The organism is Mesorhizobium sp. M6A.T.Cr.TU.016.01.1.1, assembly GCF_003952585.1.
GTDB lineage: Bacteria > Pseudomonadota > Alphaproteobacteria > Rhizobiales > Rhizobiaceae > Mesorhizobium > Mesorhizobium mediterraneum.
The window spans coordinates 855,747-912,948 of record NZ_CP034452.1 but is presented as its reverse complement, the minus strand read 5'-3'; the positions used below and the strand labels follow the sequence as shown (position 1 = coordinate 912,948).

Sequence of the window (57,202 nt, the reverse complement as noted above, 5' to 3'; positions counted from 1 at the left end):
TGTTGGCGGGATGTGTCGACGCCACGCCGACGGTCGGCGCGAAACCAGTCATGACGGTATCCGTTGGAAGCACGGATCATCCGTCCGGGCGCGCCGCGGGCCAGCAAATTGCATGATCGGTCCTCCCGCAATCTTCTTTTGTGAATAGTATTTTCACATATGGGGTTGTGTTGCAAGCGTGAACAGGCGAAATTTTGCCCCAATCCGCGGCGGGCAACGCCGGCGGAACAAGGGAGGATTTGATGCAGAATGCCTGTCTGGTCTTCGTTGGCAGCCTCAACCGCGAGGCGCCGTATTTTCAGGGCGCGCGCGGCGTCGGGCTCAGCGTTTACAGTTTCGACGAGGAGACGCTGGAGACGCGGAAATTGGCCGAGACGGGTGACGTCGACAATCCGACCTTTCTGTCGGTGACGCCGGACGGCTCCTACATCTATGCCAACTCCGAAGTGTTCGCCTGGCGCGAAGGCGTGGTCTCGGCCTACTGCTTCGACAGGCAGACCGCCGCGCTTTCCTACATCAACAAGCAGCCGACCCTTGGCAGCATCACGGCGCACAACACCATAATGCGCGACGGGACGAAGCTCTTAGTCGCCAACTACGGCATGGGCGAAGGCGGTCCCGATCGCTCGATCGCGGTCTATGGGCTGCGCGAGGATGGCGGCCTGACCGCGCCGTTGTCGAGCGTCGCCCATGCCGGAACTGGTCCCGATACAGTTCGTCAGGAACGCCCCCATGCTCACAGCGTCACCGAGACAATTGCCGGCGGCGTGGCGATCGTCGCCGATCTTGGCATCGATCGGCTTGTCTCGTACCGCGTCGGGCCTGATGGCGGCCTGACCAGACTGGCGGAGTCGGTGCTTGCCTCAGGCGCCGGCCCACGTCACGTGGCGCTGCATCCGGGCGGGCGCTTCGTGTTCGTGATGAACGAACTCGATTCAACGGTCGTGTCGCTTGCGCTCGACGATGTGTCAGGAAGGCTCACCGTCATCGACACGAAGCCGGCCGTGCCGGCCGAAGCGCGTGACGGCAATCATTGCGCCGACATCCAGATCTCGCCCGACGGCCGCTTCCTCTACGGATCCAACCGCGGCCATGACAGCGTTGCGGTGTTTTCCGTCGACCAGCAAACAGCCGCGCTTGCGCTGGTCGATTACACGCCCTGTGGGGGCGCTACGCCGCGCAATCTGGCACTGACACCCTCGGGCCACCACCTCTTCTCCGCCAACCAGAACGCCGACCGCATCTCGATTTTCGCGCGCGACATGGCCACCGGCCGGCTGGCCGACACCGGACGGTCCATCGATGTCGGCACGCCGATGTGCGTGAAGATCGTGAGTTGAAGCCACAGGTCTCCTTCCAGCAGCGAAGGCCTGCACGATCCTGTGATTTCGGCTGAACCATCGGCGTGGTAGTTTCCAGTCGTTTCCGTTCCGGAGTCGTCATGCGTACCAAGCTGCTAGAAATCACCCTCGCTATGCTGCTGCTGGTTGGCGGCGTTCCAGCCGGCCATGCGCAAGTGGCCGAGCGGCCGTCGCCTTCGGGTGGAGTTCTGTCGCTGCTTCCGCCTCCCCAGGTCTCCGATCATTCGATCGTGATCGCGGGACGTACGCTGAACTACCAGGCGAAGGCAGGCACGCAGTCGTTGCTGTCCGGCAAGGGCGACGTCACCGCGGAAGTTTTTCATGTCGCCTACACGCTACGCCCCGAGCCAAGCCGCGAACCTGATCCCCAGCGCCCTATCACTTTCGTATTCAACGGTGGTCCCGGAGCGGCTTCCGCCTATCTGCATCTCGGCGCGCTCGGTCCACGCGTCATGGCGACGGCGGCTAATGGAAGTTTTCTTCCATCGCCGCAGAGGCTTTTGGACAACCCGAACACATGGCTCGACATGACCGACCTGGTCTTTGTCGACCCGGTCGGAACGGGTTACAGCCGCGAAGCACCCGGAACCGAGGCACGCAGCTTCTGGGGCGTCAACCAGGACGCTGCCGCGATGGGCGCCTTCATCCGACTCTATCTGGCACAGGCGGGCCGCACGGCGTCGCCGGTGTTTCTTGCCGGCGAAAGCTATGGCGGGTTTCGGGCGGCACTGCTTGCCAAGACGCTTCAGGATGACATCGGCATCAGTCCTCGCGGCATCGTGCTCATCTCGCCGGCGCTCGAATTCACACTCGTGCGGCCCGACGAGTTCCAGCCGCTTCACTGGGCGCTTGAGCTCCCGTCGCTGGCGGCGGTGCGCCTGCGCAGCGAAGGCGTCACCGGTTCCGAGTTGCAGGAGCGGTTGGCCGATGTCGAACGCTATGCGCTTGGCGACTATCTCGTCGCGCTTGCCAGCGGGCTCGAAGAGGGTGGGCGCCTGGCGAGCCCGCGCGTTGCCGAAATCACCGGCCTGCCACTTGAACTCGTCAAGCGAAACTTTGCACGCATTCCCACCGCACTCTTCGCCAGGGAGTTTGCACGGGCAAGGGGCAATGTTCTCAGCGCCTATGACGGCATGATCGAAACGGCGGACATCGCCCCGGAAAGCCCGAGATATAGCGGTCCTGATCCGGTCCTTGACCGAAGCGTGCCGGTGCTCACTTCCGCCTTTGTCAGCTATATGCGTGACGAATTGAAATTCCGCACCGATCTCAGCTATCGGCTTCTCAACCGTGAAGTCAGCGGCAATTGGGATTATGGGACGAGCCCGACGCGTCAGGGCTATGTCGGCGTGATGGATGACCTTCAGCAGGCGCGCGCGTTGAACCCCGGCCTCGGCGTTTTGATCGTCAACGGCTACACCGACCTGGTGACACCCTATTTGGTGTCACGCTATCTTGTCGGCCAGATTCCTTCGCTTCCTGGCGCGAAGCCCATCCGCGTCGACCTGCTGGAAGGCGGCCACATGATGTATTTCAGGCCAGACAGCCGGCGCGCGCTGAGAGAGGCCGCGACCGAGCTTTACCAAGCGCCGAAGTGAAACGGCTTGTGAAGCAATTTTTGCTTTCCAAATGTGAAAGACGCTTTGGCTGCCTTCGAACGATGCGTGCGGCCATGAATGTGGCGATTGCGACCGGGTAGTCGATCAACACCTGATGGTCTTCGTCTAGCCGGATGGATCCAGCCGGCACTACGGCGCCGGCCTGAATGCCGGACGCCAACTCTTTTCGATGAGCGCATTGACAAAAAATCATCGCCGCAATAATCCAATATATTGGATGCAATACGCGGACCACTTGCGACAAAAGCACACCAGGTGCGTGATGATCGTCGACAAACCTGGACCTGAGGATACAAGCCAATGAACCTGGATCGCGTCATTACCGTCGTCGGAGCCCATGCCGAGGGCGAGGTGGGCCGGGTGATCACCGGCGGCGTCCTGCCGCCGCCGGGTGCTACGATGTTCGAGCGCATGGAGAATCTGGAACGCGAAAGCGCGTGGCTTCGCAACATGCTGCTGTTCGATCCGCGCGGCAGCGTCAATGCAGCCGTCAACCTGATCACGCCGCCGATACGCGCCGACGCCGATATCGGCATGATCGTCATGGAGTCCGACTACTTCGTGCCGATGTCGGGCTCGAACCTGATCTGCACGGTCACGGTCGCCCTCGAGGCGGGCATGATCCCGATGCGCGGCGCTGAGACTATCGTCAGGGTGGACACGCCGGCCGGCCTGGTCGAGGTGACGGCGGATTGCAGTGGCGGCAAGTGCCGTCGCATCACGTTCCGCAACGTCCCGTCGTTCGTCATGCATCGCGACCGGATGGTCGACGTGCCCGGGATCGGATCGCTACGGGTCGATGTCGCCTATGGCGGCATGATCTACTGCATTGTCGATGCCGAGGACGTCGGCGTCACCCTGGCGCGCGACGAGGCGCGCGACCTGATCGAGCTCGGCGAACGCATCAAGGCGGCAGCGGCCGAACAGCTTCCCTCGATCCATCCGGAGAACCCGTCGATCAACACCGTCAACCAAACCGAGTTCGCCGGTCCGCTGCGGGTCGTCGACGGCGTGAAGACCTCGAAGAATGCCGTGGTCGTCTCTCCCGGTCGGCTCGACCGTTGCCCCTGCGGCACGGGAACCTCAGCGCGGATGGCCTTGCTGCATGCGCGCGGCGATCTCGCTGTGGGCGAGCGCTTCCGGCATACTTCGATTCTCGACACCGTCTTCGATTGCCGCATCGTTGAAACGGCGATGGCGGGCAATGTGCCCGCGGTGGTGACTGAGATCTCCGGGCGCGCCTGGCTGACCGGAGTGAGCCACTACGGGGTTGATCCGGAGGATCCATTTCCCGAGGGCTACCGCCTGTCGGACACCTGGTTCAGGTAGCCGCCGACAAAACTTTGCCGGCTAATCAGACTGCGCAAAACCCATCACGCAACGCGAACCGAACAGGCAAAAGCCGATGACGAAATCTAAGAATACCGACCTGACCTGGCTCAACCCGCCACCACATCACGCGTTTTCCGGCAACACTTTGAATGTGCGCACCGGCAAGGAGACCGATTTCTGGCGCGAGACATTCTACGATTTCTGGCGCGACAGCGGTCATTTCCTCTATCGCCAGGTCGAGGGCGACTTCAGCGCCGAGGTCACGGTCAAGGGCGACTACAAGGTGCTCTACGACCAGGCCGGATTGATGGTCCGGCTGAGCGAGACGCATTGGGTCAAGGCCGGCATCGAATTCACCGACGGGCTGATGTATTTCTCCGTCGTCGTCACCAACGATGCGTCCGACTGGTCGCTGGTCGCCATTCCGGCAAGTCCGGACGGCGTCAGGATCCGACTGACCCGCCACGCCGAAGCGATCCGCATCCAGTATTTGGATGCGTCCGACGGCCACTGGAAGCCGGTGCGGCTTGCCTATTTCCCACCCTCGAAAACGATCGACGTCGGCATGATGTGCTGCTCGCCGCAACGTGAAGGTTTCGAAGTCACATTCCGTGATTTTTCGGTCGGCCCGGCGATATCGAGGGAACTCCATGACTGACACGCCCCAAGCGGTGCCGGCCGCGAGCCGCGCGCGTCGAGATGCGGACAAGGTCCGCTGGGCGATCGTGGGGGCAAGCCAGATCGCCCGCTCCTGGGTCGCCAAGGCAATCCAGTCGGTGCCGGATGCGGAGTTGGTGGCCGTTGTCAGCAGGAGTGCGGAGCGCGGCCGTTCGTTCGCCAACGATCTCGGGATACCGGTATCCGCGACAAGCCTCAAATCGCTTCTTGCCGAAACCGCGATCGATGCAGTCTACGTCTCGACCAACAATGCTAGGCATCGCGACGACACGCTCGAAGCTGCGGCAGCGAGCCTGCACGTGCTCTGCGAAAAGCCGCTCGGGCTGACGCTGTATGATGCCGTCGAGATGGCCAGGGCCTGCGACCGCGCCGGCGTCGTCCTGGCGACGAACCATCATATGCGTGGCGCGGCGACGCACAGGGCGATCCGCGACCTGGTGCTGACAGGCCAAATCGGCCGGCCGCTCGCCGCGCGCGCGATGTATTGCGAATACTTGCCCAAGGAGTTGCAGACCTGGCGCACGAAGGACAAGGAACAGGGCGGGGTCATCTACGACCTGACCGTGCACAATGTCGACGTTCTGCGCTTCGTCCTCGCGGACGAACCGGTCGAGGTCATGTCGATGAAGGCGAGCAGCCTGATCGGCGAGAATGGTGTCGAGGACCAAGTGCAATCCATCGTCAACTTCGCTTCCGGGTTGATTGCCTACATGCATGAGGGCCAGGTGTTCGCCCATCACGAGACCGCGCTTGAGATCCATGGCACCGAAGGGTCGATCTATGGCCGGGGCATCCTGGATGAGGCGCCGTCCGGTCGGGTCTATCTTCGCCGCGGCACCGAGATGACGGAAATCCCGGTCGAGCCCGCCAACCTCTACGCCGCCACGATCGCCCAGTTCGACGCGGCAGTGCTTCATGGCGAACGTCCGGCGGCGACGGGTTGGGACGGCGTCGCCTCGCTGGCAACGGCACTGGCGGTTAGACGCTCGGCGCAAGAGGGGGTGCGTGTGTCCGTGCCGCGCTTCGAGGGAAATCCGCCCGTTCCGGTGGTGTGACATGGCCGTATCGGCGCTGCCGCAAGGTCGATTTCATAGTGGACTTTCAAATAGAATATTGTAGATTGGATACATTATTGCGAAAGCGAGTCCAAGGAGAGACCAGACGATGACGCATTGGCAGGGGGTGTTCCCGGCGGTTACCACCAAGCTCGACCAGGACGGTTCGATCAATCTCGAAGCGACGCAGGCGAGCATCAACCGCCTCATCGACAATGGCGTTTCAGGCATTATCGTGCTGCCGATGCTGGGCGAGAACGCCTCGCTGCTGCCGCAGGAGAAGGAAGCCGTCATCCGGGCAGCAAAGGAAGCCGTTGCCGGCCGCGTTCCGCTTCTCTCCGGCCTTGCCGAGATTTCGACCGCGGGCGCGGCCGCGAGCGCCCGCAAGTTCCAGGATTACGGCGCCGAAGGCCTGATGGTGTTCCCGAGCCTCGGCTACAAGACCGACCCGCGCGAGACGGCCGAATGGTACAAGGCGATCGCCGGCGCCAGCGACCTGCCGATCATGATCTACAACAACCCGATCGCCTATGGCGTCGACGTCACGCCCGACATCCTCAAGGTGCTGGCGGATTGCCCGACCATCATGGCGGTCAAGGAAGAGACCGGTGACGTGCGCCGGGTCACGGACATGTTCATAGAGCTGGGCAGCCGCTTCGATATCTTCTGCGGCGTCGACGACCAGATCGTCGAGAGCATGTCGCTCGGCGCTACGGGCTGGGTCTCGGGCATGACCAATGCCTGGCCGAAGGAATGCGTCGAGATTTTCACCCTGTGCGCATCCGGGAATTTTGCCGGGGCACGCGATCTCTATCGCATCATGACGCCGTCCTTCCATCTCGATACGCATGTGAAGCTCGTTCAATACATCAAAATGGCCGAACACCTCGTCTACGGCGCGCCGGAATGGACCCGGGCGCCGCGACTGCCGCTGGCCGGCGAGGAGCGCGAGCGCGTCGTTGCCACGATCAAGGCGACAATCGAGCAGCTCAAGCAGATGCAGTCACGCCGGGCCGCCTGATCCCACGCGGACGTCTGGGTCGGCACGCAAAGCTCCGCGTCGTCGGTTGCGCTTCGAAAGCCGCAGCCGATGGATGTGTCAGGGATGGATTGCATGGATAAAGTTCCAATGTTCGGCGTGTCCGACCTGAGGCAGACGCGCGATACGGCGCGGCGACTGGACACGTCCTGGATTGGCGACGGGTTTTCCCGCGACGGCGGCTCCGACGTCAGAAACATCATATCTCCCTTCGATGGGGAGACGATCAGCGAGGTCGCCTTTGCCAGCGAGAGGCAGGTAGATCTCGCCGTGCAGGCCGCCCGCGCGGCGCTGAAGGCAGATTGGGGCACGATGGGGCACGAAGGACGCGCGGCGTTGATCCGTGCGCTGGCGGATGCCGTCGAAAAGAATCGGCTCGAATTGGCGCTTCTCGAAAGCCTCGACGTCGGCAAACCGATCCTGCATTCCTACAATGACGATGTGCCGACGACGATCGGTGTGCTGCGCTGGTATGCCAGCCTGACCGAAACCGCCTACGATCTCAGCCCTGCCCGTCGCAAGGGCGTGCTCAGCCAGATCGTGCGCGAGCCGCAAGGCGTGGTCGGCATCGTCCTGCCCTGGAATTACCCGCTAACCACGCTGGCGCTGAAGATCGGCCCGGCGCTGGCCGCCGGCAACACGGTCGTCTGCAAGCCGGCCGACGATACGCCGCTCACCACGCTGCGGCTGGCGGAATTGGCGATCGAAGCGGGTTTCCCGGCTGGCGTCATCAATGTCGTGCCCGGCACTGGCGCGGTTGCCGGAAAGGCGCTGGGCCTGCATGGCGACGTTTCGGCGATCAATTTCACCGGTTCGACCGCCACAGGGCGGCGCTTCCTGCACTATTCGGCCGATTCGAATTTGAAGGAAATTTCGTTGGAATGCGGCGGCAAGAATCCTGCGATCATCCTGCCTGATGTCAAATCGCTCGACCGTTTCGCCGGCGACATTTCGACCGGCTTCCTGATGAATTCCGGCCAGCTCTGTTCGTCCATATCGAGGGTTCTCGCGCCGCGCACGCTGGAAGCCGATCTTCGCGACATGCTCGCCGCGAAGATGAAGGAATGGCCGATCGGCGATCCGTTCGATCCGGCCACACGCATCGGGCCGCTGGTCAGCGACACCCATGCGGCCAAGGTCAATCGCGCCATCGAAAACGAGAAGCGGCACAACAGTGATTTCAGCGTGTCGGCAGCCGAAACCAAAGGCGCATCGCCACGCCTGGTCGAGCCGGTCGTGCTTTTCAATGTCGCCGAAAGCGCCGAGGCCTGGAGGGAAGAAATTTTCGGCCCGGTTCTGTCCGTCAGGTTCTACGACGATCTCGACAGCGCGATCCGCAGCGCCAATGACACGCAATACGGCCTGAGTGCTTATGTCTTCGGCGAGAATCCAGACGCAATTCGCGAGGCATCGGCCACGCTCGACGCGGGATTCGTGGCGATCAACGCCTTCTGCGAGGGCGACTTCACGACGCCGTTCGGCGGCTTCAAGACGTCCGGCTTCGGCGGCAAGGACAAAGGCATTCATTCGCTCGACCAGTATTCCCGGATCAAAAGCATCTGGTGGGCGACATAGGAACTCAGCCTGGCCGAAACATCCGGTCAGGTGCAAGTGAAGGTAAGTTCGACATGGCTTCCAAGGCGTATGACTATATCGTCGTCGGGGCAGGTGCCGCCGGTTCGATCGTCGCCGCCAGGCTAGGCGAGGACAAGAGCGTTCGAGTGCTGGTGCTGGAGGCCGGCCCGAGCGACAATTCCATCTACGTGCGCATGCCGGCGGCCATGTCCTACCCGCTGACCGACCAGCGCCGGACCTGGAGTTTCGAGACGGGACCGGAGGCCGCGCTCGGCGAGCGCATGATCACGCATGTCAGGGGCAAGATGCTGGGCGGGTCCGGGTCGCTCAACGGCATGGTCTACGTCCGCGGCAATCCGCGCGACTTCGACGGGTGGGCGCAGGACGGTCTGCCGGATTGGTCGTATGCCCATTGCCTGCCCTATTTCAAAAGGCTGGAGACCTATGACAACGGCGCCAATGCCTATCGAGGCGGCGATGGCCCCATCGCGATCACGACGCTCAAAGGCAATCTGCCGGTCTTCAAGGCGTTTCTCGAGGCTGGTCAACAGGCCGGTCATCCACTCAATCCCGACTACAATGCCTATCGCCAGGAAGGCGTCCATATCTACCAGGCGAATATCGACAGGGGTGTGCGGGCGAGCGGCGGCAGGGCCTATCTCAGGCCGGCAATCCGCAAGGGCAATGTCGAGCTGAAGCTGAATGCGCTGGTGCACCGGGTCAATTTCGACGGCAAGCGCGCGGTCGGCGTTACCTACGAGGCTGATGGTGCGACCCACACAGTTGAGGCAGGGCGCGAGGTGGTGCTGTGCGGCGGCGCCTTCAATTCGCCGCAGCTTTTGCTGCTGTCGGGCGTCGGTCGCCCAGACGAACTGGGCAGTCTGGGTATCAAGTCGGTCGCGGACGTGCCCGGTGTCGGCAAGGGGTTGGTCGACCATGTTGCCGTTTCGGTGCGTTACAGGGCATCGCGTCGCGGCGTCTCGCCCGCCATGGACCTGAACATGTTCAAGATGGGCCTGATCGGCGCGCAATGGCTGTTCATGCGCTCCGGGCTCGGCGTGACAAATCTTTGGGAGGTCGGCACGTTCTTCAGGAGCAGTGCGGCTGCCGACTATGCCAACATCCAGCATGAGTTTCTGCCGATGCTGGGCGAACTCATGCACGGCAAGGTCAACATCGAGGAGGGGTTCCAATACCAGACCTGTCTGATGCGGCCGGAGAGCCGAGGCGCTGTTACACTGAAATCGGCTGACCCGCGGATGCATCCGTCGATCATTTCCAACTACCTCGCGCATCCGCAGGACCAGCGGGATCTGATCGACGGCGTGCGTCACACCGACGAGATCATCCAGCAACGCGCCTGGGACGGCATGCGCGGGCAAGCCCTGACGCCAGGGCTCAGGACGATGCCCGATGCCGAAGTGCTTGCCTGGCTAAAGGAAAACCTCGGCACGCAGTACCACCCGTGCTCGACCTGCCGTATGGGCGTCGACGACATGTCGGTCGTCGACGCCGACGGCAAGGTGCACGAGACCGAGGGGTTGCGTGTCATCGATGCGTCGGTCATGCCGCGCATCACCAGCGGCAATTTGCACTGCCCGACCATGATGATTGCGGAAAAGCTTGTCGACCGCGTGCGTGGGCGCGCGCCGCTGCCGCCAGAGACGGTTGATTATGCGGATCAGCGTTGATGCAACGCCGACATTGGACCTCAATGAAATATTGGATACGATCCTGCGACAAGTAGAACGATTCTGAAAGCGCCTGCCATGCCGACACCGCCCAAGCCTCTGTTGCAGCGCCAGACCGTAACCGCGATGGTGGCCGAATATATAGCCGCCAAAATTATCGGTGGCGACTATCCTGGCGGCCACCAGATTCGCCAAGAGGCGATAGCGGCCGAGTTGGGCGTCAGCCGGATTCCGGTGCGCGAGGCGCTTCTGCAACTGGAAGCCGAAGGTCTTGTCGTCATCAGGACGCATCGCGGCGCAGTCGTCTCCGATCTATCGGCTGACGATGCGATCGACCTGTTCGATGCGCGGCTTCTGCTGGAACCCTTCCTCGTCAAAAAGGCCATAGCGCGCCTGTCCAATCAGGACATCGCCAATGTCGAGCGAGCGCTTCGTGACTATGAGGCTGCTATCGCCAGGGGCGATCCGAAGGAGCTCAGCCGTCTCAACTGGGCCTTTCATACGGCGCTGCTCGAGCCGTCGATGCGACCGCGTTCGATGGCGGTGCTACAAACGCTCTACAGTTCGGCGGATCGCTATCTGCGCCTGCAGATCGAGCCGTTGAAGGCGCAGACCAAAGCGCTGCAGGAGCATCGTGACATTTTTGAAGCCTATCGCCTGCGTGACGCCGTCGAGACATCGAGACTGCTCAAGAAGCATGTCGCCGACGCGGCCGAAGAAATCGTCAGCCAACTGAAGCGAGGCGAAGCCGCCGGCTGATCCTGCTTCAGCCGTATCGGCCTTTTCGTTTCGTCGAATCCGGGCGCACATCTGCCTGTCGTTCAAAATCGGCTGACGCGAGCGCAGCCGATCTGGATAGCCGTGACGCCTCCGCAAAATCTTCGCAAGACAATCAAAGCCGAGCGGTGGTAGGGCGAATTCGTTTGACTCTCAAGATTATTGTATCCAATATCCTGTAAAGCAAGATTGCCGTAAATTGCCACCAAAAAGGGGAATTCGCAATGACACGCAAAGCAGGAGACGAGGTCAACTCGGGCTTGTTCACGTCAGCGATCAGCAGGAGAGCCGTACTCACCGGAATGGCCGGTTTGGGAGGCGGGGCATTCCTGTTGAGGCTGTCCACGCTGCCTGCGCAGGCCGCTGCGGGCGGCGAACTCCAGGTCATGGCCTGGGAAGGCTATGACCTGACCAACGAGCTTTCGGACTGGCGCAAGGCAAACGGCGTGACGGTCGAGGCCACGTCGATCGCCAACCAGGATGACGTGCAGGCAAAATTCGTGGCCGGCAATCCACCGCCCATCGATTTGGCCGAATACAATCAGGCCTATGCCGATCTCTACGTCCGGGAAATGAAGATCGTAAATCCGATCGATATGTCGAAAGTGCCGAACTACAATCCCGACAACCTCTTCGGCCAGTTCTACGACCAGCCGACATGGTTCGCCGACGGGCAACATTGGGGATCGCCTTATATCTGGGGGTTCAACACGATCCTGTTCAATGCCGACAAGCTGGCCAAGCCGACATCCTACGCCGACCTGCTCGATCCTTCGCTCAAGGGCAAGATCGCCATCATGGACGACACGGTAAGCTCCTGGCCGGTCGCCGCGCGCGTTGCCGGTTTCGGCGACAAATATCCGCTGCTGACCAAAGACGAGCTCGGCAAGACTTTCGCGGAATTCTCCAAATACCGCGCTCAGGCCCGCGTCATCGCCCTCAACCAGGGCGAGCTCGTCAATCTCATGGTTTCCGGCGAGGTCGTTGCAGCACTTTGCGCCGATCCCTCTATCATCACACAGACCGACCAGCAGAACATGAAGATCGAGATGGCCATGCCGAAAGAAGGCCCGGTCCTGTGGGTGGATGCTTGGTTCATCCCGATTTCGGCGGACAATATCGAGGCCGCTCACGCCTTCATCAACCAGTCGCTCGATCCTGCCGTGCAGGCCAAGGTCGCCATGGCTGTGGTTCAGGCGCCGGTTTCCAAAAAGGCGGTCGCATTGCTCGATGAGAAGTCGCGCAGCCGCATCGATTATGATGCCATTGAGACGATGTTCGCAGCCGGCCTGCCCGGCATTCCGCCGCGGGCATCCGACACCCATGCCACCTATGACGACTGGGTCGCGGCATGGCAGGAATTCAAAGCCGGAATGTAGACTTCCCGCGTTTGAGTCGGCTGAATTGAGAGTTGGCTATCGGCGTCATTGCCGATAGCGCATTTTTGTCCGTGAGAATGTTCATGAAGGCACCACGCTCTAGCATGGGCAGTCTGCTGGCGGGACCCGCTGTTCTGTACATGGTCGTGTTTTTCGTCGTGCCGAGCCTGATCCTGTTCGTCTACAGTTTCTGGACGGCGGCCTCGTATAAGATCGTGCCGGATTTCGTGTTTTCGAACTACCTGAATTCGCTGATGTCGCCACTGTTCTGGACGGTGACGATCAACGCCATCCTGATCGGGCTTGTCACGGCCTCGATCACGTTGGTATTGGCGATCCCGGTCGGCTACTACCTCGTCTATGTCAGCCGCTCGCAGGTCATCCTCTATCTTATCCTGATCACCTGGTTTTCCAGCTATTTGGTCCGCATCTATGCCTGGCGCACCTTGCTTGGCACCAGCGGCGTCCTCAACACCATCCTGCTTCAGGCCGGCATCGTCGACACGCCGGTCGGGGTACTCCTGTTCAGCCGGTTTGCTGTCGCGATCACGTTGATCCACATTTACCTGCCATTCTGCATCCTGCTGGTGGTGTCGTCGCTCAGGGAGATCAAGAAGGACCTTGTTGACGCCGCGCGCGACCTTGGCGCCTCGCCGCTTGGCGCCTTCTTCCGCGTCATCGCGCCCAACGCAGCCAACGGGCTGGTCGGCGCCTTCATGCTGACCTTCGTCATGGTTGCGGGCGACTATGTCACGCCGCAGATGCTGGGCGGCTCGTCGGGTCAGACGACGGGGCTGCTGATCGCCGATCAGTTCCGCAAGACCGGAAACTGGCCCCTCGGTGCCGCCCAGGCCTTCCTGATGTTTCTGGTGTCGATCGCCATCTACTTCGCCGTGATGGGGCTTGGGCGTGCAACAGGTCTGATCGTGAAACGCCGGCCTGCAAAGAAAGTGGGAGCGTAGCCAGTGGTCCTCAGAATTGTCGTCTGGTCGATCCTGGCGTTCTTGCTGATGCCGCTGGTGATTATCGTTCTCTTTTCTTTCCATGCGAGCGCTTCGCTATCCTTCCCCTTTGCCGGCTTCAGTCTGCGCTGGTACGCCGATGTGCTTGGCAATGCCCAACTCGGCTCGGCACTGGTCAAGAGCCTCACCGTCGCCTGCTTCACCGCGCTGATCACGCTTGTCCTCGGTGCGGCTGCCTCGCTTGCCTGGCTTCGCCTGGGGCAGGGAGGTCGCGCCTTGCTGGAGGTGCTGTGCCTGACGCCGATCGCGCTTCCAGGCCTCTTCGTCGGCGTCTCGCTTCTGGTGCTGTTCGCCCAGGCACGCGTCCAGCTCTCGACGGTCACTATCGTCATCTCGCACGTGGTGCTGGCCCTGCCCATCCTGATCGTGGCGATGCGCGCCCGGCTGGCGTTGTTCGATCCGTCGCTGGAGGAAGCCTCGCGCGATCTTGGCGCCAGCCAGATGCAGACCTTCGGCAAGGTGACGCTGCCGCTGATCGCACCGACCTTGATCGCGTCGGCCATATTGGCGTTTGCCGTGTCTTTCGACGAATTCGTCGTGACCTCCTTCGTCGCCGGCACCGAGACGACCTTGCCCATGTATATCTGGTCGATGATGCGCCGCACTGTCACCCCGCTCATCAACGCCATTTCCACTCTCGCTCTCCTGTTCTCGATCGCCATCCTCTTCATTGCCTGGCTCATCGGCCATCTGCGCAGAAGATCAGCCGTCGCCGGCCGTACCGTGACATAAGGATCTACAGGGATGACTATTCGCCCACCGGTGATCGAGATCGCCGCTGCCCAAAAAATGTTCGGCTCGTTTCAGGCGCTGAGCGACATAAGCCTGTCCATCGAACAGGGCGAGATCGTCACCTTGCTTGGTCCCAGTGGCTGCGGCAAGACGACCCTCATGCGGCTCATAGCAGGCTTCGAGACAGTGACTGCCGGCACCGTCAAGATCGATGGCAAGGATTGTGCCGACCAGCCGCCCGAGCGGCGGCCTGTGAACATGGTCTTCCAGCGCTATGCGCTTTTTCCGCATCTCGACGTTTTCGAGAACGTCGCCTTCGGCCTGAAGGTCAGGGGCACGCCCAAGGCGGAAATCCGCGAGCGGGTCCAGCGCATGCTGCACATCGTTCAGCTCGACAGCTTCGCCAACCGCTATATCAACGAGTTGAGTGGCGGCCAGAGCCAGCGCGTGGCGCTCGCCCGGGCGCTCGTCAATGGTCCGAAAGTTCTGCTGCTCGATGAGCCGCTTGCCGCCCTCGATCTGAAGATCCGCCAGCACATGCTGGTCGAGATGAAGCGCATTCACGCCGAGACCGGCGCCACCTTCGTCTACGTCACGCATGATCAGGACGAAGCGATGATCCTCTCGGACCGTGTCGTTCTCATGGAGAAGGGCCGCATCGTGCAGATCGACCGGCCCGAAATCATGTACGCGGCGCCAAGGTCGCTGTTCGCCGCCAAGTTCCTCGGCGAGACCAATTTGTTCGAGGCGGCAATGGCAAGCGACGATGCTTCCGGCATGACTGCCGTCACCGCATCGGGGCTCCGCTTTCACAGTTCTGTCGTTCCCGCCGGCGAATTGCGCGGCAAGGTGATCGTCTCAATCCGACCGGAGTCCTTCCGCTTCGCCAGAGACAATGACACCACGCAATCGGCGACCGGGCAGGTCGAGGATGTCATCTTCATCGGCAGCAGATCGTTCTATACCATCCGCCTGGCTGACGGCATTCGCGTTCGCGTTCAAATCCAGCGGAGCACGCGCACCAGCTTGCCGAAACCGGGTGAGAAGGCAGAAGTTTTCTGGGACTCGGAAAATGTCGTCATCCTTCCGCAATCCTGATTGCCGGCTGTCGGTCAGATCTTCGGAAAAGGAAGCCTGCACAGGATATGTGCCGCTAAGACCTAACTGACCGGCTGATAAACATTCCGCGGCTCGTTCTACCGGGCATTCGCCTCTTCCCGGTCGAACTTGAAATCGGCGGGAAGGCGACCGTGGAAGGCGCGAAGCCGTTTCAGCAATTCCTCGGGCGCAGCTTTGCGCGCGACGCCAAGCCGTCCGGCATCGGTCACATGGATTTCAATCTCATCGCCTTCCCTGAGTTCGAGCGCCTCGACGACAACGGCGGGAAGACGGATGGCGAGACTGTCGCCCCACTTCGAGACCCGCATCACGCTCTCCCATGGATATACGTCCGGCGAGATGTATATCCGCAGGAGGCTAGGACCGAAAGACCCAGTCTAATCCCGGAGCAGATCGAACATCAATTTGAAGAAGCGGTTTGCATCGACTTCGTGCGCGATCCGGGCGTTGTCCTGTTCGCCACGCTCGCCCCAGAAATCGGCAACGGTCGCGCCGAATGCGTAAGTGCCCGACAGATTGACGCCGATATGGGCGGGACGCGTGCGCACCAGCGTCGGGTCGATGGCCAGCGCCAGCACCAGAGGATCGTGCATCGCCCCACCGACGCCCATCGAGTTGCGATGCAGCTTCTCGTAGAACAGCAGCCAGTCGTTGACGAGCCGGCCGAGCGGCGTGTCGATGGTTGCGAGCTCGGCATATTGTGGCGCCTCGATCAGCACCTGCATGGTGACATCGAGGCCGACCATCAGGATCGGCACACTACTGTCCAGGACGATCTTCAGCGCTTCCGGGTCGCAGAAGGCATTGAACTCGGTCGGCGTGATGATCTCGCTCCTGCGAAAGAACACGCCGCCCATCCAGATCAGTTCCTTGATCTTGGGCAGCACGTCGCGATGTTTCAGGATCAGCAGGCCGATATTGGTCAGCGGCCCGGTGGCGACAACCAGGATCGGCTCGGGCGAGGCGCGCAACGTGTCGGCGAGGAAATCGACCGCATGCTGCTTGACCGGCTTGATCGTTGCCTGCGGCAGGTAGGGGGAGCCTTCCAGGCCGCTTGGCCCGTCGGCGGTGCCGAGCACCAGAGGCCGTGCCAGCGGGCGATGGCAGCCCTGCGCCACCGGAACGTCGCCGGCGCCGATGAATTCGAGGATGCGCAGCGTATTGGCCGTCGTCTTCTCGACCTCTGCGTTGCCGCAGGTCGTGGTGACGCCGAGCAGTTTGATGGCCGGCGAGCGATGCGCCATGACCAGCGCAATGGCGTCGTCGTGACCAGGATCGCAATCGAACAATATGGGAGTTGCAGTGGTCATCGTATCGTTCCTCACGCCGCCCGCTCGTACTGCGCGACGGTCTGTTTGAACATGTTGAGGAAGCGCCGGCCGTCGAGGTCGGTGCAGATGCGCGTGGTCTTCGGTCCGCCGCCGGGCAGCAATTGCCGGCCGCGATAGGCGACGATCTGTCCGCGCGCTATACGCCCGTCCAGCACGACGTCGACGAACAGCGGCTCGGTCATCGTGGCAAGGCCCGGATCGAAAGCTAGCGCTACAGTGATCACGTCGTCCATCGGGAAGCCGACCAGATCGAAGAATTCGCGCCAGATGTCGATATAGATCGGAAAGCTGTCGGCGATCATCTCGAGAACGGGATTGTCCTTGGCGCCGGCCTGCATGTCCGCGAGGTCGTCGCGCGTCAGCATCGAGGCGGCGACACGGTTGTCCTCGCAGATGTCGAGCGGCACGAGGATCTTGTCGACATCGGCGTTCAGCACGATGCGCGAGGCCTCCGGGTCGGCCCAGATGTTGTATTCCGACAGCGGCGTGATGTTGCCGGGCGTCTGAAAGTTGCCGCCGAGCACCAGCAGGCGCTTGAGCGCCTCCGTCAGCCGGGGTTCCTGCAGCAGCGCCATCGCCGCGTTGGTCAGCGGGCCGGTCGTCACCAGCGTGATCTCGCCGGGATTGGCCATCACCGTCTCGATAATGAAGTCGACCGCGTGCCCCGGCGTTGCCTGGCGCGCCGGCGTCGGCGCCGGTGGATTGAATTTCTTCAGGCGGTCGCCGAAGCGCGCCACGAGCCGCTTTTCGAAATGAACCGGCGCTTCCATGTCGGCCTTGGCGTTGCCGACGATCGGCCGCCACGCACCGGCGTGAACCGGGATGTCGTCGCGCCCGGCAAGCGCCAGCGTGTTGAGGACGACATTGGTGACCTGCTCGATCGGGCCGGCCGCGCCGGTCACCGTGGTCACGCCTTCGAGCCGAAGATTTGGATTCGCCGCGGCAAACAGCACGGCGAGAATATCGTCGCCGGCAGAATCCACGTCGAGGATTATGCGTTCCATGGAGGTTTCCTTCATGAGGGATGTTTACTGCCCGGCTCGGTGTTTTTGTCTGCCGACAGCAGTTTCTGCATCGACGCCAGCGTCTCCGTGATGATCTTTGGCCGCGCGCGATAGGAGAGCGCGAACAGCGCCGTGAGCGCGACGACATAAGGAACCGTGAGAACCAGGTAGGACGGATAGCCGAACGTCTGCAGGCGCAGCGAGAAGGCATCGGCGAAGCCGAACAGCAGGCAGCCGGCCAGCACCTTGAGCGGATCACCATTGGAGAAGATCAGGATCGCCACGGCCATGAACCCACGGCCCGACGACATGTTTTCGGTGAACATGGTTATGTAGCCGAGCGACAGATGCGCGCCGGCCAGCCCCGCCAGAAATCCGCACAGCAGCGACGCGATGTAACGGACACGCGTGATCGAGATGCCGAGCGCCTCGGCAGCCTCGGGTTTCTCGCCGACGACGCGGATGTAAAGCCCGAGGCGGGTGCGGTTGTAGAACAGGACCAGCAGCGGCACCGCGATGAAGGCGACATAGACGATCGGCGTGAAGCCGGAGATCAGCGATGCCCATGAGCCGAGAAGGTCGCGGGCGCCGGGCAGCTGGACTTTCGGCAGGCCGACGATGCCTTGACCGACAATGGAGCCTCGCGTGCCGAAGATCGCCTTCATCAGCGAGATCGTCATGCCGCCGGCCAGGATGTTGAGCGCCAGCCCGACAACCACTTCATTGGCGCGGAAACTCACCACCAGAACCGCAAAAACCAAGGCGAAGGCGAGCGCTGCCGCGACGCCGCAGGCGACCCCCAGCAGCGCGGAACCTGTCCAGATCGAGCCGAGGACGGCGAAGAAGGCGCCTGCCAGCATCTGCCCTTCGAGGCCGATGTTGAAGATGCCGGCCTTGGTGGTGAACGAGCCGCCGAGCGCGACCAGAAGAATGGGCGCGGTGGTGCGAAGCGTCGCGGCGATCAGCGCGACGTTGACGAGCTTGTCTAGAATTTCCATCGCCGCTCCCCTGCCTGGCTGTCGCCGCGGCGCCTGACCAGAACCTGCGCCGACACGCTGAGGATGATGAGCGCCTGTATCACGGTGATGATCTCGCGCGACGCGCCGGTATCGACCTCGAGCAGCAGCGACCCGTTGCGCAGGGCGCCGAAGAACAGCGCGGTGAAGATGGTGGCGACCGGCGAGCCATTGGCGAGCAGGGCGGCGATAAGCCCATCGAAGCCGAAACCGGGAGCAAACCCTTCCATGAACCGGTGATGGACGCCGAGCGTCTCGACGCCACCGGCCAGTCCGCCAACGGCGCCTGAAAGGAGCAGGACCAAAAAGCCCTGCCGTTTGACGTTGACGCCACCATATTCGGCGAATTTCGGCGCCGAGCCGACCATCGTCACGCCATAGCCCCAACTGGTGTAGCGAAAGACAAGTGCCGCGCCGATCGCCAGCACCAGACCGATGACCAGGCCCCAGTTCAACCGCGAGAAGTCGAAGATCCCGGGCAGATAGGACGTCGGCAGGATCGGCGGAGTCTCCGACCAGCCGCCCGGCCGCTTGAATAGAAAGATCGTGAAATAGGAGGTCAGCAGCACCGCGACGTAGTTCGACAGGATCGTCGAGACGACTTCGTTGGTGTTGTAGCGGGCGCGGAAATAGGCAGGGATCGCAACCCAGGCGGCACCCGCGACGACCGCGAGCGCCAGTGCCGCCAGCATGTGAATGCCCGCGGGGAGCGGAAAGGCGAAGCCGACCCAGGCGGCAGCGAAGCCGCCGAGGAAAAGCTGACCCTCGATGCCGACGTTGAACATGCCGCCGCGCAGGCCGACGCAGGCCGCGACGCCGCAGATCAGGATCGGCGTCGTCTGCAGCAAAGTACCGGCAATCTTTGCCTGGTCGCCGAAGGCGCCGCGCAACAGCGTCATGAAGACACGTACCGGGCTCTCACCGACCATGAGGATGATGATCGCGCCCATGAGCAGCGCCACGGCGACGGCAATGATCTGGCCGGAAACGGCACGCAAGCGGTCGTTCATCATGGAGACTCCGGCATTATGCAGTCTCCACGGCGAATTCCGGCGCGGCCACGCCTGCCATCATCATGCCGATGCGGTCCTCGTCGGCATCATCGCCGGCGACCTCGCCCATGATCCGTCCGTTGAACATCACCAGGATGCGATCGGCAAGGGCGGCAAGTTCGTCGAGCTGCACGGAAATCAGCAGGATTGCGCGGCCGGCAGCGCGCTGGCGCATGATCTCGTCATGAATGGCTTCCTGCGCGCCGATGTCGACGCCGCGAGTCGGCTGATCGATCAGCAGGAAGTCGGCGCCGTTGGTGAACTCGCGCGCCAGCACGACCTTCTGGATATTGCCGCCCGAAAGCCGTTTGACAGCATCGCCCGCTCCTTGCGCGCGAATATCGAAATCCTTGATCAGCTTGGAAGCGTTTTGGCCGATGGCGTTCCAGTTGAGCAGGCCGCTGCGGCTCCATGGCGCACGGCGCTGGCGACCCATCAGCATGTTTGCCGCAATCGATGCATTGCGGTCGACCCCGCGGACCATCCGATCGCCTGGAACATGCGCAAGGCCAGCCTCGCGGATTTCGGCGGGGGAGAGGGTGGCAAGGTTGCGGCCCTTCAGCCGGGCTACGCCATGGCTTGCCGGACGCAGGCCCGAAAGCACCTCCGCCAGTTCCGTCTGGCCATTGCCGGCCACGCCGGCAATTCCCACCACCTCGCCGGAGCGGACGGTGAAGTTAACGTCGCGTAGCGCCGGCAATCGGCGGTCGTCGCGCGCCCACAGTTGCTCGACTTCGAGGATCACCTCGCCATGCTGCGGTTCGCGCGGACGGCGATCGAAGCTGACCTCGCGCCCGACCATCATGCGCACCAATTCGTCCTTGCTGAGCTCGGCCGTCGGGCGCGTCGCCACCCTCCTGCCGTTGCGCAGCACCGTCACGGTGTCCGAGACCTCCATCACCTCTTCCAGGTGATGCGAAATGAAGATCACCGTCATGCCCTCCGCCACGAAGCTGCGCAGCGTCTGGAACAGCTCACGGCTCTCCTGTGGCGTCAGGACCGCCGTCGGCTCGTCGAGGATGATGGTGCGCGCGCCACGCACCAGCACCTTCAGGATCTCGATGCGTTGCTCTATGCCGACCGAGAGCAGTCCGACGCGCTCGGTCGGATCGACCCGCAGCCCGAAACGCTCCGACAGTTCGCGCGTGCGCGCGATCTGCGCGGCGTGGTCGATCAGCCCATGGCGGCGGATTTCCATGCCGAGAAAAACATTGTCGGCGACCGAGAGCGACGGAACCAGCTTGAAATGCTGATGCACCATGCCGAGACCGGCCTTGATGGCGACGGCGGGATCGGCGACCACCGTCTCCTCGTCGTTAAGCCGGATTGAGCCTTCGTCGGGCTGCAGGAGGCCGAACAGGATGTTCATCAACGTCGTCTTGCCGGCGCCGTTCTCGCCGATGATGGCGTGAATTTCGCCCCGGCGCACGGCAAGGTCGATGCCATCATTGGCAACGAAGGCGCCAAAACGCTTGGTGATGCCCGTCAACGCGACGGCCATCCCAGCAAGATTGGGGCTGGCAACATTGGCGCCGGCAGCATTGTTGCTGGCATTGTGAAGGGTCGGAAACCCCGGCACGTTCGACACCTTGCTTCTCGCAAATTGGACGCTGATCCGTCGCGGCAAGCCGCAGCGGATCAGCGTAGCGCTTTCCTGGGAGGATGCGCGGTTGTTGTCTTACTTCGCCTTTGCGATCTCGATCTTGCCATCGAGAATGGCCTTCTTGATCTCGTCCAGCTTGGCCGTCACATCGGCCGGGATCGTCGGGGCGATATCATCGCAGACCTTGACCTCGACGCCGCCCGAAGCGAGGTCGAAGGTGCGGGTGCCGGCGGTCACCTTGCGGCCCTCGACTTCGTCCTTGATCAGCGTGTAGACGGCGATGTCGCCGCGCTTCAGCATGCTTGCGAGCACATTTCCGGGGGCCGTGCCGCACATGTCGATGTCGACGCCGATCGAGTATTTGTCGACCGCAGCACTTGCCTGCATCACGCCTTCGCCCGTCGGGCCGGCGACGTTGTAGACGATGTCGGCGCCCTGGCCGTAAAGCGCCTGGGCAAGCTCGCTGCCCTTGGCCGGATCGTCGAAGGTTCCGGCGAAGACGGAGTTCACCTTCACGTCGGGCGCGGCATATTTCGCGCCTTGCTCGTAGCCGCCGAGGAAGTTGCGGATCACGGGGATATCACGGCCGCCGACGAAGCCGATCGCCATGCCGTCGCCGATCTTGGGGAATTCGCTGCCCTTGGCCTCGATCATGCCGGCGAGCGCGCCGGCGACGAAGGATCCCTGCTCCTCCGCGAAATTGGCGTAGATCATGTTGGGATTGTCGAGCACGCCGTCGATGAACACGAAGCGCTGGTCGGGATAGGCTTTGCTGACCTTCTGCAGCGAGTCCACCAGTTCCCAGCCCATCACGAAGATCAGGTCGTACTGCTTGGCCTTTGCAAGGTTCTCGAACTGCTCCTCGTAGTCGAGTGCGCGATTGCCGGTGTCGACCAGCTTCAGGTCGATCCCGAATTCGTCCTTGGCCTTGTTGAGGCCGTTGACGATGGAAACACCGAAGCCCTGTGCAAAGTATCCCGAGATGGCGGCCACGGACACCTTGTCCTGTGCCGCGGCAGATCCGAACGACACGGCAAGCATCGTGCCGGCCAGACATAGATTTTTGAGCGCCCTTTTCATGTCATTCCCCTTCAGCTTTTTTCAGCTTTTGAAGCCACGCCTTGACCATCCGCGCTATCGCCGAGACGGCGGCTATTTTCGTTGATGGTCATATGAGTTTATGAGCGGCCCCGCAGGCTGTCAATCGTCCTGCGAGGCAGTTTTGTTGTGCCATTTCTCGCTTCTTGCGTGTCGAAGCTTGACAAATATCGGCTGGGGATAATTGTTGATACTCTAACGAGTTTGTGTGAACGACGGGAAGAAAGAGAGCGGATAATGCCGGCTGTGGTGGTCAGGAAATTTCTGGTTCAGGTCGAGGAGATATTCCACGAGGGCGGCCCACTTGCGGCACGTCCGCCCAAACGCGGCGCGATCGTCGCCGTCATCGCCAACCCCTTTGCCGGGCGCTATGTCCAGGAAATCACCGGCTTCATGGACGATCTGAAGCCGCTCGGTCTCGATATGGCGCGACGCCTGATCGATGCCATCGGCGACGGCGCCTCGGCAATTGAAGGCTATGGCAAGGGCGCCATCGTCGGCGCCGCCGGTGAGCTTGAACACGGCGCGCTCTGGCATAATCCCGGGGGCTACGCGATGCGTGAGCTGCTCGGAAACGCTAGGGCAATCGTGCCTTCGACCAAGAAGGTCGGCGGCCTTGGAACACGGATCGACATTCCGATCACGCACATAAACGCTTCTTACGTGCGCAGCCATTTCGACGCGATCGAGGTCGGCGTCACCGACGCGCCGCGCGCAGACGAGATGGCGGTCATCCTGGCGATGACGACAGGCGCGCGCGTTCACGCGCGGGTGGGCGGCCTTGCCGCCGCTGACATCAAGGGCGAGGACGGATTGAGATGAGCGTAGAAATCCGCCGGATCATCACCATCGTCGAGGAAACCCTGATCGAGGGCGGCCGTCCCGTCGATCCCCCGACCCGCCGCGCGGCGGCCATTGCCGTGATCCGCAACCCGTACGCCGGCACTTACGTCGAAGACCTGTCAGCGTTGAGCGACATTGGTGAGGAATTGGGCGACATTTTGCCGAAGCGCGCGGTCGCAGCACTTGGCATTCCCGGCAACAAAGTCGAAAGCTTCGGCAAGGCAGCCGCCGTCGGTGCCGACGGCGAACTCGAACATGCCGCCGCCATCCTTCACCCCAAGCTCGGCGCCCCGTTCCGCGATGTGCTTGGCAAGGGTGCGGCGCTCATTCCCTCATCGAAGAAGCGTGTCGGCCTCGGCGTGCCGCTCGACATCCCGCTCGGCCACAAGGACGCGGCGCGGGTGCGTAGCCATTTCGACGGCATGGAGGTTCGCGTTCCCGACGCGCCGCGTGCCGACGAGATCGTCGTCGCCATCGCGGTGACCGATTCCGGCAGGCCGCACCCGCGCGTCGGCGGGCTGACCAAGGACAAGATCGTCGGCAAGGACGGTGTCAGCTAAACGTCGCTATCCCAGAATAACTTCAGGCACCCGCATTGCCGGCGGGGTGTTGCGGCTTCGACGGGTCTGTACCACGCCGTCGATGACGACCATTCCGATTCCCGGAAGGTTGCCCTGCGCCACGCTGTCGAGCAGCCCGTCTCCGGCGCCGCCGATCGCCTGGTCCATGAAGATCAGGTCGGCGGCGCGGCCGACTTCGATCATGCCGCGATCATGCAGCTTGCGTACGCGCGCCGTGTTGCCGCTGGCAAAGCAGAATGCCACTTCCGGCGCGATGCCGCCCAGCGAGGCCAGCATGGTCAGCGTCCGCAGTATGCCGAGCGGCTGCACGCCGGACCCGGCCGGGCTGTCGGTGCCGACGATGATGCGGGAAAGTTCGCCGCGCTGCCTGGCGAGGTCGAGCACGAACAGTCCGGTGCGCAGATTGCCGTTGTGGACGATTTCGAGCGCCCGCGAGCCCTTCTCGCAGATCTGCCGGATTTCCGCTTCGGGCAGTGCCGTCGGGCCGCCATTGACATGGGCGACAATGTCGGCGTCGACCTCCAGCACGACATCCGCGCCGATGCGGCCGGAGCCGGGCAGCGACGGCCCGCCTGTATGGGTCATTGAGGTCATGCCGTATTCGCGCGCCCAGGCGATCATCTGCCGTCCGGTCGGCCCGTCCTTGACGCCGCCTAGGCCAACTTCTCCGACAAGCGTGACGCCGGCTTCGGCAAGATAGCGGAAATCCTCTTCGGTCAGGCCGGGTTCCAGGATCGGCGCGCCGGCCAGTATCTTCATGCCGCTCGGGCGGAAGTTGGAGAAGGTCCGTTGCGCCGCGATTGCCAGCGCCTTCAATCCGACCAGATCGCGCGGACGACCCGGCGTGTGGACCTCTCCCGCCGAGACGATGGTGGTGACCCCGCCATGCACGGTCGAATCCATCCAGCCGATCTGGTTCTGCCGCGGCGTCCAGTCGCCGGCTACCGGATGGACGTGATTGTCGATCAGCCCCGGCGCGACCGCACAGCCCATTGCATCGATCACGGTGCCGGCGGCACTGGTATCAAGCGCGCCGGCTTTGCCGATGGCGGTGATCTTGCCGTCGACCGCGACGATCGTGTCGGCGTCGAGGATCGGTTGGGCGAGATCGCCGGAAAGCATCAGGCCGATGTTGCGCACGACAAGCGTGTTGGGTTTCGGGTCGGGCGACATCGGCACCTCGTCTGTTATTTCCATGAATTTTGGGACGCGAGTTATTTCCCGCTATCGCCATTCGATGGATCGTCGTCATTGATGCGGTTGAGCAGGCGAAGCAGCGTCGCCTGTTCCGCGGGCGAAAGCGGCGACAGAAATCGCCGCCCGACTTCGACGCTGCGTTCGAGCCGGTCGAGCGTGTATTTGGTTCCCTTGTCGGTCAGCGCGATCATCGACAGGCGCTGGTCGGTATCGGAAGCGCTGCGGGTGATCAGCCCGTTCTTGAGAAGTTTGCGAACGACGATGCTGATGGTCGACGGATCCATCGCGGTCAGCCGTCCCAGATGGTTCTGCGAGACCTCGCCTTGCTTGAGAATGGTGGCGAGGGCGGCGAATTGCGTTGGCGAAAGATCTTCGCCGGCCATGACCTGTTGGAAGCGCAGCGTCGCGCGCTGATGTGCCCGGCGGATCACGTGCGCCGGATGGCGGTCCAGTTCGTAGCCGGTCTTGGCGTATCGCTGCAGCACCTGTTCGCGGCTCAGCGGCTTGGCACTGTCGCCCGGCCCTTTGGGTGCCGCACTTTCGGGTTGCGATTCGATATCAGTCGTCACGCCGGGCTCCTCTTGCCGCTGTCTCGGATGCCGCAGGCTCGAAAAAGCTCAAGCCGCGACTTCAGCCGGTTGAAGCGACGTTCCGTCGCGAAGGGCCGCGACGACGCTTGCCGAATCGCTGACCACGCCGAAATGCGTCGCTATGTCGTAGAGCGAGCTTTCCTGCTCGCGTGGTCCCGTCGCCGCGCAGCAATCGCTTGGCACTACCACTTCATAACCCTGAAAAAAGGCGTCATGGACGGTCGAGCGCACGCAGATATTTGTGACCACGCCGAAGATGACCAGTTGATCGACCTGCATGTCTTTGAGCGTCAGGTCGAGGTCGGTTTGAAAAAACGCCGAGTAGCGCCGCTTTATCAGATGGATTTCATCGTCGCGGGCGCCAAGGTCCTCGATGATCTCCGGTCCCCAGCTACCCTCGAGACAATGCGGCGTGCGCTTCACCCATTCGCGCTCGCGGCGCATGCCGGCCCTATGGGTGTCGTGCACCCAGATAACCGGCACACCGTCGGCGCGCGCCGCTTCGATGATGGCCAATTGCGGCGCAACCAGCGTCTCATATCCCGGCAGCACCATCGCCCCGCCGGGCTTGCAAAATTCATTGACCATGTCGATGACGATAACCGCCGCGCGTTGCGGATCGAGGCGCATCGCGTCATCGTGCCGATGTGAGGAAAAACTGTCCACGGGCATGGCGAGCTCCTTTGGTCGATCGTTGATGCTCATACAAAAAACCGTCGCGGATGCCAAGTCAATCCCGTTCGGAGCAAAGCCTTGTCGCCTGGTGTGCGCGGGACGCGCCGGCAAAGGTCCGCGCCGTTCTCCGATGCGGAATGGCATTGACAAGGTTCGGCAATCGGGTGTTCGATTTGTATGACCATCAATGATATTCAATTGGCTGAATTCGCGGCGTCGAGGGCTGAGACATGAAGACGATCGTCACCGGATCCAGCGGTCTGCTTGGCCGCCATGTCGCCGCGGCGCTGGTCGCGGCCGGTCATGATGTGATGGGCATTGATGCCGCCGCCCCGGGTGACGTGGCATGGCGGCATGCAACCGCGGATCTGACGGATCTTGGCTCGACGCTGCAGCTGGTGCGCGATTGCGACGCTGTGGTTCATGTCGCGGCCATTCCGCGCCCGACCGGGCGGGCCGGCGGCGAAGTGTTCAAGACCAATGTAGCGACCGCCTACAATGTCGTCGAGGCGGCGGCCATGGCTGGCGCCGCGCGCTTCGTCTATGCCTCGTCCTTCAGCGTTTTCGGCTATCCGTTTTTCGAGAAGACGGTGCGCCCGCCCTATCTGCCGGTCGATATGAACCACCCAGTCGGCGCGCAGGATCCGTACGGCCTGTCGAAATGGCTCGGTGAGGAAATCGTCGCCGCGGCGGTGCGCCGCGGCGCGTTCTCTGCTGTCAGCATTCGTATGCCATGGATCCAGACCCCGGCCAGCTTTTTCGCGGGCGTCGGCCCGCGCCGCGCCACTGCCGACAGCGCCCGTGACCTGTGGGCCTATCTCGATGCGCGCGACGCGGGGCAGGGCTTCCTGCAGGCGTTGGAATGGAAAGGCGACGGCCATCTCCGCGTCCTGCTCAGCGCCGCCGACACGTTCATGGAAGAGGAAACCGAGCCGCTCGTGCGCCGTGTCTACCCGGATGTCCCGCTGTCGCGGCCGATCGCCGGCCATGGTGCCGTGCTCGACACAGTCCATGCGCGCGAAACCATCAGCTTTGAGCCGAGCCATTCGTGGCGCTCTTACCCGAAGCCGGAGCTTAGAAAATGAAGCGATTCGACGAAAGATGCGTCCTTGTCACCGGTGGCGCCGGCGCGATCGGCAGTGCGGCAGTCCGGCGCTTCCTCGAAGAAGGCGCACGCGTCGCCATTGTCGACCGCAACGGCGCGGCGGCGCAGACACTGGCCCAATCCCTTGGTGAGCACGCAATCGCCATCGAAACCGACGTCACCGATCAGGCAGACGTGCAGCGCGCCGTTGCAACGACCGTCGAGACCTTCGGCGGGCTCGATGCCGTGTTCAACAATGCCGGCATTTCCGGCGTCGTCGCTCCGGTTCACGAACTGCCTGTCGAGGACTGGGACACCATCATCCGCATCAATCTGCGTGGCATGTTCCTCGTCTTGCAGGCCTCGCTTCGGGCGATGATCGCGGCCGGCAATGGCGGCTCGATCGTCAATATGGGCTCGTCCATGGCCGGCTGGGATGTGCTCGCCGGCGGCGCCGGCTATGTCGCCTCCAAGCATGGTGTGGTCGGGTTGACGCGGGTCGCAGCACTCGATGCCGCGCCCTACGGCATACGCGTCAACGCCATCTGCCCCGGCGTGATCGAGACGACGCTCGGCGTGCCTGCGAGCGGCGACGGCGATTTCAAGAGCAGCGTGCAGCATTTCGCCGACCGCATCCCGCTGCGCCGCATCGGCCAGCCGGACGATGTCGCGGCCGCCGTGGCGTTCCTCGCCTCCGACGAGGCCAGGCACGTCACCGGCGCGGATTGGCTGATCGACGGCGGCCAGACCTTGCAGAGCTGGGCCAACGCGCCGGCCGGCGGCGTGTTTCCGAAATTCAGATAAGGGGCCTCGTCTCAAGCCGCTTTGGCGGCATTGCCTGGATGATCTGGACGGCGAGATCAAGGTCGGCGAGACCGCCCGAAAGCGGCGTGCGCGGTTTTGCGCCGGCCAGGATGCAATCGGCGAAATGCAGCCATTCGCGACGGAATGCGGTGTCGGGGATGCCCGGCAGCACGCGTTCGGATGCCGTCTCGCCGGCCGCTTCGCGCACCCGCACGATGGCCGAGGCATTGCGGAAATAGGGGTTCTGGAAATCGATCCGCACTTCCGCGTGCTCGCCATGCACGTGGATCCATTCGTCCCACCATTCATATTGGGCGAGCGCCATGTCGAAGAGACAGGGAACGCCGTCATAGTCGAGCACGGCCAGAAGCTGGTTCGCGCCGGTCTGCTGCGCGTGCACGACACGGCTCGGCGTGCCGAAGGCGCCGCGCATGACGGCGAGATCGTGGCTGCTCAGGCCAAGCAGCAGGAGATAGAGATCGCGATAGCCGGCATGGTCCAGCCCCAGCGCCGCCTCGACGCGTCGTGCGACGGCGTCTCGCCCGGCCGCGAGCAGATCGGCCGGCACATCGGCGATATGGATTTGCGTATAGAGTTTGCCGTAGAGGTCGAAGCGGCCGGCGAAATCATGGACATGGATCGACTTCGGCCGGCCGATGGCGGCGATGCGCTCGAGGCCGATCTCGTAGCCGGGGTCATAGAACTTCATATAGCCGACAAGCGCAACGAGGCCGCTGCGTTCAGCCTGCTCGATCAGCGGGTGCGCCTCCTCAAGCGTGAAGGCAAGCGGCTTCTCGACGATCAGATGCTTGCCGGCGCGGATGGCGTCAGCAACCATCTCGCCATGGTCGTAGGTGCAGATCACCACGGCATCGACACCAGGATCGGCAAGCAGGGCGCGATGGTCGGTATAGCGGGCCGCGACACCGTAGTGCTCCCCGACCTTGTCGACCGTTCCGGGTGAGATATCGCACAGCGCGGCGATGCGAAACGCCGGCAATTCCTGGAGATAGGGCAAGTGCATCAACTGGGCGATTTCGCCGCAACCGACAACGCCAACGCCGATAACGCGATCCTGCATGTCAACCCTTAACGGCGCCGGCCGTCAGGCCGGCGATGAACTGCCGCTGCATGGCGATGAAGACGACGATCACCGGCAGTGTCGTGATCGTCAACGCGGCGAAGTAGAGCGCCCAGAGCGAGTCATATTGCTGGAAGAAGCTGACAAGTCCGAGCGGGATGGTCTGCACGGACGGGTCGCGCAGGAGCAGGAAGGCGAGGAAGAAATCGTTCCAGATCTCGATGAAGCCGAAGATCAGGATCAGCGCGACGCCCGGCCGGATCAGCGGCAGCATGATGTGGATCAGGATCGCCAGCCGGCTGGCGCCATCGATACGCGCGGCGTCTTCGAGGTCGGCGGGCAACGTGACGAAGAAGCTGCGCAGGATGAAGACCGAAAGCGGCAATGACGTCGCGGCATAAACGAAGGCGATGCCGAGCCGATTGTTGATCAGGCCGAGATCGCGCGCCACCATGAACAGCGGAATGGCCATGACTTGCGGCGGCACCAGCATGGCTGCCACGGCCACCGCCAGCACAAGGCCGCGTCCGGGAAAACGAAGGCGCGCCAGCGCATAGGCGCAGGGCGTCGCCACGGCCACCAGGATGATCAATGCCGAACCGGTGACGAAGACGCTGCTGACGATGCGCGATCCCATGCCGGCGATGCGCCAGGCATCGGCATAGTTCTGGAACACAAGGCTCGACGGCGGGCCCCAGATGTTGCTGAGCATTTCCTGCTTGGTCTTGAGTGAGCCGAAGAGCACCCAAAGCAGCGGATAAAGCGTCTCCAGCAGCACCAGGACGAGCGCAGCATAGATGCCTGCAAGTTCGAGAATACCTCGCGCGCCGAGGCGCCGCGCGTTGCGGCGATGGCCGACCGTGCCGTTGTCCCGGGAAAGCGGAGGGTTGGCCGCGGCGCTCATCAGACCTCAAGCCTTTGCCGCCGCATCAGGGCGAGCAGCCCGACGCTGGCCAGCCCGACGATCAGGAAGAGCACATAGCCGATGGCCGCGGCATAGCTCATGGCACCGTCCTGGAAGGCCTTGCTCATCATGTAGGTGAGCACGACTTCGGTGGCGTGGTTCGGCCCGCCCTTGGTCAAGACATAGACGATGTCGAAGTTGCGCACGAAGGCGCCGGACAGGCCAAGAATGGTGTTGATGAAGACGATCGGCATCATCATCGGCAAGGTGACATGCCAGAAGCGCTGGACCGGTCCCGCGCCGTCCATCTTCGCCGATTCGTAGAGTTCCGCCGGGATCGTCTGCAGCCCAGCGAGATAGATCACGGCGTGGAAGCCGAGCCATTTCCAGACGTCGACGACGATGATCGAATAGAGCGCGATATCGGCGTCACCAAGCCATGATTGTTTCAGCCCACCGAGGCCGAACAGATCGAGGCCGCCATTGAGCAGCCCGAAGACCGGATTGTAGATCCAGGACCAGAGCAGCCCGACGGCGACGAAGGACATCGTCACCGGGACGAAGGCGGCGGCGCGAAAGAAGGTGCGGCCGAGGACCACCCGATTCAGAAGCAGCGCCAGCCCAAGGCCGAGCACGTTTTTCAAGACGACAACGGCAAGGACGAAGATCAAATTGTTGCGCAGCGCGGCGAGGAAGATGCGATCATGTGCGAGGCGCTGATAATTGGAGAAGCCCGCCCAGCTTGGGTCGGAAAACCCATCCCAATTGTGCAGGCTGAGCCAGAAACCGTTGCCGAACGGCCAGAGGTAGAACAGACCGAAGAGGATCGCGGCCGGCAGGATCATGACGAAGGCGGTCGCGCCGTCGCCTGAAACGAAGCGCCCGAAACGGCTCGCGGAAGGAGCCGCCTCTTGCGGTCGCGTGCTCATGCGGCCTTCGCGGTTTTCGGTGTCAGCGCCAGCCCGAGCGTATTGCGGATATAGGCGATGCTCTCCAGCGTGCTCTGCTCGGCCGTCTTCTTCGATGCGTCGAGTTCGATGATGGCGAGGCCGTCATAGTTTGCGTCGAGCAGCACGTCGACGATGCCGGCAAGATCGACGACGCCGGCGCCAAGCTCGCAAAAGGCGCCGTAGCGGTCATAGCCCTTCAGCGCAGGGTCGACCCTGGTATCCTTGAAATGCATGTAGCGCACGGCCGAGATGTAGGTTTTGACCGCATCGACGGGATCGGAATTGGTATGGGCGAGGTGCGCCGGATCGATGCACAGGCCGGCCAGACCGGTGTCCAACTCATCCATCATCCGGTCGAGCTGGTCGCGGCGCTCGATGAAAGTGTCGAGATGCGGGTGATAGACCGTCTCGATGCCAAGGTCTTTGGTCCGCTTGCCGATATCTTCGAGCGCCCGGCAAAAGGCGCGGTAGTCGTCGGCCGTATGCGGGCCGGCAATGGCTTCAGAGGGACCGCCTCCAAGAACCAGGACCGGGGAGCCGAAGCCCTTCAACATCCTGGTCAGCGCGACAAGCACATCGCGCTCATAAGGCCAGGCGACAGGGTTGGTGAAGATCGCATTCACGTAGAAAGAGGAGAGCTTGATGCCATACTCGCTCTGGCCTTCCGACAGCAGCGCGTAGCGCCGCAAAATGTCGGTATCGGTCGTCACGCCCATCGGCGCCTGGTTGCCGAGCTGCATATATTTGCGGGCGTACTGGTCCGAGAGGCTGGTGAAGGCGAGGATCTCGAACCAGCCGAAACCCTGATCGGCCAGGAATTTGATGGCCGGCCTGAGCGGTAGTCCGGTGAGGTCCCAGCTGTTCAGATGATAGCCGATCGAGAAGCGCTGCCGCTCGGCGCGATTTGTCGTCATGTCTCTGTCTCCGGTAAGAGAGGCAGCCCGAGACGGGCGGCCCCGTTTTCTTGCCCTGGCGCATCAGCTCGGCTGGATGCGCTCGCCTGCATGCGAGCTCACTTGGGCGGCCAGTTGCCCTGCGCCTTGAGGTCGTCGAAGGTGGTCTGGATCGAGGCCGCCGCCTCCTCGGGCGTCGTCGTGCCGCCAACGATGCCGGCGATCGCCGAAGCGGTGGCTGTCGCGACTTCCGACGGCCAGATCCAGTCGAGGAACTTGATGGTGCTCGGGAAGGCTTCCTTGCGCAGCTCGACCGCATAGGCGTCGTCGACCTGCGGCACGCCCTTGATCGAGGCTGCGATCGGCTGCTCCGGCGCAAGGTAGAGCGTCGCAACCTCAGGCTGGGTCAGATATTCGATGAACTTGATCGCCGCATCGAGCTTCTCGGGCGGGATCGACGAGGCGACGCAGATCCCGTTGTCGGCGCCGCCGCCATGGCCTGGCGCGCCCGGCGTTCCATCCATTTTCGGAAAGGCAAAGACGCCCCATTTGAAGTCCTTGACGCTCGACTGGAGCGACGGGATTTCCCAGGTGCCGCCATAATACATGGCGCTCTTGCCGGCGGCGAAAGCTGCGCGCATTCCGTCCTGGTCGACGGAAAGCGAGTCTTTGGAAAGGATGCCGTCGTCGACCCACTGCTTGATCAGCTTGAAGCCTTCGACGTCAGGCGCATCGGTGAACTTTGCCGTGCCCTCCAGATTCTTCTGCGTCTTGCCGACCGGGTCGCCCGAGGCCTGCGAAAAAGTTTCGAAGAACCACATTGGCCACATCACGGTGTTCGAGCCCTGATGCAGGAGAGGGATGACGTCCGCGTCCTTGAACTTCGGCACGGCCGCCTTCAGGTCGCCATAGGTCGGCGGGACCGGGATAGCGAGCTTCTGAAAGAGGTCGACATTGTAGAAGATCGTCGATGTCGACAGCGTCGAGATCGGGACACCATAGACCTGGCCGCTGACCGTGAAGGCGCCAAGCGCGGCGGCGTCGATCCTGTCTTGGAACGGCTTGATCTTGTCGGTGATCGGCATGACCAGCTTGCGCCTGACGTAGGCGCCATTGGTGTAAAAGGCCGGGCAGGCGATCAGGTCCATTTCCTGGCTCGCCAGCTTGGCGGTCATCAGGCGCTGGATGGAATCGGTCTGCGGTCCTTGGGCATCCCACTCGACCTTCGAGACGTCGGGGTTGGCCTTGAGGAAGCCGTCAATGACCTGCTGCTGGATCTTCTTCTGCTCGTCCGGCGCCTGACGCGGAGCGAGCTGGTCGAGGGCCGAACCGCCGAAGACCTTGAGCGTGATCCCCTCGGCATGGCCGATGCCGGGCGTCGTGATCAGGCTCAGGCTGAGCAGTGCGGTAGCAAGGATGGCGGGATGTTGTTTCGAACGATGGGTCACTCTCTGCTGAATGGGCATCTGGCTCTCCTTTACGCCAATGCCGAGGGGCAACCTCGGGACCAAAGATCGTTGATGGTCATATGATCTTGGTCGCCTGTTGCAAATTTTGTCAATCGGTAGGCATGCCTATTATTTCACCAATTTCATGGGCCCAGAGAGTTGGCGGGCGAGCGCGGCGTCGTCTGATGCGCCGCGCTTCCCCCGTTCCCGCACCTCCGCCCGGCGCCAACAAGACGATCACGGCGCCGGTCAGGTTCGGCGCACGGTGAACGTGCTCTCGCAGGAGGCGAATACGGGAAGCGTGTTTGAGCGTTTGGCGGCATCGGCCGGAAGCGCCGCGGCTCCAGGGTTCCGTCGCGCCCTGGAGCATCCTTTCGGACATTATTTGCCTGCCGGCCGCCAAACGCAGCGCTGACTTTCTTCCATTGGCGTCGAGATTGGATCGAGCATTGCTTTGATCGCAACGACCTGCGTGTCACCGTAGAGGCCTGATCCAAGCCTGAGGCAGAAGGAGGTTGACCATGGCCAGGATTGTACCCGTGCTCGATCTCAGCCGTCTCGGACAGGGCGCGTCGGAGCGTCGGACCTTTCTGTTCGACCTGCGCACGGCGGCCCGTGACGTCGGCTTCTTCTATCTCAGCGGCCACGGGATTTCGGCTGCGGAGATTGACGAGGTGCTCGACGCCTCGCGTCGGTTCTTTGCCTTGCCCGAAGCCGACAAGCTGGCCATCGAAATGGTCAAGTCACCGCAATTCCGCGGCTATACGCGCACCGGTGGCGAACTGACCAAGGGCAAGGCCGATTGGCGCGAACAGCTCGACATCGGCGTCGAGCGCCGACCCGTGCCACAGGAGCCGGGCATTCCTGCCTGGACGCGGCTGCAAGGGCCGAACCAATGGCCTTCGGCCCTGCCGGAACTCGAGCCGGCGCTGCTGGCATGGCAGACCAGGGCAACGGCGGTGGCGATCCGCCTGCTCAAGGCCTTCGCGCTGTCGCTCGACCAGGCCGAGGACGCTTTCGATCCGATCTATAGCGGTGAGCCCAACCATCGAATGAAGATCGTGCGCTATCCCGGACGCGACGCAACCGGTGGCGACCAGGGCGTCGGCGCGCACAAGGACGGCGGCTTCCTGACGCTCCTGCTTCACGACGAGAATAAGGGGCTGCAGGTCGAATATGACGAAAGCTGGGTGAATGTGGATCCGATCCCCGGAACGCTGGTGGTCAACATCGGCGAGCTCCTCGAATTGGCGTCGAACGGTTACCTCAAGGCGACGGTGCACCGTGTCGTCACGCCACTGGCCGGTGTCGAGCGGATTTCCATTCCTTTCTTCTTCAGCGCCCGGCTCGATGCGACGATCCCGTTGCTCACCCTGCCTGAAGAACTGGCTGCCGAAGCGCGCGGACCCGCGAGCGATCCGGAAAATCCGCTGTTTCGCGACGTTGGAACCAACGTGCTGAAAAGTCGCCTGCGCTCGCATCCTGACGTGGCGCGCCGGCACTATGCCGATCTTCTCGAAACGAGGGCGTCACCTGTCTGAAGGCGTCGGAGCAAATAGAACAGAAATTTTCGTCATCCCCGGCGGCTTTGGAATTTTATTCGTCGCCAACGCGCCCAAACAAGCTCAAACAGGTAAGACCGTTCGACGGTTTCCTCCCATTCCGCTGAACGGTGTTCCCCTCTGAAGGTTGTAACCTTCTTTTGGCCGGGCCGCATTCGAGCCCGGCCATTTTTTCGTGCGATTTCGGCAAGTCAGCTGTGATCCCCGAACCGTGAATCTGGGAACGGGACTGCCGGCTTTGCCGTAAGCGATCCATATGCGCCTGCCTTCCACACTGCGTCGCGTAGGAGGCCGCAGATGCACAAAAGCGCGCGATCGAAAAAACCGGGTGACGTCGCATGACGCCCTGTTGTCGCCGGCAACGCTATCCGGCTTCGTGTTCGGCCTCGGGCTGATCTTTTCCCTCGGGCCCCAGAACCTAATGCTTATCCAGGCAGGATTGACGCGCAGCCATCCTTTCGCGGTCGCTTCCATAGGCTACGTCTCGGAGATCGCCCTGGTGACCATGGGAATCGGCGGATTTGGAACGCTGCTAACCGACAATCCCGCGATCTCCGGCATGCTGCAGGCCGCATGCGCCGGATTTCTCGCCTGGTTGGGCGCGCGCACCTTGCTCGCGGTCAACGGGACATCCCGCATGGAGACTGTTGCGTCAGGCCGCAAATCCCGATTGCGTGCGATAGGTTCGATGCTTGCCGTCACCTGGCTCAATCCACTGGCCTGGTTCGAGGCGATGTTTCTCGTCGGCGTGCTCTCATTCAGCTATGGCAGCGGGGAACAGGCGGGGTTCGCCGCCGGGTTCCTCGCCGCCTCCGCAATCAAGTTCTATGGCTGGAGCCTGGCCGGGGTGAGCCTGTCCCGCCACTTCGACAGCCCGATCTACCGCAAGCGGATGGACGCGGTCGCAGGTCTCGTTCTGATCCTGGCAGCCCTTCTCCTGGCTGTAAACATCCTGAACGGGGCTTGAGCGGTGACCGCCATACCAACGATGGCCCGCTGTTTTGCTAGGCAGCGCCGCACATCGTCTTCAGCGCCTGTGCCGCACGAGATAGGGTTCGACCAAGGCGCGTATTTCCGCGGCGGGCGCCGCTTCGCCGGCAGCATCCAGCGCTCGTTCGTAACGTCCATAGTCGTCGACCGCGGCTTCGAAATCACGGCGCGACAGCCGCTCCTTGATCAGCGCCTTGCAGACGGGCCCGGCGTCGGGATAAAGGTCCAACGTCCTCAGATAAATCGAGCGCGCTTCATGGGCGTTGCCGGTCGCCTCGAGCCGCAGGCCGATCCGCAATCCGAAATCGATCAGGTCGCGACGGACTTTTTCAGCGGCAGCGAACGACCAGAAACTGGCTCGCTCGTGCAGAAACAGCGGACCGGGAAATGCGAGGAAGAGCGCTTCCGCTTCCGGGCGCAGTCCGGCCGTCTCGCCATTGGTTGTCGTGAGGGATTTGAGCCGTGCATCCCAGTCGGCGAGGTCGACCCAGACCTTGTCCGACGCGAGGCGAAGCTTGCCTTCGCGCTGGACGATGAGATCGGTCCGCCCGAGCAGCTTGCGCAGCCGATGCAGCGCCTGCTCGCAGGCCGCCCGCGCCTGGTCGCCGTCGAGGTCGGGCCACAGCCAGTCCTGAAGGGTCTCCAGCGAGCAGGTGTTGTCTTTCGAGATCGCCAGCACCCGCAGGATGTCGAGGGCCTTCGTCGGCGGCTTGGCGCCGAGAGGAAGAGGGTTTCCGTCGAGTTCGAGCCGGAAGCCTCCGAGAACATGGACCTTGAGCGGCCACGGCCAGGCCGCGGGCCGCCGCTGCGGCACGTCCAACCGGCGTTCCCCAATCAGCGACCGGCAAAGCTTGGGCTCGATGCCGCGCTCAAGCGCATCGCCAAGCAGTTCGGCGAGCAAGTCCGGAACGTTGAGGAGCACCATTGGCCAGCTGATGTCGCGGAGCGCCTTCAGGAAGATCTTCAGCCGGTCGCCATAGTGCGAATCTCCGCCCCACAGGGTCTCCAGCGCCTCCGCCGCCAGAATGCATATCTCGGTTCGCTTGCGGGCGCCGCCGTCCAGCCGCGGCAGCAGGTCGCCGAGCAGCGCGGCGGCTTCGCGAGGCTTCCTGTCGGCCAGCAGCACCTGGAACTTCGTGATGTAGTGCGGCCAGCGCTCAACCATCGGCTCGTTGGCGGCCTCGATGGCCTCCATGAAGCGCTCGCAATCCCGGTAGGCGGCCGCGAAATCGCCTTGCCTGGCATGCAGCGCGGCGTGGCAGTCAGCGACGACGGCCACTTGCGTGGTGAAGCGGCTGTCGGCGATCTCGGCCAGGCGCTCGACCACCTGGTGGAACTCCGCAAAATCGTTGCGGACCTTCATCTGCATCTGGAGATGGTAGAGCCCGCCGAACTCCACGCTCTTGAGCGACTCGCGCTCGCCAATGGCGATCGCCTCCCGCAACGCCGCTTCGGACGAAGGATAAGGAAAATTTCTTCTTTTGTAGGGGAAGTAACGACCACTCTCCGCACCGAAGGCGACCAGCCACATGCCAAGGATCCAGGGCAGCACGTCCTTCTCGCCTAAATCGTCGATAACGCTGTCGACGGCCTTCGCGAACAGATCGGCCCGCATGGTCGACGCCGAAAGATCGATCAGCGTTTCGCTCGCAAGCAACCGAAATCCGCTCGGATCCTGGCCGGAGTTCTTCGTCAGTCGCTCCAGCAGTTCGGCTTCCAGTGCTTGTCCGGCCGGGCTGCCGCGGTAGTAGTCGTCGCCGAAGTTTAGCGCCCGCATCATGCCAATGCGCACCAGCATCGCTTCCTCGCGAGGCAGTTCCGGAAGGCCGCGCTCGATCAGCTCGAATGCCCGGCGGGTCCACATGGAAAGGCCTTCGTAGGTGCGCCAGCTGGCGGTCTTGACCAAGACGGCGCGCGACACGGTGAGACACAGGCCGCGCTGATCGTCCGCCTCGCCAAAAGCCTGCCATGCCTTCGCCAGCCAGCGCTCCGCGGCGACGTCGTCCGGCACGTGGGCAACGCCCAGCCAATAAAAATGCCAGCCGCTCATCAGCGCTTCCGGCAATCGGCCGCACCAGTCGATGAAAGTCGCCCGGCCGCCTTGCGCCAGCACATCCTCCGCGCGGCTCAGTATGAGTTTGCTGGCAAGCCCCCAGTCCTCCGCCTGCAAGGCAAGCGGGATGGCTTCATCCAGACGGCCTGCCTCGACGAGGATCGTCGCCGCTTTTCGTTTCAGCAATCTCTGCTCTTCTCGTGGCACGCGCTCAGCGAAACTTCGGTCGAGGAAATCCCGCAACAGATCATGCAGGTAGAAGACGTCGCGGCTGCTTTCCGTACGCGTGACCAGCAATTGCCGCTTGTAGAGCCTGTCGAGCAGTTTTCCCGCCTCGCCAGATCCTATCATCTCGTCGGCCAGTTCGGCGCTGATCTCAGGCAGCAAGTTGAGCTTCAGCAGCATATCCTGGTCGGTGGCGGGGAGGGAAAGGAAGAAATGACGGCCAAGGACATCCAACAGCGCGTTCTGCCCGCCGCTCGTGTCATCAGGTCCGACCGTCGAGCCGTGGTCCGCGAGCAGAACCAGTCCGATCGCCCAGCCGCGCGCGGCTTCGACATCGACTGAGGCGTTCTTCGAACGCAGTTGGACGAGATCGCGCGCTTCCGCGGTCGAGAATTCGAGCGCCGACCTGTCGACGACGGCCATCTGGCCTCTGAGGACTAGGTCGCTAAGTTCTTCCCGTGGCAGCGTTCGCGAGGCGCAAATGCACCGAACCGTGTCCGGAAGCTCACGGAACATCACCGAAAGCACGCCACGAAACTCTGGCGTGTCGGCATCGTGCAGATCGTCGAGAACCAGAATGGTGTCGGGTTTCAGCCGCGCGAAATAGGCTCTGAAGAAGAGCCTGGCGAATTCCTTCGGCTGCTCGGCATATTCGACGCCGAACACCGGCATGTCGCCAACCGCAGGTGGGGCGAGTGACTGCGTCAGATACTGAAAAAAGCGCGCAATGTCCTGATCGCCCTCGTCGACGCGGAACCACACATGCGGCGCCTCGACGCTTTCGAGATAGTCGATGACCGCGGTCGTCTTGCCGTAGCCGGCCGGCGCCGCCACCCAGCATATGGTCGATCGCGACTTCCGATCGATCGCTTCGAGAACGCGGTTCCGCCGCAATATCCTGGCGCTGCGCGGCGCCGCCAGCTTGGCGATCCGGCCTGTGCCCGAGAGCGGGCGCCTCGCATCGGCTTCGATGGCGTCTAGAGGGGTCATGGGGGCTCGCGCTCGACCAATCATCGAGCGTCGGTCGTGCCGCCGTGACCGTCCCGCCGCCCAGATTGACCCTAGGGTAGCGCAATCATGCAACAATTCGTAGTGGCTTCGCAGATGAAGCGGGAATGGCTGATTCCAGCCGTCGGTTGGATGCCTGCGCGATCGCGAAATCAGGACGCAGATGAGACCGAATTGCGTGAGGCAGCGCTGGCGGGCGACCGATGGATCCCGCACTCCATCTTCGACAGGCCGCTCCAGCGGCCCGCGCGCGGATTGTCCGCGCTGCCGCACTTGACCGTGCAGGGCGCGCAGCCGATCGAGAGGTAGCCCTTTTCCAGGAGCGGATGCTGGGGAAGATGGTAACGGTCGAGATAGTCCTCAATCTGCTGGCGGGTGAAGCGGGCAAGCGGGTCGATCTTCAGGCGCCCGTCAGTTTCCTCCAGTGTCGAAACATCCGCGCGAAGCCCGCCATGATATCGCTTGCGACCGGAAATCCAGGCTTTGAAACCGGTCAGCGCATTTTCGAGCGGCAGAACCTTGCGGATGTGGCAGCACCGGTCCGGATCGCGGCGGTGCAGCGCTCCAGCGCCGTCGAGCACGCGCAAGACGTCGGTCTGAGGCTTGACGACGCGCAGATCGGTGAGACCGAGCAGAGCCGTCAGCTGCGCGCGATAGGCGATCGTCTCTGCGAACAGCTTTCCGGTGTCGAGCGTGATGATGGGGAGCGAACGGTCGATCGAGGCTGCCATATGCAGCAGCACTGCGGATTCTGCGCCGAACGAGGACACGAGCGCTATGTTTCCACAAAACAGATCGGTGACGAGCGGCGCCAGCAGGTCGGGCCCGTCGAGATGGTTCAGCTCTGCGACGACAGCTTCATACATCGCGGTTCGGCCGGTCAAAGACGGTGGTGGCGTGACAAGGCCGCATCATAGCTTCGCCACGAAATCGAGGATCGCCTGGCGGTCGGTCTCGTCCAGGTCGAAGAAACGGTCGCGCACGATCTGCGTCGTGCCGCCATGGGCGAAGACGGCATCGCGCAGCGTGTTCGCGCGGCCGTCGTGCAGGTAGCGTTGGCGCAGGCGGATGCCGACGAGCGGCGTGGTCCGCCATTCGGCGCCGATGGCATCGCCCTGGACGATCTTGTCGTCGAGTGCCGGCCCCATGTCGTGCAGCAAAAGGTCGGAATAAAGCCGGACTTCGCCGTTGACACCTTCCAGCGCCGGCACATGGCATTTGGCGCAACCGACCGAGGCGAAAAGCCGTCCGCCATGGCTGCCGAGCATCGCGCTGTGGCTCGATGAAGGCGATGCGGTCCGGAAGGTCGACGAGAATGGGAGCAATGCGCCATAGGCCAGCGCCGCCGACAGTACCAACCCGACGAGGCCCACGCCGACCAGGCGCCAGGCGCCGCCGGCCTCTCCGAGTCGGCTGACCCGGGTGGTGATGCCGAGCGCGATCATCACCATGAGGAACAGGAACTGGTCGACATCGAGGATGACGCGGCGCAGTTGCGGATTGAGGGTGATCTCCGAATTGAGCATCACCACGCCGATGAACGCGACGATGAACCACGGGAACGGGATCGGCGCTGCCTCTTGCGCCTTGTTGCGGCTGCGAAAGACCAGGCTGGCGGCGAGCAGAAGCGGGACGAGCATCAGCACCTTGCTGAGCTTGACCAGCGTGGCGGTGTTCAGCGCGCCATCGGAAATGGCGAAGGAGGCGCCGTAGACCTGCGCCAGCTCGAAAATGCTCGCCCCGACGAACACGCCATAGAGGCGGTCGTCGAGATGCGGCAGCCATCCGCTCAGGAACATGACCGGATAGGCGAGCAACGCCACGGTGCCGCTCAGCGTGATCAGGGCGATGGCGATGCCGGCACTCTGGTCGCGCGCACGCACCAGCGCGGCCATGGAGAGGATCGCCGCGGCGCCGCAGACGGCGCTGCCGACCGCGACAAGCAGCGCGATCTCGGCGTCGAGCCTGAACAGCTTGCGCGCGATGGCGTAGAGCAGCGTCAGCACGAGGATCAGCTCGATGGCCGCCACCGCGAGCGGCATGAACCCCAGATCCAGGAACAGCCGCGTCGTGATACGGAAGCCGACCAGCACCACGGCGAGCCGCAGCAAATAGCGCTTGGTGAAGTCGAGCCCCGGCCGCAAGGCGTCTGGACAGGCGAAGCTGCTGCCGATCATGAGCCCGAAGAGCATGGCGACGAGGACCGGGTTGCGCGACAGCGGCTCGCCCAGTCCGCCGGCGATCCAGCCGGCCGCAAGGGCAAGTGCCGCAGCAACGATGACGCCAGGCAAGACCGGGCGCATTTTTTCGGGCGCATGGGAGAGCGTCAGGGCGAGGCTCATGGCTTTGCCCCGTCGGGCAGGCGGAGCGTTCGCAGATAGAAGGCGACCGCCTCGATCTGCGCGGTATCGTCTTCGATCGGCTGCGAGCCCGCCTCGCGGCTGACAGTCGCGCTGGTGATGCCGAGTTCGTTTGCGAAAGCGTTCGCCACCATGTCTTCGAGGGTGGCTATGTCAGCCTTCCAGCCGTATCGGCCGACCCGCGATGCGCCCTGACCATCGACGACATGATGCGCGCGGCCTTTGATGCCGTCGCCCTTGCTGACCGCCTGCGCTTCGATGACCCTGTCGGGTATCTCGTCGATCCCAGCGATACCGTAGAGTGCGAGCGGCATGCGCAGCGAGATCACATTGGCCTGGCTTGGCATCGCCGCCGACACGATCCTCACGCCATCGCGCAACGCATGGCGTCTGGCGACCGGACTGTTGGGATGATCGATCGGAACCGTGCGCCCAGAGCCCGGATCCATATGGGCTATTCTGCCCGCAAAGTGGTTTTCATCGATGCTCGCGCCGCCAGGGCCGGGATGGCAGGCCACGCAGGACGTTGCATTGAACAATGGGCCGAGGCCCATGCGCGGCGTGAAATCGGTCTGGAACGACTTTTTTCCGCGCGCCGCAAGATTGGCGTCGGCGGCAGCGCCCTGCGTCCCCTGCATCGCTGCCGCCGCGCCGTGCTCGTCGAAGACCCCAACCTCGACGAGCGCCCCTTCGTGGCCCGGAAATCCCGGAACCTCGCCGCCAATCGTTATCCAGATATGCTGAGCGTCCGCCGAGGTCGCGATCGCGCGAAGGCGATCGGGGCCGAGGGGCCCGAGCCCTGGAATCTCGATCGTCGCCCGGGCGAGAAGCCGGCCGTCCTGGCTCAAGCGCAGCAGCGAGCCGTCGCCGCGATTGGCGACGAACAGATCAGACCCGCCAGCCAGCGTCGTGTGGCTCGAGAATTGCGGATTGGCGATCTCGGGAATGGCCGCGGCGACATCGACCGGACGGTCGAATTCCGGCAGCGAGATCGTGCGGGTCCTGGCCACCGTGAAATGCCGCCGGTCGTCCTCCAGTTCAAGCAGCACCAGCCGGTCACGGCCGGGGTCGGCGATGTAGAGAGCGCGGTCCGGGTTCCACTTGAAGGCGACGCCGATGACGCCGGGATCGTCGCCGATGCCGTGGCCGGTGCTTACCGTGCCCAGGCCGGTGCTTACCGTGCCGGGGCCGGCCAAGCCGTCGACGCCATCCTGGACGTGGATCTGAACCACGCTTCCATCCGCGGTGACGGCGGCGAACACGGCAAAGCCGCTGCCGTCCGGCGATGGACCGAGAAACGCCGTTCCGAGCGCGCCCGTCTGCATTCCGCCTGATGTCAGCTGGCCGCTTGCCTGATAATTCATGAGCTTGCCAAGCCATCCGCTGGGCTGCGCTTTCGGCGTATTCTCGCGATCGGTATGCCGGCCGGCGAACACGCCGCCGGCCTCGCGGCTTGGCGCGTTGGCGAGTGGCGCACCGTCGGGGTCGACGACCGTGACGCTGCCCTCGCCATTGATCCCGCCAGGCGCGTTTGCGATCCAGGGCCTTCCGAACGCGTTGTTGATGGAAATGTATCGCGGTCCGGACGCAGCTGCGTGGCGCGCGGTTCGAGCCCCGGCATTGTACCGCCGGTTGAGAAACCGTTCGCTCTGCGCCGTGTAGAGCTGAACCCTCGCATCCGCGTCTTTGCCGGTGAGATCTTGCGGAACGATGATGGTGCCAGCAGACTTGCCCGCGCGCGGATCGATGGACAGGATCGTCCCGACCTCAAATACTGGATCGCCCGGCGGCGCGCCGAAATTGCTGCCTACGGCGACAAGAACCCTGAGCGGATCGAGCACCCGCCCTTCGCGCGTCGCCATGAGGAATTCCGGATTTCCTGGAATCGGCCCGCCGACATGAAAGCGGCCCACCTCGCGCACGCCGGCCACGTCGGGCAGCCCGACCGCGACGACACGCGCGTTCAGGCGCCAGTTGGGGGTCCGATCTCCCGCGAACGCCCAGGTCGGCAGCAGGCCGACAAGTATCGCCGCCGTCGCCATGTTCCAGCGAGCAGAAAACCCCGACAGCGCGGACCATCGCCGGGTCTGATGAGTCCCGGCGAAATCCGTGGGGGCCACTGCACTGCCTGTTCGCATCGCGAGGTCTCCGGCGGTCGCAAGCGCTCGGTGACGCCTGCCACTCACGGTGCAACGTTTCGACCACGCGCGCTTACGGATCGCTTACGGCATTCGGCGTGACTGGCTCGCCCCTATCAACTGCGAGCCGAGCATCGCTGCTATGCTTTGAGGGAGCGCTGACGTTGCCGGCGCGAACGCCGGTCGGTCAACGGGTCGGAGCGCTTTCCAGTCGCTTTCCGCCGGCTTTTGCGATGAAGCTGCGCCAACCGCCATAGGCCGAAATGTCGATAGCCCGTGACAATCCGGCGGTTTCGACCAGGAAGCCTTTGGCCGATGTCCCGTCATCGAGCTCGATCGTGCCTATGCCGAGCGGCGGTGGGATCGCGGCCACGAAGCGTCCGAACGCATCTGCTGAAAGCAGCCAAACCTCGACATCGATCGCCGCCCCGTTGCCATTGGCAACACGCACGAGCCCCGGCTTCGGCACGGATTGGCCGGCAAGCGCATAGAGCTGATAGGAAGCAACCGTCTTGGCGGCTCTGCTCAATCGCGCGTCCAGCGCGCAGAGTTGGCCGTTGAGCGGCATCCCCGACAAATGTGCGCCGACGACCACGAGCTCGATCATGCCGTCATCGAAATCAGGCGTTTTGGCGGATGAGACAGGCATTGGCCAGCCGGTCGCACCAAGCCCGAGACCGCCGGCTGCATGGAGCTCGCTGCCGAGCGCCGCCGTCAGGGCGTCCTTGCTGGCAGCGGCAAGCAAGGTGACGCTCATCGGCAGACCGTCGTCGCGCTTGCCCGTCGGCACGGCGATGCCGCACATGTCGAGCAGATTGACGAAGTTGGTGTAGGTGCCGAGCCGGCTGTTGGTGACGATCGGATCGGCCAAAACAGCCGCCAGCGAATAGTGCGTCGGCGCCGTCGGCACGCAGAAGAGGTCGACCGAGGCGATGACAGGCGCCAGCCCGGCCTTGTAGGCCTGCAGCGCATAAAAGCCCTTGAAAGCATCCGCTGCCGAAAGTTTTCGCGCCCCGCCGATGATCGTGCGCGTCACCGGATGCATGGCTGCTTCGTTCGCTTCCATGAAATCCGCGATCGCCGCATAGCGCTCGGCCACCCATGCGCCTTCGTAAAGCAGGTTGGCGGTGGCGTAGAAATCGCCGAAGGGGATTTCTACCAATCGGCAGCCGAGCTGTTCCAGCGTCCGCAGCGCCGTTTCGAATCCCGCCTGCATGGCGGCGTCGCCAAAAAATTGCCGGTCCGTCTTTGCCGGAACGCCGACAGACACCACCGGTGGACGCGGACCGAGCGACGGCGCCGCGATAACGCGCGAATAAGGATCGGCGTCATCCTTTGCCGCCGCGGCCCTGAAGACGCTGTAGGCGTCATCGACGGTGAGCGCGAAGACGGAGACGCAGTCGAGCGTACGGCAGGCCGGCACGACGCCGGCGGCCGACAGCGCGCCGACCGTCGGCTTCAGCCCGACGATGTTGTTGAGGCCGGCGGGGATACGGCCGGAGCCGGCGGTGTCGGTGCCGAGCGCGAAAGAAACAATGCCGCGCGCCGTCGCCACGGCCGAGCCGCACGAGGAGCCGCCCGGCACCAGTTTAGGATCGATCGCGTTTCTCGGTATCGGATAGGGCGTGCGCACGCCGACGAGGCCGGTGGCGAACTGGTCGAGATTGGTTTTTCCGACGACCAGCGCGCCGGCAGCCCTCAGGCGCGCGACGACGGTGGCGTCTTTCGTCGGCAAGTAGGCATATTCGGCACAGCCAGCCGTAGTCGGCATGCCGGCAACATCGATGTTGTCCTTGACCGCGAACGGCACGCCCCAGAGCGGCTTTGCCACGGGATCGAATCCGCCGAGTGCCTCGGCTTCGGCGAGCATCTCGGCCTTGCTTGCCAGATGGATGAAGATGCCGGGATCGTCCGCTTCCGCTATGCGCTGAAACACGGTTTCAACGACGGTCGCAACCGACATGCCGGAGGCATAGGCCGCGTGCAGGCTGCCGATATCGAAGCGGATTTCGCTCATTTCGTCTCGTCCAGAATGATCACCGGCAGATTCCACTGGATCAGCACGACGCAGCCGTCATTCGTCCACACCGAATGCTCGGTCCCGGCCGGGTTCAGCACCACGCTTCCGGCAGGATAGTCGCCATTCCCGTCGCTCTGCATGCCCTCCAGCACGACGATGGTTTCCAGCCCGACATGGCGATGGCGCGGCACGCCGGCGCCGGGCCGATAGTTCAGGATCGCGACGGACGGTTCAGCCGGTCCGCCCTTGAGCAGCCAATGCACCGAGATGCCTTCGCGAAAATGCTCGAATGCCAGATCACGCCAGGCCCCATCGGTGAGAGCCGGATATGCAATGTTAGGCATCGGCAATTCCCTTGAGCACCTGGTCCGTCATCGCCGTCCAGCCGACGATCGCGCCCTGCGCCCTGATCATGGCCAGCGCGGCCGCTTTGAATTCCAAAAAATAGCTCTCCGTCGCATCCTCGGCCAGCAGACATTCATAGCCGCGGTCGTTGGCCTCGCGCATCGTCGTCTGCACGCAGACTTCCGTCGTTACCCCGGCGAAGACGAGTTGCTGCACGCCGAGCCGCTTCAGGTCCTCGCCGAAGCTGGTGGCGTAGAACGCGCCCTTGCCAGGTTTTTCGATGACGATTTCGCCAGGCAGCGGGGCAAGCTCGTCGAGGATCGCCGTTCCCGGCTCGCCGACGATCAGCACGCGGCCCATTGGGCCGACATCGCCGATCCTGATCGACGGATTGCCGCGGTTGCGCTTGGCCGGCGGCAGGTCCGAGAGGTCTGATCTGTGGCACTCCATTGTGTGGATCACCGGCAGGCCGGCGGCGCGAAATCCCTCGATCAGTCTCTTCACCGTTGGAACGATCGCCACCACCCGGCTGACGTCGTTGCCGAGGCTGGCGCCGAAGCCGCCCGGCTCGGCGAAATCGCGCTGCATGTCGATGACGACCAGCGCCACCGCCTCAGGCTTGAAAGCAAACGGAAACGGCAGCGCGTCGATCTCGGCCATCAATGATGTCCTGCCATGTGCTCGCCGATGGTCTGCACGCTCGCCTGCGCGATCGGCGTCTCGTAGACCAGCGCGCCGTCGGACATGACGAAGATGCGGTCGGAGAGCTCCAGCAATTCGTCGAGGTCCTCCGACATCAGCAGCACCGCAGCACCGGCGTTGCGTGCCTTCATGATGCGGGCGCGGATCTCGGCGACGGCGGAGAAATCGAGTCCGAAGCACGGATTCGAAACAATCAGCAGATCGACCTCGCCGGTCAGTTCGCGGGCGAGCACAGCGCGCTGGACGTTGCCGCCGGAGAGCGACGAAATCGGCGAGGCGAGCGAGGCCGTCTTGACCTTGAACTGCTCGACTAGGCGGGCCGCATAGTCCCTGATGGCACTCATCTTGATCCAGTTGATCGGTTTGCCAGCCTCGTTCAGGTCGAAGGTTCGGAAAGCCATGTTTTCCGCCACCGTCATCCTTGGCGCGCAGGCATTGCGCAACGGTTCCTCCGGGATGAAGCGCACGTTGAGCGTGCGGGCCTCGGCGCGGCTGGCGCCATAGGGCGAGCCCTTCACCAGCACGTCGCCGACATCACGCGCACGCTGTCCGGCAAGGACTTCGAGAAATTCCTTCTGGCCGTTGCCGGAAATACCGGCGACGCCGACGATCTCGCCGGATTTCACATCAAGCGCGCCGATATGGATTGTCTTCAGCCCGGTTCGGTCGGGCGCCTTCAGTGCCTTCACCGTCAGGATTTGCCGGGCGCCGACAGGCACTGGAGCGCGGCTGTCGAGCGCGGCAATCGGCTGGTCGCCGATCATCATCGCCGCCATCCGCTTGTGAGAGAGTTCCGAGACTTTCCCTGTTCCTGTCAGTCTGCCCTTGCGCAACACCGTGATGTCGTCGGCGAATGCCGTCACCTCATGGAATTTGTGCGAGATCATCAATACGGTGAGGTCGCCCGCCTTGGTCATGCCGCGCACGAGGCCGAGCACTTCCTGCGCCTCGCCGGGGGTCAGCACCGACGTCGGCTCGTCCAGCACCAGAAAACTGCGGCCGAGATAAAGCTGTTTGATGATCTCGAGCTTCTGTTTCTCGCCGGCGGCAAGTTCGGCCACCTTGACGTCGAGCGGCAGCTTGAACGGCATCCGCTGCATGAATTGGGCAAGTGCGGCGCGCTCCTTGCGCCAGTCGATAATCCCCGGCACCTTTTCGCGGGCGATGACCAGGTTTTCCGCACCTGTCAGCGACGGGACCAGGGTAAAATGCTGGTAGACCATGCCAAGGCCGAGCGCCGAGGCATCCTTCGGGCTGGCGATCGCGACCTCGCGGCCGTCGACCAGAATGTCGCCGGCGGTCGGGTGATAAAAACCCATCATGCATTTGACCAGCGTCGACTTGCCGGCGCCGTTTTCGCCAAGCAGCGCATGGAACGATCCCGCCGGCACCTTGATCGACACGTCGTCCAGCGCGGTGAAGGCGCCGAAGCGCATTGTCATGCCGATCGTCTCGACGCCGACTGCTTTTTTGCGGTCACTCATGGTCGAGCCTCATGGTAACTGGGCAACGAAGGACGCCGAGTTCGACACCGCGCCAAACACGCCACCCTGCATCTTGATCATCTTGATCGCAGCCAGATGGTTGCCGTGGTCGGTCGCCCCGCAGCAATCCTCCAGCATCACGCATTCGAAGCCGCGGTCATTGGCCTCGCGCATCGTCGTGTGGACGCAGACATCAGTGGTGATGCCGGTGAGCACGATGTTTTCGATGCCGCGCTGGTTGAGGATCAGCTCCAGGTCGGTGGAGCAGAACGAGCCCTTTCCTGGCTTGTCGATGATCGGCTCGCCTTCGGCCGGATAGAGATCGGGGATGATGTCCCAGCCCGGCTCGCCGCGCACCAGGATGCGTCCGCAAGGTCCGGGATCGCCGATGCCGGCATTGATGCGGCGTGAGCGCCAGCGCTTGTTGGCCGGCAGGTCGGCGAGATCGGGCCGGTGGCCCTCGCGCGTATGAATGATGGTGTAGCCCTTCGCCCGCATGGCCGACAACACCGACTTGATCGGCTCGATCGGCGCACGCACCAGCGAAAGGTCGTAGCCCATATGGTCGACATAGCCGCCCGGCCCACAAAAGTCGGTCTGCATGTCGATGATGATCAGCGCCGTGTTGTCGGGCCGGAGCTCGCCATTGTAGGGCCATGGATAGGGATCGGCGTCGATGTAGCGCTGCGTGACCTCGGCTCTGGCGTTCATTGAGCAAAACTCCAGTCTGGAAACGTCATTTGGTGATCGACAGTTCGCCCGGCGCGCCGGCGAGCGAACGGTTCGGCGACGAGGTGGCGATCATGATGATGAGCGTGAGAATGTAGGGTGCGGCGTAGAATAGATAGTAGCCTTGTGTGACGCCGACCGATTGCAGCGCCGGCCCAAGCGCGCCGGCGCCGCCGAACAATAGCGCGGCGGCAAAGCAGCCAAGCGGGTTCCAGCGCGCGAAGATGACCAGCGCCACCGCCATCAGCCCCTGGCCCGACGAAATGCCTTCGGTCCAACTGCCGGGATAGTAGAGCGACAGGTAGGCGCCGCCGATTCCGGCCAGCGCGCCGCCGAGGCCGGTGGCGAGGAGGCGCACCGTGTTCGGGTTGAGGCCCATGGCGCGCGCGGCGTCGGAACTGTCGCCGACCACGCGCAGGATCAGACCGGCGCGGGTGTTGCGGAAAGCCCACCACAGGAACACGGCAAGTGCTGCGCCGATCAGGAACAGCACGTTGACGTTGAGCGCCGCCTGCACCTGCGGAACATCGGACCAGCCGCCAAAGGGGATCGCCGGCAGGTCGGGCGCCGAGGGCTGGATGAACGGCTTGCCGAAGAAGAAGGCGAGACCCGAGCCGAACAGCATCAGCGCAATGCCGATGGCGATGTCGTTGACCCCACGGAATTTGCAGATCCAGCCGTGGAACAGGCCGAAACAAAGACCGGCGGCTGCGGCGGCCAGCAGACCGAGCCATGGCGAGCCGGTCATCACCGCCACGGCATAGGCGGTCATCGCGCCGAAGACCAGCGTGCCTTCGAGGCCGAGGTTGATGCGCCCCGAACGCTCGGTGATGGCTTCGCCCAGCGACACGAAGATGAAGGGCGTCGACACGCGAATAGCGCCGCCGAGCATGGCGAGCGGAACGCCCCAGAGGCCGATCTCGGTCGAGTCCATCACGCAGTCCCCTTCAAAAGAACTGGCCTCTGCCAGAGGTCGGGATTGAAGGCCTTGAAGCGGCCGTAGAACGTTTCGCTGAACAGGATGACGACGAAGAGCATGCCTTGCAGCACCAGCACGGTGGCGTCGGGCAGGTCCATGCGGCGTTGGATCAGCCCGCCGGAGGCCTCGATGCCGCCAAGCAGGAAGGCGACCGGGATGATGGCGAGCGGATTGTGGCGGGCGAGGAAGGCGACGAGGATACCAGTATACCCGTATCCGGCGGCGAGCGAGGCGTTGGCGCTGCCTTGCACGGCGGCAACTTCCAGCATGCCGGCAAGGCCGGCAAAGCCGCCGGCCAGGGCGGTGAAACCGACGATCAGCGGTCCGACCGCAAGTCCCTGCACCTGGGCCGCCCTGACATTGCCGCCGGCGATACGGGCGGCGAACCCCCAGCGGGTCTTTTCGATCAGCAGCCAGGACAGAATGCAGGCGATGACGCCGACGACGAGGCCCCAATGCACGTCCATGCCCGGAATGTTGCCGATGCGGTAGGCCTCCGCCAGCGGCTCGGTCGAGGGCTTGTTGAGCGAGGCGGGATCGCGCAGCGGTCCTTCCACCAGATGGTTCATCAGGGCAATGGCGATATAGGCCATCAAAAGGCTCGATATGGTTTCGTTGACGGCACGGTAGTGGCGTAGCGCGCCGACGGCACCGATCCAGATGCCGCCGGCGGCCAGGCCCGCCACGCCCATGGCAAGAACAACGAAAAAGGCGGGCGCGCCGCTGGTGGCGACGCCCATGGCAGCCGCGGCAACGCCGCCCAGCACGATCGCGCCTTCGCCGCCGATGACGACGAGGCCGAGCCGGGCCGGCAGCGCCACGCAGAGTGCCGCGAGCAGCAGGGGTGCGGCCCGCGACAGCGAGTTCTGGATCGAGAACCACGAGCCGAAGCCGCCGCGCCACATCGTTTCATAGAGCTGCACGGGCGACTTGCCGACCAGCGCGATGAACAGGCTGAACAGGGCCATGCCGACGATCAGCGCCGCGAGCGGGATAACGAAGGCTTCCGCCCGCCGTGCGATCCATTCGACCGCCGCCGGATAGTTTTTGGCGCCGAACATCGCTGGCGCGCCCGCGCTGCTCACGGTGTCTGCCATGGCCCCCGTCTCCGATCCATGCTCAAGCGGTCGAGCCGACGACCCCTTCGACGAGATAGTCCATGCTTTCCAGCTCGATCGCGGCCTCGACGAAGGTCTGGCCCTCGGTTGCGACGACGTCGCCCTTGTTGTTCTTCAACGGCCCCTTGATCACCGAAAAGCCGCCCTTCATCATTTCGGCGAGCGTGCCGTCGAACTGCGCGCGCGCCGCCTCGCTGACGGCGGGGCCGAGCGGGCTCATCTTGACGAAGCCGTCGGCCAGTCCGCCGCGCGTGAAATTGGGCAGCGGCTTGCCGGCCATGAGGTCGTCGACGAACATCTTGTAGACTTTTGCCCAGTTCCATTCCGCGCCGGTCAGATATTTTTCGGGCGCCAGCGGGCTCTGGTTGGCGTGGTAGCCACAGATGAAGGCGCCGCGCCCCGCCGCCGTTTCGACCACCACTTTCGGGCTGTCGACATGGCAGGTGATGACGTCGGCGCCTTGATCGACCAGCGCATTGGTGGCTTCCGCCTCCTTGACGGCCAGCGACCATTCGCCGGTGAAGATCACCTGGCAGGTGATGGCCGGATCGACCGAGCGTGCGCCAAGCAGGAAGGAATTGATGTTGAGCAGGACCTGCGGAATGGGTTTTGCCGCGACGAAACCGATCTTCTTGGTCTTGGTGGCATGACCGGCGGCGACGCCGTTGAGATACTGGCCCATGCCGATATAGCCGAAATAGGAACCGGCATTCATCGGATGCTTGTCTTTGTTCCACATGCCGCCGCAATGGCGAAACTGAACCTCGGGGAATTTCGCGCACATTGCCAGCATGTGCGGATCGAAATAGCCGAAGGAGGTCGGGAAGATCAGCGAGGCGCCGTCGAGGTTGATCATCGATTCCATCGTCTTCTGGACATCGACCGTCTCGGGGACGTTCTCCTCCTCGACAACGGAGATGCCCTCGATGGCCTTCAATGTCGCGGCACCTTCGGCATGCGCCTGGTTATAGCCGTAGTCGTCCTTTGGCCCGACATAGATGAAGCCGACAGTGGCGGCCGCGGCGAACGCCCTGCTGATCGGAAATGACGCCGAGGCCAGACCGAGCGCCGCTCCGGCGGCGGAGGTCTTGAGCAGATCGCGGCGGCTAAGCATGAATCTCTCGGTCATGTGAATGCTCCCTGTTGGACCCTTTTCCGGGTCGATTAATTCCCTTCTCTCAAAAGTGCATGCAATCTGTGTGCCAGTTTAAAAGATAAATTTTATTCAATGAAATCAGTGGATGTGCCGAACAACCCTGCCCAAGCGAAAGGCAATTGCATACACTTTTTGCCTTTCAAATAGCCAGTTTGACATGTAGATTAAAATGGAGGCATAGAGAGGCGCGCCCGAGTCGAAACTGGCCGGCGGGCCGCTTGCCGCATAGCCGTGAACAGACTGGACGGAGGAGAATTGTCGGGGAAGCGCAGCTTGATCAGGTCGGGCACGACCGTCGATCAGATGGTGAGGGCGATCGGCGACCGGATCGTCACCGGCTTCCTGCGCCCCGGCGAAAAGCTCGACGAGGCCTCGCTGGCTGCCCGCTTCGACGTGTCGCGCACCCCCGTCAGGGAGGCGCTTGGCCGGCTGAGCGCCATGGGGCTGGTCGAAAGGCGGCCCAACCGGGGCGCCACCGTCGCCGTGGTGACGCAGGAGCATCTCGCCTCGATGTTCGAGAGCATGGCCGAGCTTGAAGCGATCTGCGCGCGGTTCTCGGCCGAGCGCATGACCGCCGGCGAGCGCCGCGCGCTCGAGGTCGAGCATCAGGCATCGGCGCGCCTTGTGCAGTTGACTGCGGAGGAGGATTACGAGTATTTCAACACCGAGTTCCACACCCGGCTCTATCGCGGCGCGCACAGCAAGCACATCTATGAACTGACCGTCATGACGCGCAGCCGGCTGGCGCCGTTCCGGCGCGCGCAATTCATGCTGCCGGGCCGCCTGGCCAAATCCTGGCAGGAACACGACGTCATCGTTACCGCGATCATGCGCGGTGACGGCGCAGCCGCGGGAAACGCAGCCAAGGATCATGTTTCGATCGTCAGCGAGGCGAGCGCCGTCTTTGCCGCGGTTGACCCGATGAAACCGGCGACGGTTTCGATCGGAGTGTCTTCCTACAAGTGAAAATCTGACGCTCGGTACCCGACGTGGAAGACGTCTTCCGACCCACTCCATCGCAGACTCTCGCCCAATGGACTCGCAGCGTGGCCCCCAATACAATCCCGGTCCCGTGGGCCTCCGAAGGCTGATGCATGACATGGCAGAAGAACGCGTCCAACGCCGCCTTGCTGCGATATTGGCAGCCGATGTGGTCGGCTACAGCCGCCTCATGCAGCGGGACGAGGCTGGGACCCTTGTTGCCATCAAGTCCCGTCGCAAAGACATCCTACAGCCACTGCTCGCCAAGCATAATGGCCGCATCGTCAAGCTGATGGGTGACGGGGTGCTGGTGGAATTTGCCAGCGCCGTGAATGCTGTCCAATGCGCGGTCGAGCTCCAGAACGCGATGGCAGCTGCCAACGCCGACGTGCCCCAAGATTCCCGGATTGTGCTGCGCGTCGGAATCAACCTGGGCGACGTGATGGTCGAAGGCGGCGATCTCTATGGTGATGGAGTCAACATCGCGGCTCGGCTCGAGGCCTTGGCTGATGCTGGGAGCATCGTCGTCTCTCGCACTGTCTTCAACCACGTCCGGGGCAAGGTGAAGCTCGGATTCGATGATCTCGGCGAGCAGCAACTCAAGAACATCGCCGAGCGGGTGCGGATCTACCGACTGCGGCCGGACCGCGAAGCGGCGATGGCGCGGCCTGCCTTGGCGCTTCCCGACAAGCCGTCGATTGCCGTTCTGCCGTTCACTAACATGAGCGGCGATCCGGAGCAGGAGTATTTTAGCGACGGCATGGTGGAGGACATCATAGCGGCGCTGTCCCGGGTGCGCAGCTTCTTCGTGATCGGGCGGAATTCGAGTTTCACCTACAAAGGCAAAGCGGTCAATGTGAAGCAGGTCGGGCTCGAACTCGGCGTGCGTTACGTGCTGGAAGGGAGTGTCCGCAAGGCGGGCAATCGGGTCAGGATCACGGGACAGCTCATCGAGGCGGAAAGCGGGAATCATGTCTGGGCTGATCGCTTCGATGGCAGTCTCGAAGACGTATTCGAACTGCAAGATGGGGTGACCCAGAGCGTGGTCGGTGCGATCGCTCCGAAGCTTCAGCGAGCGGAAATCGATCGCACGTCGCGAAAGCGAACCGAAGATTTGACTGCTTACGACTTTGTTCTGCGTGCCCTGCCGCATGCCTGGTCAGGGTCGCCCGAAAGGAGTGCAATCGCCCACGATCTCCTTCAAAAAGCAACCGCCGTCGATCCTTCTTATGCGTATGCCTACGCGATGGCGGCCTGGTCTTTGATGTTCAGCAAGAATTCGGGTTGGCACTCTTGGCGGCCCGACCAGCAGGAGTTGTGTGTTCGTTTTGCCAGGGAAGCGCTCAAGCTCGATATGGAAGATCCAGCCGTACTGTGGGCATCCGCTACGGCGCTCGCAAGTGTCGTACACGAACATGAACATGCTCTCGAGCTGATCGAGCGCTCGTTGGCAATCGACCATAATTCCGCACAGGCCTGGGCAGCAAAAGGTTGGGTGACTTCCTGGATCGGACTTGATGGGATCCCTTCTTTGGAAAGGGCAATGCGATTGAGCCCGTTCGACCCGCTGTTGTACCTTTTTCATGCCTCGATTGCTGAGTGCCACCTTGCGGCAAGAAGGCACGAGATGGCATTGGAATGGTCTCTCCGCGCCATGCGAGAACATCCAGAACCTCCTCCATTCGTGCGGCGGGTGCTCGCCGCCTCGTACGCTCGCCTCGGGCTAGTTGAAGAAGCGCGACGGGTGGTGGCAGGCATACTGGCGGAAAGCCCAAGCTTTACTGTGAGGACCTGGCTAGAGATAACCGCCCAGCGTGGTCCGCACGTCCAATACCTCGCTGAGAGCCTCCGTCTCGCTGGCCTCCCCCAGTGAGTAGGCATCGAGTCGCACGCGTCAAAGAGAATCTCCCGTCGGACTCTTATGTCAAGCGGGACCACTAGCAATCAGGCAAACTGCCCAATCCGTCGGCGATGCGATGATTTTCGCGTCACTCGTGCGAATGCTCGAAGCCGCACAGGCCCACAGATGCCGGCCTTTTGGCATAATTCGGCATTGGCATGCTCCTTGCATCGTTGGTGATGTGCAGAGCGTCTAGGGTTCCGGCCGCGACAAAGCGGTGCTGGTCCAAGAGATGCGACCGCCAGGGGTGCACTGAGGCATCCGGCGGAACACGGCGGGCCAAAATCCCGGGAGAACCCTGCACGGGTTTGCTGGCGCGAACCTCTCCCGGATGCGCGCTCCGTAAACCCCAACATAAAGTCCGGACGCAATCCGGATCGCGAACAGGGGTACGCAATGCTTCGCAAGCTGGCCGCAATCATCCTAGCCGCATCACTCAGCCTTCCCATGATTTCCGCCGCCGACGCGGCGCCCAAGAAAGACTTCAAGATATGCTGGTCGATCTATGTCGGCTGGATGCCGTGGGGCTATCTCTCAGACAGCGGCATCATGAAGAAATGGGCCGACAAATACGGCATCAATGTCGAAATCACCCGCATCAACGACTATGTCGAAAGCATCAACCAGTACACCGCCGGCGGCTTCGACGGCTGTTCGATGACCAACATGGACGCGCTGTCGATCCCCGCTGGCGGCGGCGTCGACACCACCGCCGTGATCATCGGCGACTTCTCCAACGGCAATGATGCGGTGATCCTCAAGGACAAGTCCGCGCTCGCCGATATTGCCGGCCAGAAGGTCAATCTCGTCGAGCTCTCCGTCTCGCATTACCTGCTGGCGCGGGCGCTGGACACGGTCAAGCTCGCCGAGAAGGACATCACCGTCGTCAACACATCCGACGCCGACATGGTCGCCGCCTATGGCACCAGCGACGTCACCTCCGTCGTCACCTGGAACCCACTGGTTTCCGAGATCGCCGCCATGCCGGGTGCTCGCAAAGTGTTCGATTCCTCGCAGATTCCCGGCGAGATCATCGACATGATGGTCGTCAACACCGAGACGCTGAAGGACAATCCAGCGCTGGGCAAGGCGCTTGTCGGCGCATGGTACGAAGCGATGGACCTGATGACCTCCGACACGCCGGAAGGCAAGGCAGCCAAGGAGGAGATGGCCAAGGCGTCCGGCACGGACCTCACCGGCTTCGACGCGCAGCTCGCCTCGACGGCGATGTTCTTCGACCCTGCCAAGGCGGTCGAGTTCACCAACGGCGCCGAATTGCCGAAGACGATGGATCTTGTCCGCAACTTCCTGTTCAGCCACGGCATTCTCGGCACCAACGCGGCGAGTGTCGACGTGATCGGCATGAGCTTTCCCGACGGATCCACGCTGGGCGACGCCAAAAACGTCAAGCTGCGTTTCGATCCAGCCTTTATGGCCGAGGCCGCAACCGCAACGCCCTGACACGACATGTTGGCCAGGGGACCGAGCGACATGAATACAGTCTCCGAAACGGGCGGGGAGGGCATGCGTCCTTCCCGGCCAAGGCCGAAGGTGCGCCTTCGCATGATCAATGCGAAGGTCTCGCGCGGCAGCGCCTTGTTCCTCGGCGGCTTGCCGTTCTTGTTCGTGGCGATCGCCTATCTGATCGCCTCGGCGCAACGACTGGCGGTCAATCCCAGCGATAAGCTGCTGCCTTCGCCGGCACAGATGTGGTCGGCCTTTCTTGACCTTGCCACGGTTCCGGACAAACGCTCGGGCGATCTCATCCTGTGGGTCGACACCTATGCCAGTCTCCTCAGGCTGTTCGCCGGCGTGGGTGTTGCCACCTTCGCGGCGCTTTCGCTCGGCGTCGCCATCGGCTTCATTCCACGGGTGCGGGCCTTCCTGCTGCCCTTCGTCACCGTCGTCTGCGTCATCCC

At 63.1% G+C, this 57,202-nt stretch carries 51 protein-coding genes and 1 riboswitch (2 of these 52 only partly in view); of the genes, 23 read left to right on the top strand and 28 right to left on the bottom strand.

Going from position 1 to position 57,202, the window contains the following annotated elements; all coding sequences use genetic code 11:
* Positions 1-52, bottom strand: partial view of a MaoC family dehydratase gene (locus EJ075_RS04220; RefSeq protein WP_095484001.1) — the start only. Its footprint begins 500 nt before the window's first position; only the first 52 of its 552 coding nucleotides appear in the window; the start codon lies at positions 50-52; the stop codon falls past the left edge of the window.
* Between the two features lie 190 nt (positions 53-242).
* Here EJ075_RS04220 and EJ075_RS04215 point away from each other — a divergent pair, with 190 nt between their 5' ends.
* The 13 genes from EJ075_RS04215 (at position 243) to EJ075_RS04155 (ending at position 15,358) form a co-directional block, all read left to right on the top strand.
* On the top strand, positions 243-1,340 hold the full coding sequence (locus EJ075_RS04215; RefSeq protein WP_126103495.1) for a lactonase family protein: 1,098 nt from the start codon (positions 243-245) through the stop codon (positions 1,338-1,340).
* 101 nt (positions 1,341-1,441) lie between these two features.
* Complete coding sequence (locus EJ075_RS04210) at positions 1,442-2,959, top strand: alpha/beta hydrolase (protein WP_126103494.1); 1,518 nt, start codon at positions 1,442-1,444, stop codon at positions 2,957-2,959.
* A 321-nt stretch (positions 2,960-3,280) separates the two neighbouring features.
* A complete protein-coding gene (locus EJ075_RS04205; RefSeq protein ID WP_095483750.1) occupies positions 3,281-4,309 on the top strand; it encodes a proline racemase family protein in 1,029 nt (342 codons plus the stop codon).
* 76 nt (positions 4,310-4,385) lie between these two features.
* Complete coding sequence (locus EJ075_RS04200) at positions 4,386-4,970, top strand: DUF1349 domain-containing protein (protein ID WP_126103493.1); 585 nt, start codon at positions 4,386-4,388, stop codon at positions 4,968-4,970.
* Positions 4,963-6,045, top strand: coding sequence for a Gfo/Idh/MocA family oxidoreductase (locus tag EJ075_RS04195; protein WP_126103492.1), 1,083 nt, complete (start codon positions 4,963-4,965; stop codon positions 6,043-6,045). Before EJ075_RS04200 ends, EJ075_RS04195 begins: the two co-directional genes overlap by 8 nt.
* Before the next feature lie 109 nt (positions 6,046-6,154).
* Complete coding sequence (locus EJ075_RS04190) at positions 6,155-7,066, top strand: dihydrodipicolinate synthase family protein (protein ID WP_126103491.1); 912 nt, start codon at positions 6,155-6,157, stop codon at positions 7,064-7,066.
* Between the two features lie 93 nt (positions 7,067-7,159).
* Positions 7,160-8,659 carry an aldehyde dehydrogenase family protein gene (locus EJ075_RS04185; protein ID WP_126103490.1) on the top strand — a complete coding sequence of 500 codons (1,500 nt, stop codon included), beginning with the start codon at positions 7,160-7,162 and terminating at the stop codon, positions 8,657-8,659.
* 53 nt (positions 8,660-8,712) lie between these two features.
* Positions 8,713-10,350: a choline dehydrogenase gene (locus EJ075_RS04180; RefSeq protein WP_126103489.1), complete on the top strand. Its 1,638-nt coding sequence runs from the start codon at positions 8,713-8,715 to the stop codon at positions 10,348-10,350.
* 78 nt (positions 10,351-10,428) lie between these two features.
* Positions 10,429-11,109 (top strand): GntR family transcriptional regulator, encoded by a 681-nt coding sequence (locus EJ075_RS04175; RefSeq protein WP_095483756.1) that lies wholly within the window; start codon positions 10,429-10,431, stop codon positions 11,107-11,109.
* Between the two features lie 242 nt (positions 11,110-11,351).
* Complete coding sequence (locus EJ075_RS04170; protein WP_126103488.1) at positions 11,352-12,506, top strand: PotD/PotF family extracellular solute-binding protein; 1,155 nt, start codon at positions 11,352-11,354, stop codon at positions 12,504-12,506.
* Positions 12,507-12,589: 83 nt separating this feature from the next.
* Positions 12,590-13,468 carry an ABC transporter permease gene (locus tag EJ075_RS04165; RefSeq protein WP_126103487.1) on the top strand — a complete coding sequence of 293 codons (879 nt, stop codon included), beginning with the start codon at positions 12,590-12,592 and terminating at the stop codon, positions 13,466-13,468.
* 3 nt (positions 13,469-13,471) lie between these two features.
* Positions 13,472-14,260, top strand: coding sequence for an ABC transporter permease (locus EJ075_RS04160; protein ID WP_126103486.1), 789 nt, complete (start codon positions 13,472-13,474; stop codon positions 14,258-14,260).
* 12 nt (positions 14,261-14,272) lie between these two features.
* The gene (locus EJ075_RS04155) at positions 14,273-15,358 is read left to right on the top strand and encodes an ABC transporter ATP-binding protein (protein ID WP_126103485.1); all 1,086 of its coding nucleotides are present in this window, start codon (positions 14,273-14,275) and stop codon (positions 15,356-15,358) included.
* Positions 15,359-15,456: 98 nt separating this feature from the next.
* Here the strand turns inward: EJ075_RS04155 and EJ075_RS04150 are convergent, their stop codons facing one another.
* The 7 genes from EJ075_RS04150 to EJ075_RS04120 all read right to left on the bottom strand — a co-directional run bounded on the left by EJ075_RS04150 (position 15,457) and on the right by EJ075_RS04120 (position 22,465).
* Positions 15,457-15,687, bottom strand: a complete 231-nt coding sequence (locus EJ075_RS04150) for an AbrB/MazE/SpoVT family DNA-binding domain-containing protein (protein ID WP_126103484.1) — start codon at positions 15,685-15,687, stop codon at positions 15,457-15,459.
* A gap of 69 nt (positions 15,688-15,756) precedes the next feature.
* A complete protein-coding gene (locus EJ075_RS04145; protein ID WP_126103483.1) occupies positions 15,757-16,689 on the bottom strand; it encodes a nucleoside hydrolase in 933 nt (310 codons plus the stop codon).
* 11 nt (positions 16,690-16,700) lie between these two features.
* The gene (locus EJ075_RS04140; protein WP_126103482.1) at positions 16,701-17,714 is read right to left on the bottom strand and encodes a nucleoside hydrolase; all 1,014 of its coding nucleotides are present in this window, start codon (positions 17,712-17,714) and stop codon (positions 16,701-16,703) included.
* A gap of 11 nt (positions 17,715-17,725) precedes the next feature.
* The gene (locus EJ075_RS04135; RefSeq protein ID WP_126103481.1) at positions 17,726-18,712 is read right to left on the bottom strand and encodes an ABC transporter permease; all 987 of its coding nucleotides are present in this window, start codon (positions 18,710-18,712) and stop codon (positions 17,726-17,728) included.
* Positions 18,700-19,743: an ABC transporter permease gene (locus tag EJ075_RS04130; protein WP_164547032.1), complete on the bottom strand. Its 1,044-nt coding sequence runs from the start codon at positions 19,741-19,743 to the stop codon at positions 18,700-18,702. Before EJ075_RS04130 ends, EJ075_RS04135 begins: the two co-directional genes overlap by 13 nt.
* A gap of 13 nt (positions 19,744-19,756) precedes the next feature.
* Positions 19,757-21,283, bottom strand: coding sequence for an ABC transporter ATP-binding protein (locus EJ075_RS04125; protein WP_164547258.1), 1,527 nt, complete (start codon positions 21,281-21,283; stop codon positions 19,757-19,759).
* A gap of 177 nt (positions 21,284-21,460) precedes the next feature.
* On the bottom strand, positions 21,461-22,465 hold the full coding sequence (locus EJ075_RS04120; RefSeq protein WP_126103479.1) for a BMP family ABC transporter substrate-binding protein: 1,005 nt from the start codon (positions 22,463-22,465) through the stop codon (positions 21,461-21,463).
* Between the two features lie 255 nt (positions 22,466-22,720).
* Between EJ075_RS04120 and EJ075_RS04115 the strand changes: the two genes are divergently transcribed.
* A complete protein-coding gene (locus EJ075_RS04115; protein ID WP_126103478.1) occupies positions 22,721-23,305 on the top strand; it encodes an amino acid synthesis family protein in 585 nt (194 codons plus the stop codon).
* Entirely contained in the window at positions 23,302-23,886 is a 585-nt protein-coding gene (locus EJ075_RS04110; protein ID WP_126103477.1) for an amino acid synthesis family protein, read from the top strand. Before EJ075_RS04115 ends, EJ075_RS04110 begins: the two co-directional genes overlap by 4 nt.
* Positions 23,887-23,892: 6 nt before the next feature.
* Here the strand turns inward: EJ075_RS04110 and EJ075_RS04105 are convergent, their stop codons facing one another.
* From EJ075_RS04105 to EJ075_RS04095, 3 genes are read right to left on the bottom strand one after another with little or no spacing between them, the layout of a single operon-like run.
* A complete protein-coding gene (locus EJ075_RS04105) occupies positions 23,893-25,080 on the bottom strand; it encodes an amidohydrolase family protein (RefSeq protein WP_126107228.1) in 1,188 nt (395 codons plus the stop codon).
* Between the two features lie 41 nt (positions 25,081-25,121).
* Positions 25,122-25,673, bottom strand: a complete 552-nt coding sequence (locus tag EJ075_RS04100) for a MarR family winged helix-turn-helix transcriptional regulator (RefSeq protein ID WP_126103476.1) — start codon at positions 25,671-25,673, stop codon at positions 25,122-25,124.
* A gap of 48 nt (positions 25,674-25,721) precedes the next feature.
* The gene (locus tag EJ075_RS04095; protein WP_095484006.1) at positions 25,722-26,366 is read right to left on the bottom strand and encodes an isochorismatase family cysteine hydrolase; all 645 of its coding nucleotides are present in this window, start codon (positions 26,364-26,366) and stop codon (positions 25,722-25,724) included.
* A 233-nt stretch (positions 26,367-26,599) separates the two neighbouring features.
* On the opposite strand from EJ075_RS04095, the gene EJ075_RS04090 reads away from it, so the two are divergent.
* Together EJ075_RS04090 and EJ075_RS04085 are read left to right on the top strand one after the other, a co-directional pair.
* On the top strand, positions 26,600-27,454 hold the full coding sequence (locus EJ075_RS04090; RefSeq protein WP_126103475.1) for an NAD(P)-dependent oxidoreductase: 855 nt from the start codon (positions 26,600-26,602) through the stop codon (positions 27,452-27,454).
* Entirely contained in the window at positions 27,451-28,257 is an 807-nt protein-coding gene (locus tag EJ075_RS04085) for an SDR family oxidoreductase (RefSeq protein ID WP_126103474.1), read from the top strand. The genes EJ075_RS04090 and EJ075_RS04085 overlap by 4 nt, the downstream gene beginning before the upstream one ends.
* Here EJ075_RS04085 and EJ075_RS04080 read toward each other — a convergent pair.
* From EJ075_RS04080 to EJ075_RS04060, 5 genes are all read right to left on the bottom strand, one after another.
* Positions 28,250-29,338 carry a Gfo/Idh/MocA family oxidoreductase gene (locus EJ075_RS04080; RefSeq protein ID WP_126103473.1) on the bottom strand — a complete coding sequence of 363 codons (1,089 nt, stop codon included), beginning with the start codon at positions 29,336-29,338 and terminating at the stop codon, positions 28,250-28,252. The two genes, EJ075_RS04085 and EJ075_RS04080, sit on opposite strands and share 8 nt — an antisense overlap.
* Before the next feature lies 1 nt (position 29,339).
* Positions 29,340-30,242, bottom strand: a complete 903-nt coding sequence (locus tag EJ075_RS04075; protein ID WP_126103472.1) for a carbohydrate ABC transporter permease — start codon at positions 30,240-30,242, stop codon at positions 29,340-29,342.
* The gene (locus tag EJ075_RS04070; RefSeq protein ID WP_126103471.1) at positions 30,242-31,171 is read right to left on the bottom strand and encodes a sugar ABC transporter permease; all 930 of its coding nucleotides are present in this window, start codon (positions 31,169-31,171) and stop codon (positions 30,242-30,244) included. Before EJ075_RS04070 ends, EJ075_RS04075 begins: the two co-directional genes overlap by 1 nt.
* Positions 31,168-32,106 (bottom strand): sugar phosphate isomerase/epimerase, encoded by a 939-nt coding sequence (locus tag EJ075_RS04065; protein WP_126103470.1) that lies wholly within the window; start codon positions 32,104-32,106, stop codon positions 31,168-31,170. The genes EJ075_RS04070 and EJ075_RS04065 overlap by 4 nt, the downstream gene beginning before the upstream one ends.
* A 98-nt stretch (positions 32,107-32,204) precedes the next feature.
* Positions 32,205-33,551, bottom strand: coding sequence for an extracellular solute-binding protein (locus EJ075_RS04060; protein ID WP_126103469.1), 1,347 nt, complete (start codon positions 33,549-33,551; stop codon positions 32,205-32,207).
* Positions 33,552-34,054: 503 nt separating this feature from the next.
* Between EJ075_RS04060 and EJ075_RS04050 the strand changes: the two genes are divergently transcribed.
* Positions 34,055-35,074, top strand: a complete 1,020-nt coding sequence (locus EJ075_RS04050) for an isopenicillin N synthase family oxygenase (protein ID WP_126103468.1) — start codon at positions 34,055-34,057, stop codon at positions 35,072-35,074.
* A gap of 349 nt (positions 35,075-35,423) precedes the next feature.
* Positions 35,424-36,062 (top strand): LysE family transporter, encoded by a 639-nt coding sequence (locus EJ075_RS04045; protein ID WP_126103467.1) that lies wholly within the window; start codon positions 35,424-35,426, stop codon positions 36,060-36,062.
* A 60-nt stretch (positions 36,063-36,122) separates the two neighbouring features.
* Here EJ075_RS04045 and EJ075_RS04040 read toward each other — a convergent pair whose 3' ends face one another.
* From EJ075_RS04040 to EJ075_RS03985, 12 genes are all read right to left on the bottom strand, one after another.
* A complete protein-coding gene (locus EJ075_RS04040) occupies positions 36,123-39,353 on the bottom strand; it encodes a hypothetical protein (RefSeq protein WP_126103466.1) in 3,231 nt (1,076 codons plus the stop codon).
* 170 nt (positions 39,354-39,523) lie between these two features.
* Positions 39,524-40,237 carry a phosphoadenylyl-sulfate reductase gene (locus EJ075_RS04035; RefSeq protein ID WP_126103465.1) on the bottom strand — a complete coding sequence of 238 codons (714 nt, stop codon included), beginning with the start codon at positions 40,235-40,237 and terminating at the stop codon, positions 39,524-39,526.
* A 45-nt stretch (positions 40,238-40,282) separates the two neighbouring features.
* Positions 40,283-41,713, bottom strand: coding sequence for a putative sulfate exporter family transporter (locus EJ075_RS04030; RefSeq protein ID WP_126103464.1), 1,431 nt, complete (start codon positions 41,711-41,713; stop codon positions 40,283-40,285).
* Entirely contained in the window at positions 41,710-43,869 is a 2,160-nt protein-coding gene (locus EJ075_RS04025; protein WP_245458097.1) for a di-heme oxidoredictase family protein, read from the bottom strand. The genes EJ075_RS04030 and EJ075_RS04025 overlap by 4 nt, the downstream gene beginning before the upstream one ends.
* Positions 43,870-44,056: 187 nt before the next feature.
* On the bottom strand, positions 44,057-45,886 hold the full coding sequence (gene atzF / locus EJ075_RS04020; protein ID WP_126103463.1) for an allophanate hydrolase: 1,830 nt from the start codon (positions 45,884-45,886) through the stop codon (positions 44,057-44,059).
* Complete coding sequence (locus tag EJ075_RS04015; RefSeq protein WP_126103462.1) at positions 45,883-46,233, bottom strand: cupin domain-containing protein; 351 nt, start codon at positions 46,231-46,233, stop codon at positions 45,883-45,885. Before EJ075_RS04015 ends, atzF begins: the two co-directional genes overlap by 4 nt.
* Entirely contained in the window at positions 46,226-46,894 is a 669-nt protein-coding gene (locus tag EJ075_RS04010) for an isochorismatase family cysteine hydrolase (RefSeq protein ID WP_126103461.1), read from the bottom strand. The genes EJ075_RS04015 and EJ075_RS04010 overlap by 8 nt, the downstream gene beginning before the upstream one ends.
* Complete coding sequence (locus tag EJ075_RS04005) at positions 46,894-48,420, bottom strand: ABC transporter ATP-binding protein (RefSeq protein WP_126103460.1); 1,527 nt, start codon at positions 48,418-48,420, stop codon at positions 46,894-46,896. Before EJ075_RS04005 ends, EJ075_RS04010 begins: the two co-directional genes overlap by 1 nt.
* A gap of 9 nt (positions 48,421-48,429) precedes the next feature.
* Positions 48,430-49,131: an isochorismatase family cysteine hydrolase gene (locus EJ075_RS04000; protein WP_126103459.1), complete on the bottom strand. Its 702-nt coding sequence runs from the start codon at positions 49,129-49,131 to the stop codon at positions 48,430-48,432.
* A gap of 25 nt (positions 49,132-49,156) precedes the next feature.
* The gene (locus EJ075_RS03995) at positions 49,157-50,083 is read right to left on the bottom strand and encodes an ABC transporter permease (protein ID WP_126103458.1); all 927 of its coding nucleotides are present in this window, start codon (positions 50,081-50,083) and stop codon (positions 49,157-49,159) included.
* On the bottom strand, positions 50,083-51,189 hold the full coding sequence (locus EJ075_RS03990; RefSeq protein ID WP_245458173.1) for an ABC transporter permease: 1,107 nt from the start codon (positions 51,187-51,189) through the stop codon (positions 50,083-50,085). Before EJ075_RS03990 ends, EJ075_RS03995 begins: the two co-directional genes overlap by 1 nt.
* A gap of 58 nt (positions 51,190-51,247) precedes the next feature.
* On the bottom strand, positions 51,248-52,375 hold the full coding sequence (locus EJ075_RS03985; RefSeq protein ID WP_126103456.1) for a BMP family ABC transporter substrate-binding protein: 1,128 nt from the start codon (positions 52,373-52,375) through the stop codon (positions 51,248-51,250).
* A 300-nt stretch (positions 52,376-52,675) separates the two neighbouring features.
* On the opposite strand from EJ075_RS03985, the gene EJ075_RS03980 reads away from it, so the two are divergent.
* From EJ075_RS03980 to EJ075_RS03965, 4 genes are all read left to right on the top strand, one after another.
* Positions 52,676-53,368 carry a GntR family transcriptional regulator gene (locus EJ075_RS03980; protein WP_206437532.1) on the top strand — a complete coding sequence of 231 codons (693 nt, stop codon included), beginning with the start codon at positions 52,676-52,678 and terminating at the stop codon, positions 53,366-53,368.
* A gap of 133 nt (positions 53,369-53,501) precedes the next feature.
* Positions 53,502-55,256, top strand: coding sequence for an adenylate/guanylate cyclase domain-containing protein (locus EJ075_RS03975; protein WP_126103454.1), 1,755 nt, complete (start codon positions 53,502-53,504; stop codon positions 55,254-55,256).
* A gap of 208 nt (positions 55,257-55,464) precedes the next feature.
* Positions 55,465-55,579: riboswitch (guanidine-I (ykkC/yxkD leader) on the top strand.
* A gap of 100 nt (positions 55,580-55,679) precedes the next feature.
* Positions 55,680-56,744: a putative urea ABC transporter substrate-binding protein gene (locus tag EJ075_RS03970; RefSeq protein WP_126103453.1), complete on the top strand. Its 1,065-nt coding sequence runs from the start codon at positions 55,680-55,682 to the stop codon at positions 56,742-56,744.
* A 63-nt stretch (positions 56,745-56,807) separates the two neighbouring features.
* Positions 56,808-57,202 carry the 5' portion of an ABC transporter permease gene (locus EJ075_RS03965; protein ID WP_164547257.1) on the top strand. It continues 457 nt past the right edge of the window, so the window shows 395 of its 852 coding nt (coding positions 1-395); the start codon lies at positions 56,808-56,810; its stop codon lies off the right edge, out of view.

What these genes read in the sequence shown, in the direction of transcription:
- EJ075_RS04205 (WP_095483750.1), top strand. Translation starts at nt 3,281, where the DNA reads ATGAACCTGGATCGCGTCATTACCGTCGTCGGAGCCCATGCCGAGGGC.
- EJ075_RS04170 (WP_126103488.1), top strand. Translation starts at nt 11,352, where the DNA reads ATGACACGCAAAGCAGGAGACGAGGTCAACTCGGGCTTGTTCACGTCA.
- EJ075_RS04175 (WP_095483756.1), top strand. Translation starts at nt 10,429, where the DNA reads ATGCCGACACCGCCCAAGCCTCTGTTGCAGCGCCAGACCGTAACCGCG.
- EJ075_RS04215 (WP_126103495.1), top strand. Translation starts at nt 243, where the DNA reads ATGCAGAATGCCTGTCTGGTCTTCGTTGGCAGCCTCAACCGCGAGGCG.
- EJ075_RS04005 (WP_126103460.1), bottom strand. Translation starts at nt 48,420, where the DNA reads ATGAGTGACCGCAAAAAAGCAGTCGGCGTCGAGACGATCGGCATGACA.
- EJ075_RS03970 (WP_126103453.1), top strand. Translation starts at nt 55,680, where the DNA reads ATGCTTCGCAAGCTGGCCGCAATCATCCTAGCCGCATCACTCAGCCTT.
- EJ075_RS04135 (WP_126103481.1), bottom strand. Translation starts at nt 18,712, where the DNA reads ATGGAAATTCTAGACAAGCTCGTCAACGTCGCGCTGATCGCCGCGACG.
- EJ075_RS04000 (WP_126103459.1), bottom strand. Translation starts at nt 49,131, where the DNA reads ATGAACGCCAGAGCCGAGGTCACGCAGCGCTACATCGACGCCGATCCC.
- EJ075_RS04095 (WP_095484006.1), bottom strand. Translation starts at nt 26,366, where the DNA reads ATGCCCGTGGACAGTTTTTCCTCACATCGGCACGATGACGCGATGCGC.
- EJ075_RS04040 (WP_126103466.1), bottom strand. Translation starts at nt 39,353, where the DNA reads ATGACCCCTCTAGACGCCATCGAAGCCGATGCGAGGCGCCCGCTCTCG.
- EJ075_RS04185 (WP_126103490.1), top strand. Translation starts at nt 7,160, where the DNA reads ATGGATAAAGTTCCAATGTTCGGCGTGTCCGACCTGAGGCAGACGCGC.
- atzF (WP_126103463.1), bottom strand. Translation starts at nt 45,886, where the DNA reads ATGAGCGAAATCCGCTTCGATATCGGCAGCCTGCACGCGGCCTATGCC.
- EJ075_RS04110 (WP_126103477.1), top strand. Translation starts at nt 23,302, where the DNA reads ATGAGCGTAGAAATCCGCCGGATCATCACCATCGTCGAGGAAACCCTG.
- EJ075_RS04025 (WP_245458097.1), bottom strand. Translation starts at nt 43,869, where the DNA reads ATGCGAACAGGCAGTGCAGTGGCCCCCACGGATTTCGCCGGGACTCAT.
- EJ075_RS04035 (WP_126103465.1), bottom strand. Translation starts at nt 40,237, where the DNA reads ATGTATGAAGCTGTCGTCGCAGAGCTGAACCATCTCGACGGGCCCGAC.
- EJ075_RS04165 (WP_126103487.1), top strand. Translation starts at nt 12,590, where the DNA reads ATGAAGGCACCACGCTCTAGCATGGGCAGTCTGCTGGCGGGACCCGCT.
- EJ075_RS04150 (WP_126103484.1), bottom strand. Translation starts at nt 15,687, where the DNA reads ATGCGGGTCTCGAAGTGGGGCGACAGTCTCGCCATCCGTCTTCCCGCC.
- EJ075_RS04085 (WP_126103474.1), top strand. Translation starts at nt 27,451, where the DNA reads ATGAAGCGATTCGACGAAAGATGCGTCCTTGTCACCGGTGGCGCCGGC.
- EJ075_RS04115 (WP_126103478.1), top strand. Translation starts at nt 22,721, where the DNA reads ATGCCGGCTGTGGTGGTCAGGAAATTTCTGGTTCAGGTCGAGGAGATA.
- EJ075_RS04030 (WP_126103464.1), bottom strand. Translation starts at nt 41,713, where the DNA reads ATGAGCCTCGCCCTGACGCTCTCCCATGCGCCCGAAAAAATGCGCCCG.
- EJ075_RS04140 (WP_126103482.1), bottom strand. Translation starts at nt 17,714, where the DNA reads ATGGAACGCATAATCCTCGACGTGGATTCTGCCGGCGACGATATTCTC.
- EJ075_RS04105 (WP_126107228.1), bottom strand. Translation starts at nt 25,080, where the DNA reads ATGTCGCCCGACCCGAAACCCAACACGCTTGTCGTGCGCAACATCGGC.
- EJ075_RS04080 (WP_126103473.1), bottom strand. Translation starts at nt 29,338, where the DNA reads ATGCAGGATCGCGTTATCGGCGTTGGCGTTGTCGGTTGCGGCGAAATC.
- EJ075_RS04010 (WP_126103461.1), bottom strand. Translation starts at nt 46,894, where the DNA reads ATGGCCGAGATCGACGCGCTGCCGTTTCCGTTTGCTTTCAAGCCTGAG.
- EJ075_RS04130 (WP_164547032.1), bottom strand. Translation starts at nt 19,743, where the DNA reads ATGATGAACGACCGCTTGCGTGCCGTTTCCGGCCAGATCATTGCCGTC.
- EJ075_RS04075 (WP_126103472.1), bottom strand. Translation starts at nt 30,242, where the DNA reads ATGAGCGCCGCGGCCAACCCTCCGCTTTCCCGGGACAACGGCACGGTC.
- EJ075_RS04015 (WP_126103462.1), bottom strand. Translation starts at nt 46,233, where the DNA reads ATGCCTAACATTGCATATCCGGCTCTCACCGATGGGGCCTGGCGTGAT.
- EJ075_RS03990 (WP_245458173.1), bottom strand. Translation starts at nt 51,189, where the DNA reads ATGTTCGGCGCCAAAAACTATCCGGCGGCGGTCGAATGGATCGCACGG.
- EJ075_RS04155 (WP_126103485.1), top strand. Translation starts at nt 14,273, where the DNA reads ATGACTATTCGCCCACCGGTGATCGAGATCGCCGCTGCCCAAAAAATG.
- EJ075_RS04210 (WP_126103494.1), top strand. Translation starts at nt 1,442, where the DNA reads ATGCGTACCAAGCTGCTAGAAATCACCCTCGCTATGCTGCTGCTGGTT.
- EJ075_RS04195 (WP_126103492.1), top strand. Translation starts at nt 4,963, where the DNA reads ATGACTGACACGCCCCAAGCGGTGCCGGCCGCGAGCCGCGCGCGTCGA.
- EJ075_RS04060 (WP_126103469.1), bottom strand. Translation starts at nt 33,551, where the DNA reads ATGCCCATTCAGCAGAGAGTGACCCATCGTTCGAAACAACATCCCGCC.
- EJ075_RS04200 (WP_126103493.1), top strand. Translation starts at nt 4,386, where the DNA reads ATGACGAAATCTAAGAATACCGACCTGACCTGGCTCAACCCGCCACCA.
- EJ075_RS04145 (WP_126103483.1), bottom strand. Translation starts at nt 16,689, where the DNA reads ATGACCACTGCAACTCCCATATTGTTCGATTGCGATCCTGGTCACGAC.
- EJ075_RS04070 (WP_126103471.1), bottom strand. Translation starts at nt 31,171, where the DNA reads ATGAGCACGCGACCGCAAGAGGCGGCTCCTTCCGCGAGCCGTTTCGGG.
- EJ075_RS03985 (WP_126103456.1), bottom strand. Translation starts at nt 52,375, where the DNA reads ATGACCGAGAGATTCATGCTTAGCCGCCGCGATCTGCTCAAGACCTCC.
- EJ075_RS04050 (WP_126103468.1), top strand. Translation starts at nt 34,055, where the DNA reads ATGGCCAGGATTGTACCCGTGCTCGATCTCAGCCGTCTCGGACAGGGC.
- EJ075_RS04120 (WP_126103479.1), bottom strand. Translation starts at nt 22,465, where the DNA reads ATGAAAAGGGCGCTCAAAAATCTATGTCTGGCCGGCACGATGCTTGCC.
- EJ075_RS04190 (WP_126103491.1), top strand. Translation starts at nt 6,155, where the DNA reads ATGACGCATTGGCAGGGGGTGTTCCCGGCGGTTACCACCAAGCTCGAC.
- EJ075_RS03975 (WP_126103454.1), top strand. Translation starts at nt 53,502, where the DNA reads ATGGCAGAAGAACGCGTCCAACGCCGCCTTGCTGCGATATTGGCAGCC.
- EJ075_RS03995 (WP_126103458.1), bottom strand. Translation starts at nt 50,083, where the DNA reads ATGGACTCGACCGAGATCGGCCTCTGGGGCGTTCCGCTCGCCATGCTC.
- EJ075_RS04065 (WP_126103470.1), bottom strand. Translation starts at nt 32,106, where the DNA reads ATGACGACAAATCGCGCCGAGCGGCAGCGCTTCTCGATCGGCTATCAT.
- EJ075_RS04125 (WP_164547258.1), bottom strand. Translation starts at nt 21,283, where the DNA reads ATGGCCGTCGCGTTGACGGGCATCACCAAGCGTTTTGGCGCCTTCGTT.
- EJ075_RS04180 (WP_126103489.1), top strand. Translation starts at nt 8,713, where the DNA reads ATGGCTTCCAAGGCGTATGACTATATCGTCGTCGGGGCAGGTGCCGCC.
- EJ075_RS04090 (WP_126103475.1), top strand. Translation starts at nt 26,600, where the DNA reads ATGAAGACGATCGTCACCGGATCCAGCGGTCTGCTTGGCCGCCATGTC.